The sequence below is a fragment of the Ramlibacter rhizophilus genome (assembly GCF_004681965.1).
In the GTDB taxonomy this organism is placed as follows: Bacteria; Pseudomonadota; Gammaproteobacteria; order Burkholderiales; family Burkholderiaceae_C; genus Ramlibacter; species Ramlibacter rhizophilus.
The window spans coordinates 164,258-219,992 of record NZ_SMLL01000008.1 but is presented as its reverse complement, the minus strand read 5'-3'; the positions used below and the strand labels follow the sequence as shown (position 1 = coordinate 219,992).

Sequence of the window (55,735 nt, the reverse complement as noted above, 5' to 3'; positions counted from 1 at the left end):
CCAGAGGGGAAGGGGCCTCAGCTTGAGCGAGGGCTGGCGTGCTGGACGGCCGCCCAGCCCTCATTCATCCATGTGGTGCCACTGGTCCTCGGGCAGCGCCTTGAGGAAATCCAGCACTGCCGGCAGCAGCCCGCGTGTCTCGGCCCACTCGATCTGGTCGCGCAGGGCCATGCGCTTGGGCATGGCGGACGTGGCCTGCCAGACCGGTCCGGTCAAGGACAGTGGTGGTGGCTGTCCTTGTCCCGTGTGCGCGGCGAGCAGTTCGTGCAGGCGCTGCCACGCGGGTGGCTTGGGGCACACGCGGTTGTAGCGCCGCGCCTCCACCATCACGGCGTTGACGGTCACAGGGGCCGCCGGACGACCCCGGGGGGCGGCGCTCGGCAGCTGGCCCTGCGGCTGGGTCGTGGCGAAGGCCGCATCGGGCGCCGCATCGCCCTCATCGCGCAGGCGTTCGAACTCGGCCCAGGCCGTGGGGGTGTTCAGCTCCACGCCTTCGGGCGCGGCGGCCCGCTCGCCCGGCAGCAGGGGAAGCGAGGCGGCCTGGGGCGGTTTGGGGGAGTCAGTGGGCATGGCGCAAGGTCCGTGGAGATCGCCAGCGGCGCGGCGCGGGGAGCTTGGCCGGACAGTGGCAGAAGCCGGTGAGGACGTCAATCCGGAAGCTCACCCGGTCGGTGCCGGTCGAGACGCTCAATACGCGCTGCCCTTGGCCGGCTTGCGCCCGGCGACCTGCCAGGCCGTGCGCTGGCCAAGGAGGCGGGCGAGGAATTCGAGTTCCTCGTCGGTGTGGTTCAGCTCTGGCGCCGGGCGCAGCGCGCGTCCCCGGGCCGCCGCGGGCTCGCCCCAGAAAGCCTCGTGGTACTGCGCCGTCGAGACGGTCTGGTCGGCGCCGGCGGTGAGGTCCACCGTGCCATAGCAGTTGCAGAAGTAGCTGCGGTCCTCGCCGGGGGGCACCTCGGTGTAGACGCCCGTGCCGCGGATGCCCGCCGTGAGCGTGGGCGTGACGATCAGTCGCCGCTGGCCCGGTCCCCATACGCTCGCCACGCCGCCGGTGACCAGGCGCAGCAGGCTCACCGTGTTGAGCGTCTCGCCGCGGCGCAGCTGCAGCAGCGTGTCCTGGCGCAGGTGGCAGGCGGTGTTGCCGATCACGAAGATCAGCGTGCTGCCCGGGCCGGTCTGCACCACGTCGCCGGTCTGCACGGTGTCGGTCGGCCTCAGGGGCTGGCCGTTCAGGAGGGCGGCACCCTGCAGCTCCACGATGTTGCCGCGCGCCTGCGCCTGCGCGCCGGCCCAGCCGCCCAGCGCCGACCAGGCGGCCGCGGCGCGCAGGAAGGAGCGCCGCTGGAACCACAGGACTTCGGCCTCGGTGCGGCCTTGCAGCCGGTGTCGGGTCATGGCGCCTGGGTCTCCGTGGTCGGCGGCAGGTCTTCTTCGGCGACGAAGCTGTCGCGGAAGCTGAAGTAGATGGAGCAGGAGAACATGGCCGCCATGAGCAGCGCCACCGGCATCACCATGGCCTGCGCCACGCCGGCCCCGCCGAGCATTCCGCCCAGCAGTCCGAAAAAGGAACCCACCCCGATGAACAGGGCCAGCCAGCTCAGGCCGAACACCAGGTGGGCGCCGAAGTTGCGCAGCACCGCCACCACGCTGAAGAACAGGCTCTTGCCCGGCGAGACGCCGTGCCAGTGCACCAGCGCCGGCGCATGCCAGAACATGAGGAAAAGAGGCGTGTGCAGCAGCAGCGCGACCAGGGTGGCGCCGTCGAATTCACCCGGCTGCGGCGTCTCGGGCGAGCCGGCCAGCAAGGCGGCCAGCAGGGTGGCGATGATGGAGCCGATGGTGTAGATGGCGCCCAGCACCAGCATGGCCCGCGCGCGCTGCCGGCCGGCGCGGAAGGCGCTCACGAGCACCGAGGGCATGGGAAAGCGCCCGCGGTGCGCTTCCGCCGTGGCGGCCATCAGGCCGAGCGTGGCGGCCGGCACCAGCATGCCGCCGATCACCGCGCCCACCACCGGGAGCTGCGAGAGCACCAGCACCGCGGTCATGTACATGAAGAACAGCCCGGCGAGCGCCAGCGGCTGGCGAAAGAACGTGCGCAGCCCCAGCTTCACCCATTCCATGCCGCTGCGCGGCGCGACCACGTTCAGTTTCATTGACAGTCGAATTTACCCGAGTCCGCGCCGAGAGGCCGTGTCACGCGGCCCCGGAGCACGCGCTCGAAGTGCGCCGGGTCGTGCGGCTTGAGCATCGCGGCCTGGCGCGGCAGATGGAAGTCCCACAGGCGCGAGATCCAGAAGCGCAGGGCGGCGGCGCGCAGCATGGCCGGCAGCAGCCGGCGCTCGGCGGCCGTGAATGCGCGCCGGGCCGCATACGCGGACAGGAAGGCCTGCGCCCGCGCCTCGTCGTGCGCACCCGTGGGAAGGTCGATGCACCAGTCGTTCAGGCACACGGCCACGTCGAACAGCCAGGTGTCCACGCCGGCGAAATAGAAGTCGAAGAAGCCGGTGAGCACGGGCCCGGTGGCGCGGTCCTCGAACATGGCGTTGTCGCGGAACAGGTCCGCATGGATGGGCCCGCGCGGCAGCGCCGCATAGGTGGAGCCGGCCGCCACGTGGTTCTGGTAGGCCAGCTCGGCGCGCAGCAGTTCGGCCTGGTCCGGATCCAGGTAGGGAAGCACCACCGGCACGGTCTCGTTCCACCAGGCCAGGCCCCGCAGGTTGGGCTGCTGGCGCTCGTAGTCCCGCGCGGCCAGGTGCAGGCGGGCCAGCATGTCCCCGACCAGTGCGCAGTGCACCGCGCCGGGCGACAGTTCGCTGTGGCCGCGCAACCGGTTCACCAGGGCCGCCGGCTTGCCGCAGACGGTGTGCAGCACGTCGCCGGACGCATCGGCCTGCGGATCGGGCACGGGAATGCCGCGCTGCGCCAGGTGCTTCATCAGGTACAGGTAGAAGGGCAGCTGCGCCGGCGTGAGCCGTTCGAACAGCGTCAGCACCCATTCGTGCGACTGCCCCTCGTGCTCGGAGGTGACGAAGTAGTTGGTGTTCTCGATGCCACCCTGGATGCCGCGCAGCTCGCGCAGCTCACCCAGGCGCAGCTCGCGCAGGAGCCGACTCGCCTCTTCGGCGGAAACTTCGGTGAAAACGGCCATGGAGGAAGGAAAGGGCGATCAGAAGCGCAGCACGTTCCAGCGGCGCTGGCCGGCGGCACTGGCAGGGCCGTCGCGCGTGTCGGCCGGCCGCGAGGACTGGGCTCGGTCGGGGCCGACCTCGTACTCGGGCATGCCGTTCTTGGGTTGCACGGTGATGCGCTCGGTCTGGCCGCCGTAGCGCAGCTCCTCGATGCGGTTGCCCGCATCTTCATGCTCGATACGCTCGACCTTCTGGTTGGCCCGGCCCTCCAGCGGCTCGCGCGTGAGCGGCGCGCCGGGCGAACGGGGCGCGGGAGCCTGCGCGGCGGCGGCGGCGGCGCACGCCAGGGCACAGGCGAAGAGGAAGGGGGAGCGCATGGGGCGATTGTAGAAGCCGGCGAGCGCGTCCAGCCGGTGGTTGCGGGGAGGCCGGCTGGAGATATCCGCCGGGCACAATCGCTCCCATGTCTGTGCCCCAGCCCCACGAACCAACGGACGCCGCGCCCAAGACCCTGCTGCTGGTCGATGGATCGAGCTACCTCTACCGCGCCTACCACGCCATGCCGGACCTGCGGGCCGTGCCCGGCGACCCGACCAGCGCGGCCACCGGCGCCATCCGCGGCATGATCAACATGCTCCAGAAGCTGCGCAAGGACGTGCGTGCGGAGTACGCAGCCTGCGTCTTCGACGCGCCGGGCAAGACCTTCCGCGACGACCTCTACCCGCAGTACAAGGCCACGCGCTCGCCCATGCCGGACGACCTGCGCGCGCAGATCGAACCCATTCACGAAGTCGTGCGCCTGCTGGGCTGGAAGGTTCTGCACGTGCCCGGCGTGGAGGCCGACGACGTCATCGGAACGCTCGCCTGTCTGGCCAGCGAGCGGGGCCTGCGCACCGTCATCTCCTCCGGCGACAAGGACCTGAGCCAGCTGGTGAACGAGCGCGTGCTCGTCATCGACACCATGAACGACCGCACGCGCGACGTCGCGGGCGTGGAAGCGGAGTTCGGGGTGCCGCCGTCGCTCATGGTGGACTACCAGGCCTTGGTGGGCGACGCCGTGGACAACGTGCCGGGCGTGGACAAGGTCGGCCCGAAGACCGCCGTGAAGCTGCTGAAGGAATACGGCTCGCTGGACGCGCTGATGGCGCGGGCCGCCGAGGTCAAGGGGGCCGTCGGCGAGAACCTGCGCAAGGCGCTGGAGTGGCTGCCCAAGGGCCGCGAGCTCCTCACCATCCGCACGGACTGCGCGCTGGCCGAGCACATCACGGGCTTCCCGGGGCTGGACGACATCGTCATCAACGGGCAGGACAGCGACAAGCTCAAGGCCTTTTACGAGCGCTACGGCCTCAAGGGCCTGGCGCGCCAGATCGATGCACACGCCGTCCCACCCGAGCTGCTGAAGACCGAGGCGCAGCGCGCGCCGCAGGGCGGCCTCTTCGACGAGCCGGACCTGTCCGGCGCCTCCGAGGTCACGAACCTTCGGTACGAAACCGTCCTGGACTGGGACGCCTTCGACGCGCTGATGGCGCGCATCGCGCAGGCCGAGCTGGTCTCCATGGACGTGGAGGCCGACTCCTTGGAGCCCATGCACGCGCACATCGTGGGCCTGTCCTTCAGCACCGAGCCCGGCGTGGCCGCCTACGTGCCCCTCGGTCACCGCTATGCCGAGGCGCCGGCGCAGCTGCCGCTGGAGGACGTGCTTGCGCGCCTGAAGCCCTGGCTGGAGGACGCCTCGCGTGCCAAGCTGGCGCAGCAGATCAAGTTCGACCGGCACGTGTTCGCCAACCACGGCATCGAGGTGCGCGGCCATGCGCACGACACCATGCTGCAAAGCTACGTGCTGGAAGTGCACAAGCCCCACGGCCTGGCGAGCCTGGCCGAGCGCCACCTGGGACGCAGCGGCATCGATTACGAAACCATCGCCGGCAAGGGCGCGCACCAGATTCCCTTCTCCCAGGTGCCGGTGGACAAGGCCGCGGAGTACTCCTGCGAGGACGCCGACCAGGCCCTGGACGTGCACCGCACGCTGTGGCCGCGCTTGCAGCCGCAGGAGGGCCTGCGCTCGATCTACGAGCTGGAGATCAGGACCAGCGAAGTTCTCTTTCGCATCGAACGCAACGGCGTGCTGATCGACGGCCCCACCCTCGCGCGCCAGAGCGGCGAACTGGGCGCGCGCATGTTGCAGCTGGAACGCGAGGCCTACGAGCTGGCCGGCCAGCCCTTCAACCTCGGAAGCCCCAAGCAGATCGGCGAGATCTTCTTTGGCAAGCTGGGCCTGCCGGTGGTCAAGAAGACCGCCAGCGGCGCGCCCAGCACCGACGAGGAGGTGCTGGAGAAGCTGGCCGAGGACTTCCCGCTGCCGGCCAAGGTGCTGGAGCACCGGAGCCTCGCCAAGCTCAAGGGCACCTACACCGACAAGCTTGCGCAGCTGGCCCACCCGCGCACCGGCCGCGTGCACACCACCTACGCACAGGCCGTGGCCGTCACCGGGCGCCTCTCCAGCAACGAGCCCAACCTGCAGAACATCCCCATCAAGACCGCCGAGGGGCGGCGCGTGCGCGAGGCGTTCATCGCGCCGCCGGGCCAGCTCATTGCCAGCGCCGACTACAGCCAGATCGAGCTGCGCATCATGGCCCACCTGAGCGAAGACCCCGCCTTGCTGCGCGCCTTCAACGAAGGCATGGACGTGCACCGCGCCACGGCGGCGGAAGTCTTCGGCGTGGCGCCGGAGCAGGTCAGCAGCGAACAGCGCCGCTATGCCAAGGTCATCAACTTCGGCCTCATCTACGGCATGAGCGCCTACGGCCTGGCGAAGAACCTGGGCATCGAGACCTCGGCCGCCAAGAGCTACATCGAGCGCTATTTCCAGCGCTACCCGGGCGTGAAGAACTACATGGACGAAACGCGCCTGTCGGCCAAGAGCCGGGGGTATGTGGAGACGGTCTTCGGGCGGCGTTTGTACCTGCCGGAGATCAATTCACCGAACGGGCCGCGACGCGGTGGCGCGGAGCGCGCCGCCATCAACGCGCCCATGCAGGGCACGGCGGCGGACCTGATCAAGATGGCCATGATCCGCGTGCAGGATGCACTGGACGCCCCGGGGCGCGGCACGAGGATGATCATGCAGGTGCACGACGAGCTGGTGTTCGAAGTGCCGCAGGGCGAGGTGGAGTGGGTGAGGGCGGAGATCCCGCGCTTGATGGCGGGGGTGGGGGAGAGACTGAGCGTGCCGCTGGTGGCGGAGGTGGGAGTGGGGCCGAATTGGGATGAGGCGCATTGAGGTAATGTGTGCATGCAGGCTCATTCCGCGTTTCACAAACTCAATGCTTGACTTCGAAGAAGGTTAGCGCGCACCCAGCATCGGCAGCAAGGTCCTTGTCACCTGAATAATCACTGGGCCGAGGATGACCATGATGATCGCCGGGAAGATGCAAAGCACAAGCGGAAAGAGCATTTTCACCGGGATCTTCGCGGCTTTCTCCTCCGCCCGGATTTGCCGCTTGTGTCTCAGGTCATCAGAGAAGACGCGCATGCATTCTCCGATGCTAGTGCCGAATTTGTCGGCCTGCGTCAGCATGCTGGCGAAGATGCTGATCTCCTCAACGCCCGTGCGTGTTGCGAGGTTTCGAACGGCCTTGTCGCGGCTGACGCCGGCGCGCATCTCCAGATTAGTTAACGCCAGTTCTTCTGAAACGGCAGGGCTCTTTCGATTCATCTCCTCGGCCACCTTGTTGATACTGGCGTCGAGCCCAAGTCCGGCTTCTACGCACACAAGCATCAGGTCCGCGGCGTCAGGGAAGCTCTCGAATATCTCCCGCTGGCGTGCCTTTACGAGAAAATGAAGAACAAGGTTGGGAAGGTAAATGCCGACCAGAGCAGCCGAGAGAACAATCAGAAGTAGTGTCGTCATCTGCGCTATGTTTCCAGAGCGCAATGCCGCGAACGAAGCTGCTGCGAACAGGAACGGCAGTACGCTTTTCGCAGCGAAGAATACAAGCTTGGCGTTGGAATTGCGGATGCCGGCATTCAGAAGCCGGATACGGATGGGTGACGACTCCCAGTCACCCTCGGGCGCCGTGAGTCTGGAGATGCGGTCAGCCGCTTTCACGACTGCCTGGCTCCAGTTGCCTTGTTTTCTGGATGGTAAGACTTTGGTCAAGCGGTGCTGCGTACGGGTGGGCGTAACCCAAAGCAGCAGTGCGCCAACTGCCAAGGTGCAGCTCAGAAACACAAGCGTTGAGATGATCAGCATCGATGCTCTCCTATACGCGTATCTGGGTGATGCGACGCAGCAGGATCGCGCCGACGGCCATCACTACTAGCACGTACTGCGTAATGGTGATACCAATCGGATCAGTCCAGAGCGGACTCATGAACTTCGGGTTGAAAAAGTTGAGCAGTGCGGCCAGCCCAAAAGGAAGCAGGCCCATTACCCAGCCTGACAGCCGGCCCTCGGCAGACAAGACCCGCACACGTGCAAATAACTTGAATCGCTCGCGAATCAGACGGCTCAAATTGCTCAAGATTTCGGTAAGGTTGCCACCAGACTCGCGCTGGACCAAGACAGCGACCACGAAGTACCGAACGTCCATCACGGGAATGCGATCGCTGAAATTTGTAAGCGCCTCTTCCAGTGTAATGCCGTAGGCGACTTCATCATGCACCGCGCGAAACTCGCTCGCTATCGGCTCCGGCAACTCGTCGCCCGCCATTTTCAAAGCGGCCGAGAATGCATGGCCGGCGCGGAGTGCCCTTGCGATGAGGTCGAGGGCGTCGGGCAGCTGTCGTTCGAGATTCCGGAGGCGACGACTGCGCTTCCACTGGACATACACGATCGGAACACTGCCCATGGCGATGGCAGTGAACAGCGAAGCGACAAAGCCGGGCAACACCAAGTCAGGGAGAAACCATCCCGCCGCTCCCAGCAGAACCGACCAGAGCACAATCGCTGAGGAACTCAAGCGCAACCCCGCTTGGCTGATCCGGTCCTCAAGTGAGCGGCCAGCCTTTGAGCGGCGGATAGCGGCGTCGAAGACTTGGGCACCGGCGCTTCCGCCATCACGGAACAGATGCCGGACATTTTGTCCGCTAGATGGAGCGAACGCATCCACGCGCTCTCGCAACTTCCGAGCAGCGGCGCCATTCGACGAGCGCCAAAGGAGAAACGCCGACTCCAGCATCAGCAGCACAGCGACGAATACGAGGACGGATATCAGAATCACGCCATTGCCTAGAAGATCCGATAGCATGGTGCATCCTCAAGTAGCTACTGGTAATGCCGGCTTGGATCGAACATCTGCTCGGGCAAGTGAATGCCATACGCCTTCAAGCGATCGCTGAGGCGGGCGCGAACGCCTGTCGCCGCAAAGTGCCCCTGCACGAGACCGTCAGGTCCAAGCCCAGTCTGCCGGTATGCGAACAGCTCCTGCATCGTGACCACCTCGCCTTCCATGCCGGTGATCTCTTGGATGCTGACCACCTTCCGACGTCCATCTATCAATCGCGATACCTGGACGATTACGTTGATGGCCGCCGCGATCTGCTGGCGTGCCGCCTTGTGGGTCAAGCTGAGATTCGCCATTCCGATCATGTTCTCAAGACGAGACAGCGCATCACGTGGCGTATTGGCGTGTATGGTCGTCATCGACCCTTCGTGCCCCGTGTTCATAGCCTGAAGCATGTCAAACGCTTCGCCGCCCCGCACTTCTCCCACTACGATGCGATCGGGGCGCATGCGCAGCGCATTCCGAACAAGCGCTCGCGGCGCGATCTCGCCCCGTCCTTCGATGTTCGACGGCCGGGTCTCCAGGCGGATGACGTGTGGCTGTTGTAGCTGAAGTTCAGCGGCATCTTCGATCGTGACCACCCGCTCTCCATCTGGGATGTGGCTGGAAAGGATGTTCAGGAACGTGGTCTTGCCAGCTCCCGTTCCTCCTGAGATGAGGATGTTGACCTTGGCCTTGACCATGCCGCTCAGTAGCTGGGCCATCTCAGGCGTCAACGTTTTCAGCGCGTCGCCTGTCAAGTCACTCATCTGCAGCGGAACATGTGCGAACCGCCGGATCGACATCATGGGGCCGTCGATCGCAACCGGCGGAATCACTGCGTTGACGCGAGAGCCATCGGGTAGCCGCGCATCTACCATGGGACTGGACTCGTCGATGCGCCGCCCGACAAGAGAGACGATCTTATCGATGATTCGAAGGAGATGGTTTTCATCCTTGAAGGAAACGTCAGTCAGTTCGAGTCGTCCTCGCCGTTCTACGTAGATGCACTTGAAGGAGTTGACCAGAATGTCGGAAACGGTCGGGTCGGCCATCAGGAGCTCAAGCGGCCCGAACCCAAGCATCTCGTTCTGCACGTCTCGGATCAGCGACTTTCGCTCAGCGTCATTAATCGGCGCCTGCTCCTCGATCAGCAACCGTTCCGCCGCATTGGCGATCTCCTGGCGCAGAGCCTGTGGTGGCAAGCTCTCCAGTGCGGTGAGGTCGAACTTGTCGAGGAGCTTCTGATGCAATCGGCTCTTCAACTCCTGGTAGCTAGCGGAACTTGTGGGGGGTGCAGGCGCAGGTGTATCGGAGGGCGAGCTTCCGAGCATCTGGCGCAGGCTGGGCGCCGTACCTTCGCGACTCTTGCTAGACATTAGTTGGCCGAGCATCATCATGCGGTCCCAAAGAGGCGGCCGAGCAAGCTCTTTGAGCTGTTCGGCTTGGGTTGAACACTTTCGGCAAGTTGTCCCAGCTGTCGGGTCACAGTACCTCCCCGTCCGGTAGACGCCAACGGCTCACCATGGTTGATAGACGCACGGACTTCGCGATAGGCGTTGTGAATCGTGTGAATCTTGACGGACCCGAGGCTCCGTTCCAGATGCTCGACACCGAGTTCAGCGTTTCTTTCAAAGCGATTCAGGACGAGTTCTGCCTTCGCCGAGGAGTAGTCCAATCCTCGAAACGCCTCGAGAATGCGGCTTGTATTTCGCAATTCGGGCAAGCCAGCCTGCAGCACCAGGTAAACGCGTTCAGCGGCGTCAAGGGCGCGCACCGTCAGGGGGTCAAGCGATCTTGGCAAGTCGATGACGACGAACTCGTATTCAGCGCGTGCCACGGCGAGAATTGAGTCGAGATGCGCCGGTGCGACAGGCACTCCACGAGCCAGGTCGTCAGGCGGTGGCAGTACATGCAGGCGTGGTGTGACCTGCGTTGCACAGGAACTCAGTAGCGAAGCATCCAGGCGGCTGATGTCGCTCACCACGTCGGCCAGCGTGGCAGCGGGCTTCTGGTCGGAAAGCAAGGTGTACGCATCCCCGAACTGAAGATTGAGATCAACGAGGAGCGTACGATGACGCTGGGCTAGCTCCCACGCGAGGTTTGCCGCAATGAAAGTGGCGCCGGCGCCGCCTTTGACCGGCATGGTAGCCAGCACTCGACCGGTTGCACGGCGGGCACCCTCCCTCCGAGCCTCCAGCCGTTGGATCGCTGAGCGCAGCGCATCGAGTGGCGGAGGCGAGGGTAGGACCTCTCGCACGCCGGCCCGCATTGCGCCAATCAGGAACTCTGGAGTCTGCGTAGAGCAGAGCAGCACGACCGCAGCGTCCGGATGATCGAGTGTGGTTTGCTCGATGTACTGAAGCTCTGCCAGGTCGCAGCAGATTCCATCGACGACCGCCAGATCAGGACTAGACTGCTCCACCACTTCGCGCAATCGTGTCTTTCCGCCTTCGAAGGATTGCACTTGGTGACCGAGCGCCTGGAGGGCAAGCTGAGCATCGTGGAGATGCTGTTGATTCGGTGAAATGAGGGATATCTTCATGATTAAGGCAACGGGCAAAGGGTGACATTGCTGTTTGGGTCTTGGCGCATGACTTCGCGCGGCAGGTAAGTGGACATTCGAGGCATAACCCAGCTCGGTCTCACGATGGTTCCGACTAGGGGTGTCAACCAGTTGAACTGGAAGTTCTCGATGGCAACAGCTACGCCTTCACAGTTGCTGACGCTGCAGGCAGGCGGGGTCCATTCCACGCTCACTTGGCTGACCTGGGGTACTACGCGTTGCACCAGAGTCAGTACCTGCGCGTCGATGGCCGTACTGGAATCGTGGCATACCACTGCGTACCGCGCAGCGAGCCGTGTCGCTTCGTTGGCGGCGCTGTAGGTGTAAAGCATTCGGCCAAAGTCCACAGTCGCGAGCAGGAACGTAAAGAACAGAATCGAGACAAGGGCGAACTCGATCATCGTCGCGCCTGACTGCTTACCGCGACTCATATTTGCGGACTCCGCATGGTGGCCGTGATGTCCGGGAACGTGATTCCGCTGAATTGAAGGCCAAATACGGAAGCGGTGAGGAGCGGAAACTGGTAGCCAGTGACTCGCACCGTCACGACGTTGATTACCGGCGCGGCTCCAGCCGTGCCCCAAACAGGGGCGGCCACGTTCGCTGCGGTGAGGTTCACCAGTTGTGGTTGCGCTCCGGCCTGGATCGATCCGTAGACGATCAGGTTGCTGGCTTCCGTAATGTGCGTCTCTGGCAGATACACCGACAGATAACGAGATGCATCCCGAACCGATTTGGCAAGTGTGTTGTAGGCATAGAAAGCGCGACCGAACTCGGTGGTGATGAATACCATCATCAGAAGAAATGGCGCAACGAGTGCGAATTCGAGAATCGCGACGCCCCGTTGATGTCTGATTCTTGGCATGCGGACTCCTATCTGACGAGAGCTGGCACCAGCGGTCCTGCCGTGCCGCCCGGCAGTCCACTCGTGGTGCAGGGGCTTCCAGCGGCGCGCGCATTACCCCGTATCTCGACTCGCACGTCGTCGTGCGGCCCGGACATGGGGTGCAGCATGAAAACGCAAAGGTAATCAATGACAATGTTGTTTTCGTCGATGACGGGCGTCAGCGCGACTCGACGACTTGCTCCAAGTTGCTGGTGTTGGCCGCCGATTCCTGGCGTTGCCAAATCGTGGAAGCTGTTCAGCGCGTTACGGCGACCGAAGACGATTTCGCTGCCATTCTGGATGCTGGTTCCCGTGTCGTCATAGCTACGGTATTGCGAGCGCTTCGTGACGAAATTTGCTGCCGTCGGGTGGGAGCCGGCTGCTGGGGTGCCATCGAACGCGTTCTGCGGGACGGGATTCGTCCAATTCAGGGGCGTGTAGGCATACCCGGAGAAGTCCGGTCGATTGACGGTCGGATCGTCGTTGTTGCGATAAATGCCGAAGCGGTAGTTCCAGGCCTCGTGCACGCCGGTCTTTGCCCCTGGCGTGCGGAGCCTGGCACCCACGCGGGTTTCGCATGTGAGGCCAAGTAGCTGGTCGCGGGTTGACCGTGCGTTCTGTGACTCATCGATGTTGTACCAGCCAAAGGCGCCGGGTGCGCCGCCGGCGATATCGTCGCCGTAGATGATGACCCATTGACCGACCTGGAAGCCGTACAACGGCGGGCTGGTTCCTGCGGCACGCTTGACCGCGATCGGCAGCGGACAGGTCGTCTGCGCGCTGACGCGAGTGGCTACTGCCTGGGCGGCAACGGTCCTCGTCGCGGGAAACGCGGATGCGTCCCGGATGAATGCGCCCATGGCATTGAGAACGCGGATAGGAATGTTTCCCTGCGTGTGCGAACACTCGACGTATGTCGCCTGGAGGGGGTCCGTGGTCGCCACGTACGAAGAGTCGTAGAACGTGAAGCTGCCTGGGTCCAGCTGGCCCTGACCTGCCCAGTCGACCGACTGAAGGTTCACCGCATTCGCATTGCCGGCGCTCATCCCGGCGCTGATTGCACGGGTGATCGAGTTGGGCTGTTGATCGAGCTCTTGTGCCGCTGAGAGCGCGCAGCTGTCCGTGGCGGTTTGCAGCTCTGTCCTGATAAGAAACAATCGACCGAAGTCGAGGGCAAGCCCCATGAACCCGATGAGAAAGAGCATCGACAAAGCCGCTGTCAAGAGGACAGCGCCTTCCTGGTTTCGTCTTGGTCTTTCCGCGGGTTTCATGAGGCTGCAGGACTGATTGCTGCCAAGTGGAACGATTACCCGCCCCAAGCGCAGGCGCCGCCATTCAGACACGCGGTGAGTGCGTCTACCAATGGCTGGAACCCCGCGTCGCCGACGCCCTGCATCGCGATGATGAGGACCAGTGAAACCACCGCTAGGATGAGGCCGTATTCGAGGATCTGCGCACCATCTTCGTCAGAGGCGAAGGCTGCTGCGAGTTTGAGGTATTGGTTCATGCGATATCTCCTATGAGAAGTTCGAGGGATCAATGGAAAGGGAGGTGAGAATGAAACTGCTAATGCATAATGGCTCTCTCCTTCTGCTGGCATTAATCGAGGGAATGGTCAGCGTCCACCGCTCTCTCCGGCGACTCCTCCGATGTTGATGACATTGACGGGACGAGGAGGCGCCTTGTAGGTTTCGTGGTACCGCTCCGCGGCTTCGCGCGCGACCTTGCCGTCCAGGGTGCCAATCGGAACGCTGCCCGGCGCTGGCGCAGGGTTCAGCACCATCGCCTGTCTGGCTTGTCGAACGGCATCGCCGAAGCGGGCGTCATAGTTCGGCGTGCTGGACGCACACCCCGCGAGAAGCATTGCGCTGAGAAGCAGATACGTGTGGCGCATGGGAGCTCCCGGTTATTCGAAGTGTGGGGTTTCGTCGAATGCCATCGGCCCCAGTGGAGCGAGTGGCTGCGCGTGGAGGCTTCGGGCGCCCACTACGGCGGCAGTAGTGACCGTGTCGTTCTGCTGCAGAGAGCTGCTCGGCCGCGGAGTCAATGGGGTGGGTGGAGCCACTGGCGCGGGTATGGCCGGTGCCGGTGTGAGTGGGGCAGCACCTTCAGGCCGGACCGAGGGCGCAGTCCGCTGGGCCCGGGGCTGCTCAGGCACCGCTGCTGGTGGCGGCATGCTGCCTTCGCCGGCACCTTTCATGATCACGTCCGCGCGGGTGGGAACCACATGGTTGTCCGTCGGCAGTGCGACTCGCCCCTCAAGCGGCTTGACCAAGCGAGGAGTGATCACGAACATGAGTTCGGTGAGGTCGTTCTGGAACTCCGTCGAGCGGAACAGCGCACCGATGACGGGCGCTTCCCCAAGGCCCGGAAACTTGTTCAAGGCCTGTGTCACGTTGTTTCTTATCAGGCCGGCGACTGCGAAGCTTTGTCCATCAGCGAGTTGCACGGTCGTGTCCACGCGCCGCGTGCTGAGCGAAGGCAGGACGGCGGTTACACCACCAACGGTCGTGAATGGTGTTCCCGTTTGCGAGAGCTCGGAAACCTCCGAGACCACCTTCAAATTGATGCGGCCGTCCAGTACCGTAGGCGTGAACTTCAGCCCCACCCCGAACTCTTTTTCCTCCAGCGTGATCGTCGTCCCGCCTAGCTGTGATGTCTGGGCAACTGGGATGAAAATCTTGCCGCCCGAAAGGAAGCTGGCTGCTTGGCCACTGATGGCCATGATGTTGGGCTCGGCGAGTACTCGCACAATGCCATCGCGGTTCTCCAGGTCCAGTCCAAAGAGCGTCGCTCCGCGTGTGTTGCCGGCCTGAGGCAGCCCCGACCAGATCGTACTGGCAGCTCCCTGGCCAGCGGCAACGCCAGTGGCGACCTCCCCAAGCAGCCCGGGCGCGCTGGGCAGGTTTGGGCCAAAGTGCCCTGTTACAAGCCCATTTCCGCCGAGGATCCCACTGATGAAGTTGGTACGACCGCCTGAGATCACGGATCGTGAGAAATCCAGCCCGAAGCGATCGAGCAAGGCCTTGCTCACCTCCGCGATCTTGACCTCCAGCATGACCTGCTGCGGCGCACTCACCCGCATCAGGTTGACGACCTTCTTGCCGTCACCATAGGCGGTGGCCACCTGCATCAGCTGGTCCAGCGTGGCCGTGTCGCTCACGTCACCGGCGAGCACGATGGCGCTTTCGGCAGCCGCCACGCGCACCCCCGTCTCGCGCGGCATCAGCTCGCGCAGCTTGGTCTGCAGCGTCGTCGGGTCGGCCGTGATGACGATGTCCCTTACCACGCAGCGGCCTTCGCGGTCCTGCACGATCACATTGGCGGAGCCGGGGCGGCGGCCCAGTACCAGCAGTTCGTTCGGGCTGAGGAGGGTGATCTCGGTTTCCGCAACGCCATCGGTTCCTCCGCCGGCGGCTCCGGCCGTGGCGGTTCGTGCCTGCCCCCCTGCGCCCCCTTGTTGCGGCGCACCGGTCGATGCGACGGAACTGCTGGGCCTGCCGCCGCCGATCAGCCGGATCGCCGGAGAGGGCAACTGGATCACGCGTGACTTGCCGAGTGCCAAGGTGATCGGCTCGGCCGCCGTGACGGAGGTGCAGGCCATCCGAGGCAGGTTGTCGTCGCTTGCAGGCGCGGCTGCCGATGCCGGGGCGCGCTGCGAGCGCGCCGCGGTCTGCGCCTGCGCCACATCATGGCTCGCCACGAAGACCGAGCACACCGCGCCGGCAACTGCGCCAGCGCGAAGAAGAGGGGTACGGCGGAAGCAATGCACGATGGGGTTCTCCCTGAGCTGGTTGTTCTTGTTCGCGCCGACCCGCTCAGAAGCAGGACACCGAACGCACGCCGTGCGAGATGACCTCCACGCAGTCGCGGCGGGGCGCCGGAGCGGGCGGCGGCGCCTCGGGCTTGGCGACCACCCGCACGATCCGCGGTGCCGGCGCCGGGACAGGCTTGGCCGCGGGCTGCTGCAGGCCGAGGAGTTGCTGCCGCGTGATGCCCTTGGTCGCCACGGATTCGCGATCCAGCTGGTTGCGCAGCACCAGGGAGAGGGTGCCGACGTTGCGCGCCAGGTCCAGCTTTTCGGCTTCCTCGGGCGAGAGTTCCAGCGTGACGGCGCTCACCACCTTGGGCTTGGTGTCGTCGCGGCTGGCCTCCTGCGCGATGGCCAGCACCAGCACCTGTTCCAGCACGGTGAGGCTGATCTGCGTCTCGTCGCCGCCGCCGCTGCCCTTGCGCGTGTTGACCATCACGTCCACGTAATTGCCGGGTAGTGCGAAGCCGGCCACACCCACCACGTCATTGACGCGAACAGTCATGGCGCGCTTGCCTTCGGCGATGACGGCGGACAAGCCTCCCTTGGTGCCGGGCGGCGAGAGCTTGCGTTCGAGCACCGCGTCACCGCGTGGAATGCCGACCTTCACCACGCGGTCCTGCAGCTTGTTGACGTCGGAGAACGCGCCCGGCGGCACGGAGCCTGCGGGCCACTCCACCAAGGTGAGCATCTGCGGTGTGATGCGGCTTCCGAGTTCGATGTCCACGGCGGCCACGGCGACCTGCGAGGACGCGAAGTTGCCCCGCTGCGCGACCCACCGCGTCGCGTAGAAGGCGGCGGCCAGGCCGAGCAGGACGGCCAGGAGCAGCAGGAACACGGCTTTGAGGTTTCTCATGCAGGTCTCTCCTTGGAAAACGTCAGTACCCTGGGCTCACCCGAGCTGTCGCAGCAACAGGTATGCGATCGTTCCTGCGGCGATGCTCACGCCGTAGGGCAACCGGCCCAGCGAAGGGGTCGCCTCGGACGGACGCCAGGCCGGAACGCCGGGAAGTGCCGCCGAATACACGAGGTCACGGACATTGCGTGCCAGCCGACCTGCCGATCCGTTCGCGACGGCGTAGGCCAGGACCACGATGCCGCCGGCGAGGCCCACGAACACGATGGCCTTGAAGGTAGCCAGCGCCCCCAGGAACGCCCCCACCATCGCCATCAGCTTCACGTCCCCCGCCCCCATCACCCGCAACAGCCACAGCGGCAGGAACAGCCCCAGCCCCAGCGCCAACCCACCCACCGCCGTGAGCACGCCCTCCATCACCGTGGGCGCGCTGACCGCGTTCCACAGCAGCCCCCAGCACATCCCGGCGACCGTGAGCCAATTGGGGATGCGCATCGTCCGCCAGTCGATCCACGCGGCCGCCAGCAGGAGGGCGATCAGCACGCCCGTGCCGGGGTTCAGGAGGAGCGCCAGCCATGGACTTTCGGAGTTCATGAACTGCACTCTAGAAACCCATGCGCGGCCAGCAAATGGGAATCGCGTACCGATTTGCGTGGTACGGCTGCCGCCTGGCAGCGGGGACACACCCATGACAAAAGCCCGGGCTCATGGGTTTCCGAGGGATTGGATGGTGTGCGCATGCAGGCGCATGGCCACGCCCGTTCCGCGTCGGCGCGGCTCGACGCGCAGCACCTCGCCGACGGCGCGGAACCGCAGCCGGGCCGAGGGCAGGACGAATTCGATGGAGACCCAGGGGTCCAGGGTGGCTCCCGGCGGCATCAGGAGGTACAGGCCGGCGGGGCAGACGTTGACCGTGCGCGCGGCCCGCCCATCCGCAAGCCGCAGCCGCAGACGAAGCGACTCGCGTGCATGGGCGCGCCGATCGAGGAGGACCATGCCGGCACTATCGTCAGCCGTGCGCCGCAGCAGACAGGGTGCAAGCAATGCTTTCGGATGGTGGGTGTGTCCTGCCTCTGCTAGTGCATTACTGCTCTGCCTTTCATAGCGGATCACCAGGGACGCTCAAGTTCCCATGCCAGCTTGCAAGCGGATGTAATAGCGCTCGCCGCCGTGGGCGGGCTGAATACGATGTCTTCCCGTCCCCGCTGCAGGAGTTGCAGATGTCCGATTCCAAGGAATGCATCCGCGTCGCTCTCGTCGGTCCTCAGATCACCTGTTGGGGCTTGCAGCAGCTGGTGCAGTCCTCGCCGCGGTTCTCGCTGGTCGGCAGTGCACCTTCCCTGTCCACCTGCATGCAGGGCGCCTGGCCTGCCGCCGCGGACGTGGTGGTCGTGGATTTCGACGACAGCGAGGAGCTCCCCACCCTGTTGGATTTCCTGGGCGTGTGCGCGGCGCGCCTGGTGCTGCTCACGGCCATGACCGAAGTGGCCGCCCTTGACGGCGCGGTGCTCAAGGGCCTGCAGGGCATCGTGCGCAAGAGTGAGCCGCCTGGCGTTCTGCTCAAGGCCATCGAGAAGGTGCACCAGGGGGAGTTGTGGATCGACCGCGGTTCCACCAGCCGCATCTTCGTGGAGATGCTGCGCCAGAAGGCCGCGCGCAATGACGACCCGGAGCTCGCCAGGATCGCCACGCTCACGCAGCGTGAGCGCCAGGCCATCGCCGCGCTGGCCTCGGACACCTCGGCGCCCGGCAAGGTGATCGCCAGCCGCCTGTGCATCAGCGAGCACACGCTGCGCAACCATCTCAGCTCCATCTACAGCAAGCTGGAAGTGAGCAACCGCGTGGACCTGTACGCCTTCGCCACGCGGCACCACCTGGACAAACCGCAGCTGCGGGCGACCTGATATGCGAAGGGCCCATCCGGGTAACCGTTTGGCTTTTTCGTGGCGACGTTAGGAAGGCTCGGCCTACCATCGTCCGGCGGTCCACATTGGAGTCCAGACATGCAGTCCCAGAGTCAAACTCCCATTGGCGTCGTGCTCATCGCGCCCCGGATCATGTGCTGGGCATTGCAGGAGCTGGTCAAATCGACCTCCCGCCTTGCCCTGGCCGGCACGGCCTCCGACCTGCAGGAGGCCCGTGAAGTCCTCGCGCGAACTTCCGCCGACGTCGTGGTGGCCGACGTGGACGACGCCCCCTCCGCCGCACTACTGCCCGCCTTCCTGTCGGACCTGCAGATGCGGCTGCTGGTCCTCACCGCGCTTGAAGACCTGAAGGTGTTCGATGCCGCGGTGCTGGTGGGCCTGCACGGCATCGTGCGCAAGAACGATTCGCCGGCGGTCCTGGTGACCGCCATTGAGAAGGTGCACGAAGGCGAGCTGTGGCTCGACCGAGGCGCCACCGGTCGCATCTTCATGGAGTTGGCCCGGCGCAAGACCGCGGAGCGCAGTGACCCCGAGCGCGCGAAGATCGCCTTGCTGACGCAGCGCGAGCGCCAGGCCATCGCCGCTCTCGTGGCCGACACCGGATCGCCGGCCAAGGTGGTGGCCAGCCGGCTGTGCATGAGCGAGCACACCTTGCGCAACCACCTCACGTCCATCTACAGCAAGCTCAATCTCACCAATCGTCTGGACCTGTATGCGTATGCCACGCGGCATGCGATCGAGCAGCCGCATGCGTAGTGGCTCGCTGGGTGCGCTGCCGGGGTGAACATCGCTCCATTTTTTGTCACTTGATCGGGCAGTCGCTTGCCGCTTTGATCTGACGGCTTTGCTGGCCGACCAGTTCCCGCAGCACCCGGGTTCGGATCGGCGCGTTCGGGTCGTCGGGGAACTTGCGAGCGAAGTACTTTGGCGAGGTCTGCAAGACCTCGAAATCCGCCTCGGTGAACTCGATGGTGTGCGCTCCGTCGTACCCGGAGATCAGGTGGTTCATCGCTCCACGGGACAGATCCAGGCGCATTAGCAGCGTGGGGATCAGGAACTCGTCGGCGATCTGCACTCTGCTGAAGTGTTCACGGACACCTGGCATGTGGAAGCCATCGAGCATGCCGCGGACCACCCAGGGGCGCGCCCCGATCCACGGCGTCCCGTAATACGGCCTGAAGCTCTCGCGCGAATGTGACTATGCGAGTCCGGTCGCACGAGCACGCAACGGCCATGTAAAAAAGCCAAATGCTCGTCTACGGCGCGGGAGACGCTGGTCGCCAGGTAGGGGTTCCTCGCGCGCTGGGGGCGGACACCAGTGGCGCGCGCCCCTGGGCCGCGCCGCCATAGGAGGCTTGTCGCGCGGCCGCGCACGCGTGAGGTCCCTTTGAACTCCCCGCCTCGCTGCGGTCCCCGGGACATACGTCCACCCGCGACGGGTGGTTGCGCCCATCCGGCGAGCAGTCGCCGCGCGTACATTGCCTTGGCTACGACGTCCTTCTGCTGCGGCGACCTCATGCTGCGGAGCGGACCATCTCGGGGGGATTGAATGATGAGCAGTCGAACGAGCGATGGAGAACCCGTCCGGCTCCTGCTGCGCCACGGGCTGCGCCTGGCGGGCCTGCTGATGGCGGCTGCCGCGGCGTTCCCGGTCCATGGGCAGGTCTATGACATGGTCGATCTGGCGACCTTGTCGGAAGGCACCACTCTGGTGGTTCGCGGGCCAAACGTCGCGGGTACCGCTGTCGGCGGCGGCCGACTGGTGCAGGGCGGACGGATGCGTGCCGCCCGCGAAGGGCTGCTGTTCCAGCCGGGTACGAGCCAGATCGTGCAGGGACTCGAGCAGAGCGACTTCACGACGGTCTTCGGCTTGAACGACCTGGGTGACCTGGTGGGCAGCGCCAACGGCGCTACGGCGGTGCGCGCCTTCGCGGTCGCACGCGACGGCTCTGTGGCCGAGCTGCCGCCGCTGCCTGGTGACTCGGCCAGCATGGCGTTCGCGATAAGCAACAGCGGGCAGGTGGTCGGCTACTCGTCCGGGTCAGGCGGCGAGCGCGCAGTGAGCTGGCTTGGCGGCACCGCCACGGTGCTGCCCGCACCCGCTAGCACCAGCAGCCGGGCAGTGAGCGTTAATGCCCGCGGCGACGTGGCCGGCTTCATTGCCACGCCGCAGGGCAGGCGGCCGGTGCTGTGGCATGGTGGCGCACCCGCGCAGGAATTGCCACTGCTGCCGGGCTATGCCGCTGGAGAGGCCACCCATGTGAATGCGCGCGGGGACACCGTGGGCGCGTGCCTGCACGCCAATGGCGGGCGCCGCGCGACGTTCTGGCCGGCCGAGGGAGGCCAGCCGGTGGAGCTGGCCACCTTGCCTGGCCATACGCTCAGCCAGGCCCTCGGCAGCAATGATGCGGGGCAGGTTGTGGGCTTCTCGAGCGGCCACCATGAAATGCGGGCCGTGCTGTGGTCGCGCGCCGCGGGACTGCAGGACCTGAACACGCTGGTGCCGCCCTCGCGCGTGATGCTGACGCGCGCTGTGGGCATCAACAACGCCGGCATGATCATCGCGCTCGGCTCCGACCGGCAGGCGTCGGACGGGCACACCGAACACGTGCACGAGCACGAGCACGAGTTGCCGGTGCGGGTGTTCCTGCTGACCCGCAGGGGGGGCTAAAATGCGACCCTTCATGAACTCCCTGCGGCACGCTGCCGCCGTGCTCGTCGCGGTGCTGTCGGTCGGGCTGGCGCCGGCTCAGGCCGACAGCCGAATCGGAGCTTGGGGGAGCTGGAACACGCTGCCCTTTTTCCCGGTGCACAACCACCTGCTGCCCGACGGCCGGGTGATGCTCTGGCCCGGCGATGCGGGCATCAACGGCGACCAGGGAATGCTGCTGGACCCCAGAACGCAGAATCTCAGTTCGGTGGCCAAGGCGGGCTTCGACGTCTTCTGCAGCGGGCATGTGTTCCTTGCCGACGGCCGGCTGCTGGTGGCGGGTGGGCATATCGCCAATTACATCGGCGAGCCGCGCGCGAGCGTCTACGACCCCCGCGCCGACAGCTGGACGGCCACGCCGGACATGAACCTGGGTCGCTGGTATCCGACCGTGACCACATTGGCCAACGGTGATGCGCTGGTGGTCTCCGGCGACGTGGACACGAGTACGGCCAACAATCCGCTGCCGCAGGTCTACGAGACGGCCACCAACACCTGGCGCAGCCTGTATGACGCGCAGCTGGTGCAGCACCTCTATCCCAATATGTTCCTGGCGCCCGATGGGCGCGTTGCGGCCGTGGGACCGACCGAGCGCACACGCCTGCTCGACACCTCCGGCACAGGGAAGTGGACGATGCTCGCCACAATTCGCCCCGGCGGCCACCGCGACTACGGCGCGGCCGTGATGTACGACAGCGGCAAGATCCTTTTCCTGGGTGGCGGCTCGCCGCCTACCAACCGGGCCGAGGTGCTGGACCTGAACGCAGCCGTGCCGGCTTGGCGCTCGGTCGCCCCGATGAGCGTGGCACGTCGGCAGGTCAACGCCACCGTTCTGCCCGACGGCAAGGTGCTGGTCACCGGCGGCACGTCGGGCACCGGCTTTAATGACATGAGCAGCCCGGTGTATGCCGCCGAGTTATGGGATTCGGCTACCGAGCAGTGGACCACGCTGGCCGCCGCCAAGGTGCCGCGCCTGTACCACTCCGGCGCAATGCTGCTGGCGGACGGGACGGTGCTCACCACCGGCGGCAACGACCAGCGCACGCCGGAGGTCTTCCACCCGCCCTACCTTTTTAAAGGAGCGCGCCCGGAGATCTCGTCGGCACCGGCTTCGATCGCGTGGGGCCAGCGCTTCACGGTGCATTCGATGCAGGCGTCGATGATCGCCAAGGTCACGCTGATCCGACTTGCGTCCGTGACGCACAGCGTAGATATGAACCAGCGCCTCAACGTGCTGGGCTTCAGCCCGGGACAGGGACTGCTGGAGGTTACGGCACCGGCCAGCGGCAACATCGCGCCGCCGGGGCATTACCTGCTGTTCCTGGTAGATCAGAACGGCGTACCATCCCTGGGGCGGGTGGTCCAGCTTGGCGCCACGGCCGCCGCGCCCACGCCTCCGCAGCTCACCGGCCTGAGTCCGAGTTCGGCGGTGGCCGGCGGATCGGACTTCAGCCTCAACGTGGCGGGCCAGGGCTTTGTCGCCGGTGCGGCCGTGCACTGGAACGGCAGCGCACGGCCGACCACGATGGTCAGTGCCGGTCAACTCACCGCGCTGATCGCCCAAGCCGATATCGCAACGGCGGGTAGCTACAGCGTGACCGCCCGAAACCCGGGTTCGGCCGCATCGAACGTACTGCCGTTCACCGTCACCGAGCCGCTGCCGGCCCCACCGCCGCCGCAGCTCACTGGCATGCAGCCATCTACGACGGTCGCCGGCGGAGCGGGCTTCACGCTGGAACTCACCGGCCAGGGCTTCGTCGCCGATGCGGCCGCGTACTGGAACGGCAGCGCACGTCCGACCACGGTGGTCAGCGCGACCCAGCTCACAGCCCAGATCGGACAGGCCGATATCACCGCCGCAGGCAACTACAGCGTGACCGCGCGCAACCCGGGATCCGCCGCGTCCGGTGCGCTCACATTCACGGTAACCGCGCCGCCGCCCCCGCCGCCGCCGCCCAGCTTCCAGCTCAGCGTGAGCAAAACGGGCACCGAAAGCAGCAAGGGCTTGGTTACGAGCAGCCCGGCCGGCATCAACTGCGGGACGAACTGCAGCGCCAGCTTCTCTGAGCAGCAGCAGCCAGTGGTGCTGACCGCAACCGTGAAAGGCAACGCCCGCTTCATGGGATGGAGCGGTGCCGGCTGCTCCGGCGTAGGCACCTGCACCGTCTCCATGGGGAGCAACCAGTCGGTCAGCGCCCGCTTCGAGCGCCGCTGAGGCGTCCAGTACAAAGGTCCCATTGGCAGGTCGGTCCCCACGGTGTCGAATCGGCTCCACGCCCGGTTGGCGCCCGACAGGGCGACCCTTGTCGCCGCCGAGCCAGGCGGGGGGGAGCTCTGTGGCGAAAGTGATCATCGGAACGTATCGCAAGGTTGGGCTAGACGCCTCGGCCGTCGTCGCCGGTTCGGTTGCCACGGCGCTCTCGCAACTGGCCATCGTGTGGCTCTTCGCACGGATGGCCGGCGCCGAGGGCGTGGGAAGCTACGTGTTCGCGCTCGCGGTGGCGACGCCGCTCTTCCTGGCCTTGCAACTCGGGATGCGCAACGTGTATCTCGCCGCGCACGGGGGGCCGCCGCTGCTCGACTACCTGGCCCTTCGCACGAACTTGTGCGTGCTTGGCGTGTTGCTGCTGCTGATGCTGGGGGCGTGGGTGCCGTCCGGTCCCCGCCTGGACGTGGTGGTTCCGGTGGCAGCCATCAAGTTCGCGGATTCGCTCCTCGACATGCTCTTTGCCAAGCTGCAGGAAGACGACGAGGTGGGTCTGATGGGCTCGGTCAACGTCGCCAAGGCGTGCGCGGCGCTAGTCCTGGTCGGTTTACTCTGCGAGCTGACAGGCAACATCGCGACCGCGCTCTGGGGATCCTTCGTGGCCTCGGCTCTGGCGCTGGCCTCGGTGGTAGCGTACCTGCGGCGCAGCACCCGCCTGCACCGCGGCCCGGAACTTCCGGAGCAAGGCGGCAAGCTCCGTATCCTGAAAAAGGCGCTTCCGCTGGGCGTGTCGAACTCGCTCAGCGCCTTGCAGACCCATCTGCCGGTGCTCTTCCTCGGTGCGTACGGGGCCGTGGAGGACGCCGGCCTGTACGCGGCCGCCGTGTCCTTCGTGACGCTGGCCAACTTGGTGTGCGCGGCCTGCCAGATGGCCGTGCTACCGCGCATGGTGCGCATGCGCGCGGTCACCGGAGATGCGGGGCTGGCACGGGCGGCCGGCCGCCTGGGATGGTTGTCGCTCGGCTGTGGCGCTGCGGCGGGCCTGCTGGTCGTGGCCGTGGGTCAAGGGGCGATCACCGCCTTCTACGGTCGGGAGTTCGTGGTGGGCCGGCCGCTGATCGTCCTGGTGGGACTGGCCGTGGCGATCGCGCCGGTGTTTTACGTCTTCAGCGTCGTGGTACTCGCGCAAGGGCGCTACCGGCGCACGCTGGCGGCCTCCGTCCTGGCCACGCTCACAACCGCCGGCGTCGGCACGGTGCTCGCGCTGGCCGGGCGCTTCGACTTGGTGGGCGCGGCCTGCATGATGCTGGCAGGTGCCGTCGCGGCGCTGCTCGCGACGAAGCTGGTGTCGGTCCGCCACTGAGTGAGACGACACGAGTCACCACACGTCCATTGCAGGAGCAGCCCGTGCCGACCGCCTTCATTGTGCTGGCGCATGGGGAACCGACGACCTTCTCGCACTTGGCACGGCACCTGCGGGGATTCCCGACCTTCGTGCACCTGGACCGCTCCGCCGACCCCGCGCCGTTCGAGCGGATGGTGCGGCAGCAGGGCCTGCATGCGCTGCAATTCGTCCAGCCTCGGCGCTGCCTGCACTGGGGCGGCTACTCCATCGTAATGGCCATGATGGAGTCGCTGGCGCAGGCCATCGGGGAGGCGCCGTCCGATGTCGGGCACTTCGCCTTCCTCTCAGGGCAGTGCTTTCCGCTGCAGCCGGTCCAGGCCTTCTGCGACCACCTCGAGGTGCGGCCTCAGCTGGTGTGGTGCAGGGGTTTCGACATGGCCCGGCATCCGCGTCGCGCCAGCATGGGCAGCGACCGCGTGCGCCACCGGTACTGGTTCGACGGCGCGGTGGGGCACTTCAGCAAGGTCGCCCCGCATGCGGTCGGTGCTGCCGTGCGACGGGCGCTGACCGGCGTCACCTGGCCGTTCACGTCGATAAGCCCGCTACCGATGGACGTGGCGGGCTCGCAGTGGACTGCGCTGCCTCGCGCGCTGGCCGTCGAGCTGGTTGCACATTACGGGTCCGGCGGTTTCGACTACCTGCGCCACGCCCTTGCACCGGACGAGATCGCAGTGCCCAGCTACGTCTACAACTCGCGCTGGGCCGCAGCCACTCCCTCGGGTGGCCTGGAGCCCTCCCAAGGTGCCACCATGGCGGCCTACGCCAACTTCCATTGGCTCAAGGGTGGGCTCAGAGGCACCGTGTCCCGCGAGGACGTCGATATGGCCCTGCGTTCCGAAAAGTTCTTCGTTCGCAAGGTGTCCGAGACAGCCACGCCCGGGCTATGCGACTACATCACCGCGCAGTGGAGGGTGCACCGGCCGGGGGGGCGGGGGGGGCGGGCGGGATGAGTTGGATGCCCGATGGCGCATGCACGTCGTGGGTGTTGTTGGCGAATGTGTTGCCGCTGAAGCTAATGCCATGGGCTCGGCCAATGCCGCCGCGGTTGTTGATGGCAATGCCCTTGTCGTAACCCTCGATGTGGTTGCCGATGACCTGGACGTTGGTGGCCGGATCCTTCTTCTCCCAAAGATAGATGCCGCTGCCGGTGCGTTCGTAGCCGGCCCGCTTGTAGAACTTGTTGCCCTGGATCAGCGCGGTCTTGGTCGCGAAGGAGACGTCAATGCCGACGCCACGCGAGCGGATCACGTTGTTGGTGATGGTCAGGTGGTCGCCACCGTTGTCACCGACGAACAGGCCGCCGTCGAGCTGGTTGCTGTCGAAGGTGATGTACTCGGCGCCACCCTGCTCGATCCAGGCGGCGATGGAGGTCTTGCCGTCGGTGAAGCTGTTGTTGCGGATGATGGCGTTCTTGCCGTTGCTGCCCGAGACCAGCGAGGACCAGTGGTTGCGGCCGACCTTGTTGCCTTCGACCAGGTAGCCGGTGGAATCGAAGATGTAGATGCTGTTGCCCCAGGTGCCCTCGTAGCCGTGGCTGGTAGGCTCGGCCAGGCCGGCACCTTCCCAGGTGTTGTTGCGCACGACCAGGTTGTGGGTGGCGGTGGCGGTGAGGTGCTGGATGGATTTGTAGGCGTCGGTATTCTTGAACGCGTTACCCTCGATCGTGCCGGACTCGGGCAGGTTGTCGCCGTCCATGCGGATGGCGTAGTAGGTCTCGTGGAAGGTGTTGCCGCGGATCTTCACGCGCGGCGACTTGTAGACGTACATCGCGTGGGAGGGGGCGTACTGAAACACGTTGTTCTCGAACACCGAATCGGCCCCGTTGGCCACATGCACCAGTGCGGCCGAGTTGCCCGCGCCTTCCAGGCTCATGCGGCGCGCGTAGTTGCCGTCGAAAGTGATGTTTCGCACGGTGACGCGCTCGTAGGAGGCGTTGATGATGCGGCCGGTGTAGCCGTCGGCCGTCTTCAAGATCACCTTCGTGTCGGCGGCGGCGGAGATGGTCTGGCCGTTGCGCACGTCGAGTTCGCCATAGATCGTGTAGACGCCGGGCGGGATCACCACGTCGAGGCTGGCTCCCAGCAGGGCGTTGATGCGGGCCGTGCCGTCGGCGTAGACGGGTCCACCGCTCGCCTGGGTGCTCGACAGCAGGAGGGAAAAGGCCGCCATGGCGGCTGCTGGAATGGACATGGCCTGGAGCTCGCAGGCCACGAGTCTAAGAGCGGTGGCCTGCGACCTCCAGGCGCGATGAGAAACAGTCTGCACGGCCGCCGGACGGGCGGGCGCGCAGTCCAAGGACCTTACTGCCCCAGCGGCTTGGCCAGTGTGATGCTCGGCGAGACGTGGACGTTCACGTTGTTGTTGGCAAAGGTGTTGCCGCTCAGGCTGATGCCGTACACGGTGCCGATGCCCTGGTAATTAGACACGGAGATGCCCCGGTCGTAACCCTCGATGTGGTTTCCGATGACCTGGACGTTGGTGGCCGGATCCTTCTTCTCCCAAAGATAGATGCCGCTGCCGGTGCGTTCGTAGCCGGCCCGCTTGTAGAACTTGTTGCCCTGGATCAGCGCGGTCTTGGTCGCGAAGGAGACGTCAATGCCGACGCCACGCGAGCGGATCACGTTGTTGGTGATGGTCAGGTGGTCGCCACCGTTGTCACCGACGAACAGGCCGCCGTCGAGCTGGTTGCTGTCGAAGGTGATGTACTCGGCGCCACCCTGCTCGATCCAGGCGGCGATGGAGGTCTTGCCGTCGGTGAAGCTGTTGTTGCGGATGATGGCGTTCTTGCCGTTGCTGCCCGAGACCAGCGAGGACCAGTGGTTGCGGCCGACCTTGTTGCCTTCGACCAGGTAGCCGGTGGAATCGAAGATGTAGATGCTGTTGCCCCAGGTGCCCTCGTAGCCGTGGCTGGTAGGCTCGGCCAGGCCGGCACCTTCCCAGGTGTTGTTGCGCACGACCAGGTTGTGGGTGGCGGTGGCGGTGAGGTGCTGGATGGATTTGTAGGCGTCGGTATTCTTGAACGCGTTACCCTCGATCGTGCCGGACTCGGGCAGGTTGTCGCCGTCCATGCGGATGGCGTAGTAGGTCTCGTGGAAGGTGTTGCCGCGGATCTTCACGCGCGGCGACTTGTAGACGTACATCGCGTGGGAGGGGGCGTACTGAAACACGTTGTTCTCGAACACCGAATCGGCCCCGTTGGCCACATGCACCAGTGCGGCCGAGTTGCCCGCGCCTTCCAGGCTCATGCGGCGCGCGTAGTTGCCGTCGAAAGTGATGTTTCGCACGGTGACGCGCTCGTAGGAGGCGTTGATGATGCGGCCGGTGTAGCCGTCGGCCGTCTTCAAGATCACCTTCGTGTCGGCGGCGGCGGAGATGGTCTGGCCGTTGCGCACGTCGAGTTCGCCATAGATCGTGTAGACGCCGGGCGGGATCACCACGTCGAGGCTGGCTCCCAGCAGGGCGTTGATGCGGGCCGTGCCGTCGGCGTAGACGGGCAGCCCGGCTTCAGGCGTTGCCACAGGCGTCGGAGCAGGTGCAGGTGCAGGAGCAGGAGCAGGTGCAGGAGCAGGTGCAGGAGCAGGAGCAGGAGCAGGAGCAGGAGCAGGAGCAGGAGCAGGAGCAGGAGCAGGAGCAGGAGCCGATGCATCGCCACCGTTGCGGTTCGGCTTGACGGTGCCATTGCCCGTGACGTAGCGGCCCTTGCTGGGGTCTTCCAGTTCGATGCTGTCGTCGCCTCCACTACCTCCGCAGGCAGCGAGGGCGGCAAACAAGGAGAGGACGGATCCGGATTTGAGGAGAAGGCGCGTGTTCATGTTTTCCTGGTCGGCTTGGGTCAGCGAGATACCGAGTTGCCCGTACCCAACTCACGGGTTCAGCTCAGCTACGAAGCCGCGACCATAGTACGAAGACGCATACTTAGAAGGCGGGGGTGGCCTACGAAAGTAACCAAGCATCTGCGGGTTGTCACAAAGCTGAGGCAGACGGGGCGCTGCGGTGCGGTGCCCGCGCAACGCAGCTCAACAGCACTGCACGCCTGCTCAGCTGTGGACTTGGAGAGTGTGGGATCTACGGCACAACAACTGCAGCCCATGCTTGAGCTTGGCGTTCTGGCCAGCTCAACAGAACTTACAAAGCGACACGTGTGCAGTAGGCGGGGAGAGCCGGTAGGAGCAACGATCCACCCCGCATGGGACAGTCAGCCCTTCACGATTCGAGTGCCGCCGCGATGCAATACTGCGATGCAAGCACCGGCCCCCTTGAACGTGCCACGCCGCGTGATCGTGGCGGACGGCGCCCCGCCCGCTGCCCTGGCCGCCGTCCGCTCGCTGGTGCGCGCCGGACACCGGGTCGAGGTGTCCACCTCGCGCCGCTGGGGCGACCGGGCCGCGCGCAGCCGCGGCGTGGAACCGTTCGCGACCCCTTCGCCCTCGCACCAGTCGGCTGGCTTCGGCGAAGCCCTGCTCGCGCGGGCAAAGCAGGGCGGCGGGCCCGTTATCCTTCCCTGCACCGAAGCCGCTGTGCTGGCGATCGAAGCCCGCCGTGCCGAGTTCGAACGGCATGCCCAGGTGCTGCTGCCGTCCTCGCCAGTGCTGCGCAGAGTGCTCGACAAGCGCGAGACCCTGGCCGTCGCGCGCCGCATTGGCATCGCGACGCCGAGAACGGTCACGGTGACGGGGCCGGCGGACCTGCCTGCCATCGCGGGCCTGCGCTACCCGGTCGTAGTGAAGCCTGCGTCCTCGCGCTGGACTGCGCGAGACGTGGTGGCCACCGCCGGACCGCTGTACGCGAGCCACGTCGATACTGCTGCCCTGGCGGCGACGCGCCTTCTTGAGGATGGGGCGCCGGGTGCCCTGGTCCAGGAGTTCGTTCCGGGCTCCGGCTGGGGCGTCGGGCTGCTGGTGCGCGCAGGCTCGGCCAGCGCAGTATTCGTGCACCGCAGGCTGCGCGAAGTCCATCCAGCCGGCGGCCCCTCAGCCGCCGCTGAATCGGCGCCGCCCGAGCCCGCCCTGGTAGAGCCCGCCATCGCGCTTCTGCGCGCGCTCGATTGGGAAGGTCTCGCCATGGTCGAGTTCCGTCGCGAGGGCTTGGGAGAGCCGGTGCTGATGGAAGTGAATGGCCGTACGTGGGGCACCCTGGGGCTGGCGATTGATGCCGGGGTTGATTTCCCGGCATTGCTGGTCAGCGGGGGGGGTGGTCTGCCGCCGGCCTACCGTGCCGGCATGCGGCGCCGCTGGCTTGCCGGCGAACTGCGCCGCGTGCAGGCGGTGTTCTATGGTCGGCCGCCGGGGTATGCCGGTCCCTTTCCCTCACGTTGGCGGGCGATCGCCGACGTGATGCTCGGGGTGGCGCCGGATTTCGTCTTCCGGTGGAGCGATCCCATGCCCTTCGCGTCCGAGGTGCTGGACGCGATGTCCTGAGGTTGGCGAGCCATGCGCCAACGCTGCACCTACATCGTGATCATCGGGCCGGACGGCTGCGGCAAGACCACCGTTGCACAGCAACTGTGTCAGGAGCTCTCGGCGCTGGTACCGGTGCGGTCCTACTGCTTTTCCTTCGAGAACCTGCCGGCTCCTTCGACCCTGCTCGGTCGCCGAACGACGGTTCTGCGCGCGGGACTTACCGACTCGAGGATGAGCATGCCGTTTCCGACTTGGAAGGCTACTCTGGCGGCCATCTGGTGGGGCCTGGACCACGTGCTCGGCCACGCCAAGCTGTGGCCTCGGGACCGGCGCGAATGCGTGATCTTCGCCCGCTCTTACCACGACTTTCTGTATGCCCGCACGCACATCAACGCGCCTCGCCCGGTGGTCCGGTTCTTCCTGAAGCTGGGCCCCAAGGCAGACTTGATTGTGGTGCCCCACCGATCGCCCGCGTCCATCCGCGCCGACAAGCCGGAGCTCACGCCGATGGAGATTGGTGCCCAGTACGCGCGCATCCTGGCAGAGCTAGGGGCGGCGGACAATCTCCTGAACGCCGACGCCGACGCCGCTGGCGTGCGCGGCGTGGTGTCCGAGATCCGCACGCGGATGCCTATCTGATGGAGCTGAATGGTGCCGGCTCCGCTGCCAGTGGCGACGAGGTGCGGCTGCTGTCGGCGCTGCGCCACGTGGAGCGAACGGCGCGATCCCGGCTGCTGGTGTTCGGCGTCGCCGCCCCGAGCGCGTGGCCGGCCGGGCTGGCGGTGGTGGACGAACACCTGCTTCACCTTGGCAGTGCGCGCGAGGTCGCCAACCTGCTGCGTGTTTGGGAAGGGCTGGCGCCGTGGTCGGGTCCTTCACATCCGAAGCACACCCTGGCGCCCGGACGCTTTCACGTGGCCGTCGTCGATCTCTGCCACGGGGCCGACGCGTGGCCCGCCGAGGAGGACACCGGCACGGGACCGCTTCTGGCCAGCGATGCCGGCAACACGCTCGCCATCGCCCGCATGCTCCTCACCCGCGGCGGCCGCGAATGGATTCGCGCGGCCCAGCCGCGCAGCTTTCCCGACACGCGCCAACGCATTGAACGTGCGGGACCGCACCTGGCGCATGCGCTCGCTTCGGGCCAGGCCTGCCTCACGGGCGGCGCGGTGCTGGCGGCGTTCGGCCTGCGCGAAGCGCGCGACCTGGACTTCCTGATCGCCGGCGGCGCCGGAGTGCCAGGGGGCACGGCGCCGCTGCCCCCGGCCGAGAACGCCGCCTACGAGGCGCTCGGGATCACGGTCGGCGAGATGCTGGACGACCCCGCTCAATCCTTCTGGTGCTTCGGCTTGCGAATGCTGGCCTTGTCCACGCTGGCGCGGATCAAGCAGGTCCGGGGCGCGCCCAAGGACCTGGAAGACTTGTGGGCGATCGAGGCGGCCCTTGCCGGCCGCGACACCCGCGTGAACCATTCGCTGGTCGCATGCTTGGCTGGGGGGCAGCGCCTGCGCGGCTGGCTACGCCGCGCGGGCGCGTTCGTCACCAGGGTGGGCGCGCCGGAACAGGATTTCCCTCGTGAGCGCTGAGCTCCACGGTCGTGGCGCTACCGTGCTGCGGGCGCGCGCTGTCCCGCGGCGTCTTGAAGCGGCCGAGCAGTTCGCTCCACTCCGCACGGTCCTGCGGCGTGATCGCGTTCTCGCTGCGCAGGCGCATGCCCGTGGCTTGGGATCCCAGCCGCCAACCGTCGAGCAGCAGACGGCCCACCATCATCACCGCGGCCTTGGCCGCATCACTGAAGCGTCGCCGGTGCAGGAAGTAGTGGCGCTGGACGGCGAACTGCGCCAGGCGCGCTCGCAGGTTCTTGCGCCACTGGATGCGGCTGCGCACGCGACGCGCCATCAGCAGCTCCGGCAAGCAGGTGTAGCGGCTTTCCTCGTGCGCGCGCAGCAGCAGCTCGAAGTCCTCCGCATAGAAGGGGGCCGGGTCGGGATAGCGGTGGGCGCGGAACCATTCGATGCGTCCGAGCCAGGTCGGATGCGCCATGCGGATGCGCAGCCAGGGGTGGCGGCAGATGTCCTCGTGCGTACGGCCGGCGTAGGGCTGCAAGCCGGTGAGCTCGCAGTCCTCGTTCATGCGGATGCAGCGGCAGGCCACTAGGTCCAGCGAGGCGTCGCCCTCCAGCTTGGCGATCTGCTTGCGCAGGCGATCCGGGTGCGCCAGGTCGTCATGGTCCATGCGGGCGAAGTAGCGGCCGCGGGCCAGGTCGATTGCCTGGTTGAGGCGCACAGCGAGTCCCCGGTTCTCGCCGTCCGATAGCACCCGTATGCGGGGATCGCCGAGCGCCGCCAGCGCGGCCGCCTGTCCGTCGGTGGAGCCGTCATCCATCACCAGCAGTTCCCAGTCGCTCATGCTCTGGACGAGCAGCGAGCGCACGGCCAGATGGACCTCAGGCCCGCCGTTGAAGACGGGCATGGCGATGGTCACCACCGGCGGGGGGCGGTCAGGCGAAGACAGGTTCATTGGGGCTCTGCCAGGTGGTCGGTGAACGTGGAGCACGCGGCGCCCGACTCGGTCCGAGCGCGCGCGCGAGAGTCGGCTGCGATCGAGCGCATGGTGCGGACCTGCAGGCCGCCAGCAGCCCGGGCCTGTGCAACCCGCTGCAGGATCTGCTCGAACATCTCGAACATGCCATGTCCATCGATGAAGTTCTCAGGGTGCGTCCACGCATGGACAACGCCGCCCGTGCGCTGTGCGTCGCGGATGATGTGCGTCCAGCGCTGCACCGTCACGGCCGCAGGGACGACGCAGCGCAGCCCGTGCCGCCAGTTTACGAAGCGGCCGGCCGGCAGCCGCGCCAGCGGGTCGGACGTGCAATGTGTAAAGGTCTCGCTGCGATCCCACAGCCCGCACTCGCGGGCCAGGGTGGCCAGGCGGCTGCCGCCGCGCGGTGCATCGCGGTACGCGGTGAAGCCGTGCGCCGGCAGCAGGTCCAGGTGGGCCAGCTGGTTGCGCGGGAAGACGAAGGTGGTGACGGCGTCTGCGCCGAAGCCCGGCACACAGCGCGTGAGCGAGAGCTCCGCCGCCGCTGCCGCGCGCGAGGCGATCGGGTGGCGCCAGGGCAGGTGCGAGAAACCGTGGCAGGCCAGCTCGTGGCCGCCGCGGGACGCGGACACGGCGTCCAGGCAGGCGGGCACGAACCAGCCGTCGCCGCCGTCTCGGTCGACATGGCTCAGCGCCTGCGTCATCCAGCCACTGGTGCGCGCAGTATCCTCGCCATGTTCGCGCCAGAGGCGGCGGAACTGCTGACGGGTGAGGGTGAACGCGGTTGTAAACGCGAAGGTGGCTTCGATGCCGTAGCGGTCCAGCATCTCCACGAGCCTGCGGTAGGTGGCCTCCAGCTTGCGGCTGGAGAGCATGGAGTGGTGGGGCGCGATCTGGTCGGCCACGCCCCACTTGCCCTCGCAGTCCAGGCTCAGCACGAAGGTGCCGGAGGTCACGGATGCTCTCCCGTCAGGCGTGGCCTGAGCTGCCATCGGATCGACTTCTCCCAGTCCCAGGCACTGCCTGGGCGCCACCCGATACCGGCCAGGCCACGCGGCTCGCGCGGGCTGGCGTACGGGATCTCAGTGCGCCCCGGCCAGAAGAGGCGTTGGGTCGCCGGCTCTGGCCGCACGGGTGCCGGCCGGCGCAGGCCTTCGGGATTGCGCGATTGCCAGCGCCAGGCATCGACGCACATGTCGTGCAGCGTGCGTGTGGCGCGCCACTCGAGCAGCGCCCGCGCACGCGACACGTCGGCCCAGCATGTCGGCACGTCGCCCGGCCGGCGCGGGCCGACGCGGTACGGGATCTCGCGCCCGCAAGCCTCCTCGTAGGTGTGCAGCACCTCTAACACGCTGTGGCCCTGGCCGGTGCCGAGGTTGATCGTGAAGCCCTCGACGCTGTCCGCGAGCACTTCCACCGCCCGCACGTGGCCGGCGGCCAGATCCTCCACGTGGATGTAGTCACGCACCCCGGTTCCGTCGGGCGTAGGGTAGTCGTCGCCGTGCACGACCAGATATGGGCGCTTGCCGCAAGCCACCTGCGACACGTAGGGCATGAGGTTGTTGGGGACCTCGCCCGGGTCCTCGCCGATCAGGCCGCTGACATGCGCGCCGGCGGGATTGAAATAGCGCAGGATCGCGACGCGCCATGCCCGGGAGGAGGACTGCACGGCGCCGAGGATCTCTTCACACACGAGCTTGGTGTGGCCGTAGGGATTGGTGTGGCCGCGCGGAGCGTCCTCCGCAATCGGCATCGTCCCGCCCTGGCCGTACACAGTGGCACTGCTGGAGAAGACGATGTTCCTGCAGCCAGCGGCGTCCATGGCCTGCAGCAGCCGCACCAGGCCGCGGATGTTGTTGTCGTAGTACTTGAGCGGCGCCGACACGCTCTCTCCCACGGCCTTGTAGGCCGCGAAGTGGATCACTGCGTGCACTTGGTGGCGCTCCATCAGCGCCCGGGTTCGCGTCACATCGGCCACGCTACCCAGCTCGCAGCGCACTGGCACGCCCAGCAGCCGGCGCAGACGTTCGAGCACCTGCGGGTGGCTGTTGGAGAAGTCGTCCAGAACGATGGGCGTGTGGCCGGCCGCGGCGAGCGCCACGACCGCGTGACTGCCGATGTAGCCGGCGCCGCCGGTGAGCAGGATGTTCATGGTGCGTAGGTCCTTCCACTGCCAGGGAGTCGGGCCAGTTCCTGGTAAATCGCCTCCACCCGCGCCGCCATGGCCCGGGCGCCGAAGTCGCGCTCGTAGCGCGCGCGCGCCGCCGCGCCCATGCGCTCGCGCATCTGCGGATTGGTCAGCAGGCGCTGCAGGGCGTCGGCCACCTCCGTCGGGTTATTGCGCGTGAGCCACCCCTCGTGCCCGTCGTCGAGTTGCGTTCGGATGCCGGGCAGGTCGCTGGCCAACACCGGGAGACCGGCCCGCAGCGCTTCGATGACTGAGATGGGCAAGCCCTCGTGGTCGGACAGCAGTACGAAGACCTGGCTGCGGACCAACAGGGCGGGAACGTCAGCCAAGTCGCCGGGCAGCTCCACCAGGCTGCCCAGGCCCAGGTCGTTGGCCATGTCGCGCAGCGCCGGCAAGCCGGGGCCGCCGCCGGCCAGAACCACAGGCGGCAATTCCAACCCGCGGCTGCGCAGCACGCACAGCGCTGCCAGCAGGATGTCGTGCCGTTTCGGAGGGGCCATGCGCGCCACCATCACCACGGCACCGCGCGCGGCATACGGTTTCGCGCGCAGGGGGGAATCGGCGATGCCGTTGGCGATCACCGTGACTCGACCGCTCGGGATGGGCAGGCGGCGTGCAAGGCTGCGCTCGTGGTGCGAGACGCAGATCATGTGCCGAGTCAGCGGCGACAGCAGCCGCTCCACCGCCAGCGCGAGCTGGCGCCGCGGGGGTGGAACCGCGTCCTTGAACCCGAAGCCATGCACGGTGTAAACGGCGGGCACACCACACAGGCCGGCCGCGATGCGGCCCAGCGCACCCGCACCGCCGCTGTGCAGGTGGACCACGTCGGGCGCCCACGACTGCACTGCGTCGCATATGCGCGCCACGGTGCGCAGTGCGCCGGTGGGCGACAACGAATTGCCCAGTGTTGCGATCGCGCGGACCTCGATACCGCTCGCCCGCAGCGCGTTACCCAGTGGCGTGGACTCCGCGCCGCCGATCAGGACCAGAAAACGATGTGAGGCCGCCAGCGCACGGCACAGTTCGAGCAGGTGCGTTTGCGCGCCGCCCGCCTCGCCTTTGGTGATGACCACGAGGATGCGCACGTTGCGGCTCCTTACTGGGCGCTTCGGAGCTCGTGGCGGCCCTGGGAGGACCAGCGCACGGCGGCGGTTGCTGCGGGTTGGGCGGAGACAAAGGCGCCGACCGCCAGCACGAGCCAGAAGTGACGCCAGTGCAGGGCGTCCACCACCGACGCATTGACCAGCAGGCCCGCGAGCATGCACAGGGCGGCGGTGAACCAGATGTTGCGGCCGCGACCGCGGCCGCTGCGCAGCAGCTGGCCGAGCACTCGCATGGTCACCATCAGCAGCGCGAAGGCGAGCGCGACCAGGCCTGCCGCCCCGTGCTCCGCGAAGATGCGCAAGTACGTGTTGTGTGGCGCGAGCGTCCGGTCGCCACGGTAGGTGGTGACCAGCCCTGGGCCCACGCCGGCGGGGTTGTCCATGCCGATGCGCCACGCCCTGTGCGCCATCTCGAAGCGCTCGGCGTCGTAGTGCTGCAGTCCCAGGCGACCATCCAGCAGGTTCAGCGTCGAGCGCACGCTCTCGTGTCGCTGAAGGTCGTCCGCCGTGGTCACGAGCACGGTGGCACAGGCCAGTACCGCGAACGCACTGAGCAGCTTGTAGCGGCCCGGCGCGAGGAGCAAGAACAGGCCCATCACAATGGCAAGGTTGACCCAGGCGGCGCGCGACGCGGTGACCGCCACGCCAGCTGAGCAGAGCAGGTGCAGCACCAGGAATGCCAGCCGCGTCCAGCCGTGGGTGCGACCCGCGAGGACCAAGAAGATCAGAACGGCCGGAACCAGGTAGGGACCGAGGACGTTCGGGTCCTTGAACAAGGCCTTGGGGCGGCCGGCGAAGTGCAGCGTTTCCGGCGCGAGCGAGGCCACGGCCGGATGCAGGCTGGCAATCGCGAGCAGGGAACTGAAGACGGCGGCAGCGGCATAGCCGGCGATGAAGGCGGCGAAACGCGGATCGCGCCGGCCGGCCAAGCTGGCGAGGTGGATTCCTAAGAGCACCAGGAATCCGGTGACCGCCGCAAAGAAGGCGGAGGTGGCCACGTCGTGCGCACTCAAGAGGATGGGCAGGAACTGCAGCAGGGCGAACAGCAGCAGCAGGAACACGATCTGGACGCTGGACGCGTCGGCGCGGCGATGGAGCGGGTCGGTGCGATTGCGCAGCACGTAAGCGACCATTAGCAGCAGTGCCAACAAGTCGAACGGCGCAGGCTCCTTCACGGTGACGCAAGAGCTCAGCCCCAGCGTCCCATAGGCGAGCAGGGGCAGCACTGGGCGGCTTGGGCGAAGCGCGTAGCGGGCGTCCGGGATGCGGTAGGCGGGCTGCGGGTGCATGGTCCTGCTGTCCTCAGGGGCGGGGCCGCCCGCCCGCGGGCAGGGCGGCCGTGCGGGGAGGCGCGTGCCGACGCCACGCGGCGGCACGCCAGCGGGGCCAGTGAAACTGAGTCAGCCGCGCATATACCAGGGCATAAGCGAGGGCGCAGGCGGCGAAGCTGGCGCACAGCAGCACCGGGCTGTCGGCCCACGCGACGGCGAGCCCGGCGCACAGCAAGGTGTAGCCCCAAGCGAACAGGCTGGTGAAGCCGTTCTGCCAGACGCGCGGGCAGTCGGGGATTAGGCGGCGGGCCACCCGCCGGTGCACCAGCATGTGGAGGTGGACCTTGTCCGGCTGGCCGGGGCTGCAGCCCTCGCGGCGCGACTTGCGCCAGAAGGAAAATGTGACCTCCAGTACCGGGTAGGCGCAGACCAGCAGCGTGGCCCAGCCGGTCACGCTGGGGTTGCGCATGGGCAGCAGAATCGCGACCCATCCCAGCAGGAAGCCCAAGAGGTAGGCGCCGCCATCGCCAAGGAAGATCTTTCCCAGCGGCCAGTTCACGACCAGGAAGCCCAGCGCCCCCGAAGCGATCAGCATGCAGGTGCCAGCCAGCGCCGCATCTCCGTGCCACCAAGCGATAACGCCTATGGCGCCGAACATGAGCGCGACCGACCCGCCAGCGAGACCGTTGAAGCCGTCGATGATGTTCACTGCATTGGCCAGCCCGCCGACCGCGAACGCCGTGAACAGCACGGCGAGTGGCGTGGCGGTCAGCGCCGCATCGAGCAGCGGCAGCCCTGTGTGCCGCATCGCCACGCCGGTGAGCCACCAGGCGAGTACGCCGCTGGCCATGGTGGCCAGCAGGCGCGGCAGGATCCCGACGCGCTTGGTGACGTCCTCCAGCAGTCCGGCGACAAAGGCCGGGGCGCCGGCCAGGAGCATTGGCGCGAGCAGGTTAAGCACGTTGCGGTCCGCAGCGGGATAAGCGGCGAGCAGTCCTAGCGAGATGGCCGCCCCGCCGATGCGGGGGGTCGGTGCCGTATGGAACTTCTGCACGCCTTCGGTGGAGTCGAGGCTCAGGAAACCGTGCCAACGCTGGGTTTGGACCAGCGCGATGCAGGCGGCGAGCGTGGCGGCGAAGGCAAGGAGGATGGCGGACATGGGGTAAGGGGCAACGTGGTTTGCGGCACTTGAGCTGGCGGCTGGCAGAGCACCGCTACGCGCCGCGGACCATCCCGTAGTCGTATCCGTACTCACCGAGGCCGTAGCGGTCGGCGTCAGGCCCCATACCGTTGAAGACCACGCGCGTGCTGTCCACACCACTCTCGGCCAGACGGCGCGCGGTCTCCTGCAACTCGCGCGGGCGAGTCAGACCCGATCGCGCCACCAGCAGAACCGTGCCCGCCAAGGACGCGAGGATCGCCGCGTCGGAGGCGACCAGCACCGCGGGCGCATCGACGATAACTACGTCGTACTGCAACGCTACGTCGTTTAGCAGGGGACCGGCCGAACCGGTGATCAGCAGGTCAGCGGGGCTGCGGACCGTCGCGCCGGTGGACAACAGATCCACGTTGGGAAGAACCCCCCTGTGCACCGCATCTTTGAAGGCGATCTGATGGCTGATCACGTCGCTGAAGCCGCCTTCGCGCGGCAATCTGAAGCAGTCGTTGAGCTTTCCTTTGCGCAAATCCGCATCGATCAGCAGCACGCGGCGGTTGGCCGCGCCTAGAACGGCGGCGAGGTTGACGCTGGTGAAGGACTTGCCCACGCCTGGCGTCGGGCCGGTGATCAGGACCACGTTCGATCCGTTCTTGGCCATCGTGAACTGTAGGGCCGTGCGCAGGCCGCGCAGGCTCTCCACGGCGGCGTCCTGGGGCGCTTGGGCTGCCAGCACCCGCACACTGTCCCGACGGCGCGAACGCGCCAGGGCGTTCTGCGCAGTCGCGAGCGGCACGGTGGAGATGAGGTGCAGGCCGGCTTGGCGCTCGATCTCGGCCGGGTCTTTGATGCCGCGCCGGAGGCTGTTGCGCAGGAACGCGAGCACCAGCCCCAGCACGAGCCCCAGCGCACCCGCGCCGGCGACGACCGTGGCTGAGTGAGGGGTGGTCTGCAGGACTGGCACGAACGCCGGGTCGATCACGCGTACGTTGCCGACCTTGCCTTCCTTGATGAGCTGCAGCTGCTGGGCGTCGGCTTGCAAGGTCGCGTAGAGGTCGGACTTGAGCTTGAGGTCACGCGATAGCCGCAGCATGTCCTGCTCGACATTCGGCAGCGCGCGTACGCGGCCCGTGAGGGTGCCCAGCTCCCGGGTGATGCCGGCGATGCGCGCATCAGTCGCCTGCATGCTGGGGTGCGCGGGGCCGAGCCTCGACTCGAGATCACGCCGGGTCTGCTGCAACTGCACCAGCTCGGCCTGGAGCTGGGCCGAGCGCTCCATGGCCATGCGGCCCTCGGTGTTAAGGTCAAAGGTGCCGTAGCGGTTGCGGAACTTATTGAACTTCTTCTCGGCCTCCTCGACCTGCGCCCGCACGCTGGGCAGCATCGATCCGAGGAAGCCTAGCGTCTTCTCCGCCTCGGCTGACTTGCGCGAGATGTTCTGCCGCAGATAGGCCGCAGAGATCTCGTTGAGGGTCAGCGCCAGCTTCTCCGGATCGGGCCCCGCCAGACGGGTGCGGATCACGCCGGACTGCTTGCCTTGCTCTTCGATCTGCAGCGCGCTTTGAAGGTTCTCCAGCGCACGCAGTGTCGGCTGGCGTTCCACGTAGAACTCGGCGCCCGGACGGCCGACGGCGGACTCGACCAAGAGAACGCCACGACCACTGCCGACGGCGAACTCGAGCGGCTGGCCGATGCGGCCGGCAGCCAGTAGCTGGCCATCCGGGTCGAGCAGCTCGTAGCCGCCTTCGGTGAGCCGGGCCGTGAACGGCCGGCCCTGGAACGGCGGGAGCACGTCGAAGCGCGTTATCTGCAGGGACTCGTTGCCCCAAACATACCCCTGCACGCCAAGCCGGCGCAGCAGGTGCGGATTCGAGGGCTCGGTGGCGCGGCGACTCAGCCAGGCACCGATACCGGGAAGGTACTTGGGTGTGACCGACAGTTCGAGTTGCAGCTTCTCGACGGCCTGCCCCACCACGAAGCGCGATCGAAGGATATGTATTTCGGCCATAGCCGAGGGCTCCGTCTCCGGCGTGTTCGCCGCCTGGCCCATGGTGCCGCTCAGGGGCACCGCCGAGGGCCGGCTCTCAACCTGGATCAGGGTGTCGGCCTCGTAGAGCGGCGTCTTGAGGATGGCCCATCCCGCGCCGACGCCCATGGCGACCAGCACGCAGCCCACGATCATTCCCTTGCTGTCCAGGGCGACGTTCAGGAGCTCGCGCAGGCTGGTTTCCTCCGTATTCGTCCCGTGCCGATGCTCCATGCGGAGCGGTGGTTCCAATAACGTCATGCTTGCGGTTCTCCCGTCGCCCCGGCCGCTGCGAACCGTGCGGCGACCTGGCCCTCATTGAACCCGCTGCGCGCCGAAGCGGCATGGGTCGGAGCAACTTGAGGAGGTAGGTGAAGGGTCCTGCCATCCCGGGACGTTTGCACCGCGTCAGCCGGCGGAGCTGTCAGGTCGTGTCGGCGCGGTGCTGAACGCCCCGGCAGTGAGCTTGTCGCGCCAGTACACGAAGCGCGGCAGGAACGAGGGCGCGCCATGGGTGCGTGCCATCACGCGGCCCTGCCACCAGGCGCGCCAGCGGTGCGTCTGCGAGAGCTGCCCTGGCCGCTCCCGGTAGGCGCCCCACCAGTCGTCCACGTGCAGGATCGGGAAGCGGCGGCTGATGCGGATCCAGAGGTCCCAGTCAGCAACCAGCGGGTAACGCGGATCCAGCGAGCCGACGGCCTCCAGCGCCTCCCGGCGAAAGAACACAGTGGGATGGGGAAGCACGTTCTGTTCGCACACCAGTCGGTCGTGATCGGACTGCCATCGACGCCTGCGGCGGATCTCGTTGCCCTGCTCATCGACGCGCAGGCTGTTGCAATAGACCAGCGCCACGTCGGGGTTGCACGCCAGCGCGGTCACAGCCTTTGCGATCGCGCCCGGGAGGTAGTAGTCGTCGGAGCAAAGCCAGGCGATCACGTCGCCGCGGGCCATCGAGAAGCCCAGGTTCACCTTTTCACATAAGCCGTGAGGTGCGTCGGTAACCACCATCGCCCGCGGGAATCGGGCCAGGACCTGCGCGGTGCAGTCGGTCGATCCCGCATCGAGGACGATGTGCTCGACCCGTGGCCAGTCCTGCTGCTGCACGCTGCGGAGGGCGTCCGCGATGTACTGTCCCGTGTTGAGGGACGGCGTGACGATCGACACCAGCGGATCGGGTGCGAGCGGGTTCACGCGCTCCGGCTGTCGGGAGGTCTGCGGTGCGACATTGCGGTGATCGGTTTTCGGCATGGGCCTCCGTTCAGATCCTCCGGAGTACAGGAATTGAAACGGATGGTCCGTGCCCGCGCATGCGTGAATTGGTTCAGTCTGCGCAGGAGGGCTGTCCTGGAGCGCTTGGGACGAACAACCCAGGAAACGGACCACACGTCGATCGCTCGACTTACCGTTCACGCAGCGGCATTAAACCTGGGATACACGGGGCGAAAGCGCCTCCATGGACGTATTGAAGAGCAGTCCTGCATGGCCAACCAGGGTAGATGGCCGCGGCGGATGCGAGAGCCTGACGGACCTCACGAATAGAACGTGCAGCGATGCACAACACGATGCCCCGCGCCTAAACTGACCATGCCATGAACACACGCCTCAAGACCTGGGCCATACGGCCGCGGCCATTGATGGAGATTGGCGCCAGACTCCTGAGAAGCATGAGTCTGCGGGCGCCAGGATTCGTTCAGCTGCTCGATGATGCTGAGGGTGAAAGCAGAGGGTTCGTGCTCTGTCGTGGCTATCGCCTGCCGCCGAAGAGCATGCGCGGAAGGATGTGCGGAGACGCCTTCCGCACCGACAGGTTCTACGTGCTGTCAGCAGTGCTGGAAGCATCGAAATTCTCGGCGAGGCTTGGCGGCATGCAAGATGCTCGCATCGTCGATATCGGGTCCGGGCTGGGGCGCCTTGCCACCGGATTGCTTGCAGAGTTGCCGGACGTGCACTACCTCGGGATCGATGCCAATGAACAGTTCGTGCATTGGTGCAGGGAACACATCGAGAAACTCCATCCTAACTTTCGCTTCGTCCATCTGGACGTGGCCAACGATCTATACAACCCGGGCGGCACCATTGCGGGGGGCGAGTTGCGCTTGCCGGTGGACGATGCATCGATCGACGCCGCGAACCTCTGGGGGGTGTTCACGAATATGGTGCCGGAGCACGTACGAGCGTATGTCGCAGAGATCGCAAGAATTCTTCGCCCACAAGGCCGGTGCTTCCTGACCGCCTTCGCCGAAGATGACGTTCCCGAGGTCACTTTCAATCCGAGCGACTACGTTCCCTACAGATGCACTCTGCCGCTGACCGTGGTCCGCTATAGCAAGCAATGGCTGTTCTCGACCTTTCAGCAGCACGGATTGCAGCTCGAGGAGTTCCGCTACCACGGGACCATGTTCCCCAAGCAGAGCGAGATCTACCTGATCAAGGCGGATACAAGGCTTGGCCAGTGAGTAGATGAGGCAGCCTCCGGCACCCGTGGAGCTTGCCGGAAGATCAGCCGCAACCACCATCACGCCTGCACACGCGCGCTGCAGCGCGCCACAATCAACCCATCGCCAGACAACGGCTTGGCGCAAGGGATACGCCCGATGAACCAGGAGCCGCACAGCCCCGCTTCCTGCCGACTCTGTGGAGCGGGATTGCGCCACACCTTCACCGACCTGGGCCTCTCGCCTCCCTGCGAAGCCTACGTGCCAGCGGACCGGCTCGGCAGACCGGAACTGTTCTATCCCCTCCACGTGTTCGTGTGCGAACAGTGCCTGCTCGTGCAGTTGCCTGAGCACGTGAGTCCACAGGAGATCTTCACGGAGTACGCCTACTTCTCGTCGTACTCAGACAGCTGGCTCGCACATGCGAAGACCTATGCAGTCCGGATGGTCGAGCGCTTCAAGCTGGGTCCGGAGGCGCTGGTGGAGCTGGCCAGCAACGACGGCTACCTGCTCCAATATTTCCAGGAGCAGCGCATCCCGGTTTTGGGCGTGGAGCCGGCGGCCAACGTCGCGAAGGTGGCGGCGCAGAAGGGAATTCCGACGCGGGTGGAGTTCTTCAGCCGTGAGTGCGCCGCCGCGATGGTGCGCGAGGGAACGCGCGCCGACCTCATCGCGGCCAACAACGTGTTCGCCCACGTTCCCGACATCCGAAGCTTCACAGCCGGCATGAAGCTGCTGCTCAAGCCTGGAGGCGTAATCACCATCGAGGTTCCGCACCTGATACGGCTGATGGAAGGCAACCAGTTCGACACCAGCTACCACGAGCACTTCTCGTACTGGTCGTTCATGGCGGCGAAGCGGATGCTCGAGGATTTCGGGCCGACGGTGTTCGATGTCGATGAGCTGACCACGCATGGCGGCTCGATGCGCATGTACGCTCGGCATGCTGAAGACACGTCCTGCCCGGTGAGCGAGCGTGTGCAGGACCTCCTGCGCCGCGAGGAGGAGGCGGGCTTCGGACGGCTGCAAACGTATTTCTCCTTCAATGAAAAGGTGAGGCGGACCAAGCGAGGCATCCTCGCGTTCTTCATCAAGGCAAAGCGTGCGGGCAAGTCCGTCGCTGGTTACGGTGCACCCGGCAAGGGCAACACGCTGCTGAACTACTGCGGCATACGCACCGACTTCCTGGACTACACGGTCGATCGCAATCCGTACAAGCAGGGCAAGTTCCTGCCGGGAACACGCATCCCGATCTACCCGCCCGAGAAGCTGCGCGAGACCTGTCCGGATTACGTTTTCATCCTGCCCTGGAAACTGAATGACGAGATCCGGCAGCAGCTCGCCTACGTGCGCGACTGGGGCGGGCGGCTGGTGGTTCCCATCCCCGAGCTGGAGGTGCTGGAGTGACCCACGAGCCCGCGCACGGCGCCGCGATGCACGGGTTGATCCGCGAGCTGTTCCCGATCTGCCGCAGCATCACGGGCGACGGGGTCCGGCAGACCCTCGCGCGGCTGGCGCAGGAGATCCCGCTGGTGCAGCACGAAGTACCGAGCGGCACGAGCGTGTTCGACTGGACCGTGCCGCGCGAATGGAACGTGCGCGACGCCTATGTGAAGCACCCGCGTGGCGAACGGGTCATCGACTTCCGCCGGCACAACCTGCATCTGGTGAACTACAGCGTGCCCGTGCGCCGGACCATGACTCTGACCGAGCTTCGTCCGCACCTGCATTCCCTGCCGGACCAACCCGACCTGATCCCCTACCGCACCTCCTACTACAAGGAGGCCTGGGGTTTTTGCCTGCCACACCGGCAGCTGGAGCAACTGCCGGATACCGAATACGAGGTCCTGATCGATTCCACCCTGGCGGAGGGCCATCTCACCTACGGCGAATGCCTGCTCGAAGGCGACACGCCGCAGGAAGTGCTCATCTCCTGCCACACTTGCCACCCCTCTCTGGCCAACGACAACCTGTCGGGCCTGGCCGTCGCGACGTTCCTCGCGAAGCACCTGGCCACGGTGCCCCACCGCTACTCGTACCGTGTCGTGTTCGTGCCGGGCACGATCGGGGCGATCACCTGGCTGAGCCGCAACGAGGAGCGCGTGCGGCATATCCGGCACGGCCTGGTGCTCACGTGCATTGGCGATCGCGCGAGCTTCACGTACAAGCGCAGCCGCCGCGGCGATGCCACCATCGACCATGCGGTGGAGCACGTCCTCCAGCATGAGGACCCCGGCCGCCGGGTCGTGCCGTTTTCTCCCTACGGCTATGACGAGCGCCAGTACTGCTCGCCCGGCTTCAACCTGCCGGTCGGCTGTCTCATGCGAAGCCACCACGGACATTTCCCCGAGTACCACACTTCGGCCGACAACCCGGACTTCGTGACACCCGAGGCGCTCGCGGTTGCGTTCAGCACGCTGCTGTCGGTGTTCGACGTGCTTGAACACGATGGCCGTTACGTGAATCTGCAGCCGAAGTGCGAGCCGCAGCTGGGCCGGCGCGGCCTGTACGCATCGACCGGAGGCAGCAGCCCGTCCGATCTGGCGATGGCCATGTTGTGGGTGCTGAACCTGTCCGACGGACAGGCGGGCCTGCTGGACATCGCGCACCGTTCCGGAATGCCGTTCGCGACCGTGCGGGAAGCGGCTGAGCGGCTGGAGCGCCATCACCTTCTGGCGGCGGCGCCATGACTGCGCTGGCCGGCAGGGTGGCCGTGGTGACGGGCGCGAGCCGCGGGATCGGTGAGGCGATCGCCCTCGCGCTCGCGGCAAGCGGGGCACGGCTGTGCCTGGTGGGCCGCGACGAAGACACGTTGCTGCGGGTCGCGCAGGGTGCCCATCGTGCGCACGACACGCAGGTGCCGCACCGCTGCTTTCGGGCCGATCTGGCGGACGACGCCGATGTGGAGCGCCTTGCCGATTCCCTTCGGCGCGATCTCCAGACGGTGGACGTGCTGGTCCATGCGGCCGGCATCCTGCACCCGGCCCGCTTCGAGAATGCCTCGGCGGCGCAGTTCGACGCGCAGTACCGGACCAACGTGCGTGCCCCCTTCGTCCTCACGCAGCGGCTGCTGGCGCCGTTGAAAGTGGCACGAGGCCAGGTGGTGTTCGTCAATTCCAGCGCCGGCCTCTCCGCCCGCGCAGACCACGGTCAGTACGCCGCGACCAAGCATGCGCTGAAGGCTGTCGCCGACTCCCTGCGCGAGGAGGTCAACCCCGCGGGCGTGCGCGTCCTGAGCGTGTTCCTCGGACGCACGGCCACGCGGATGCAGGCCGAGCTGCACGCGATCGAAGGCAAACCCTACGAGCCGGTTGCGCTCATCCAGCCCGAGGATGTCGCAGCCCTGACCCTGCAGGTCCTGTTGATGCCGCGCAACGTGGAAGTCACCGACATCAGCCTTCGCCCGATGCGGAAACCTCCGGCCTGAGGGCGCACACTTCCTTGGCGGCGGGCCAAGGCGCCACGCCTGCGAGTTCCTGAAGGACGTGGAGGCGTACAGGCGCGAGTGGGTCGTCCGGGAACTTCCGGGCAAACCACGCCTGCGCGGTGCGTAGCGTTCCGAGGTCTTCCAGCCCGAACTCCCCCACGTGGGCCTGGTTGTATCGCTGGATCAGGTGATGCATCGGCCCCCTGCGCCGAACCAGCCGCATCAGCAGCGTGGCCACCAGAAATTCGTCCGCTATCCGCAGCCGACTGAAGTAGCCGCGGATCTCAGGCTGCTCGAACTGCTCGACCAGCCCCTGCACGATGTGGCGACGTGCGCCCAGCCACGGCGAGCCGTAGTACGGTCGCAAGGACGCGCCGAACGGATGTCGGCCTATCCAGGGATGGGAGAACGCGCCGACCGCAGCGCGCGCGATCCAGGGCACGACGCCACGGCCCCTGCCGCTGTGCAGCCATATGCCGGCTTCATCGCGGCGCAGGGCCGAGTCGCCGAAGTAATCGGTCGACAGTCGCCGCAGCACACGGTGGCGCAGGCTGCCTTCCGGGGTGAAAGCCCTGTAGCCGACCGACATCAGTGCATCGCGGTCGTTCAGCAGATCGATGCAGTCGAAGTGGGCCTCGATGTCGCCGGACACGTGTTGCTCGAACTGGCGCATCGGCTGGATCGGAAGGCAGGTCGGGCTGAGCAGCTGCAGGTAATCGAAGTCCAGGGTGTCCAGTGCGTGGCGCAGCGAGTGAAAGACACCCTCTGTGAAGCCGAACACTGCCCAGCCCGTTCGCTTGGGTTCGGGCACGAATCGCGCGTTGGTCGCGCCCAGCGAAAAGTCCGGCGATTGGGAGAAGTCGTGGTGTACCAGCACCGTGTGCGGCGCCAGGGCCCGGGCGAGCTGCTCGACGGTGTCGTGCCGGGCAACTGCAGACATGATGACGAAGACGATTTTCATGCCCATTGCATGCTGGGTCTCACGTGCTCAGCACGAGCTTGCGGCAGTGAAAAGCCTCCGCGTGCTTGTCGGGTGCGGCGCATTCGATTCCCCGCAGGCGCAGCAGCGCTTCAAATGTGTCCTCCGTCATCCATCCCTTGCGCGCCTCGCTGCGGAAGACCTGGCAGATGAGGGCAGCCTTGCGCGCGCAGATCGACTGGGGCAGCGGTACGAAGCAATTGGGCGCACCCAGATCGCCGTCGTATTTGGGAATCTCGTACTCGAGCACCAGATGCCGCCTCCAGGTGTTCCACGTCAGGTCGCTGATGGTGCGGTGGTCCTGATGCCGGTCGTCGCGGAAATGCGTGAAGATGAGATCGGGTTCGACCTCCTGTTTCACCGACTCCATGAACTCTTTCATCTCGGCGCCCAGCCGCGGGAAATAACCGTCACGGAAGTCCCGCACCATCACGCGGCGGCTGGCGGCGCGCTCGAGGAACAGCGCTGCTCCGGCCTGCGCTTCGCGTTCGCGCTCGGCGTTCCCGCTGAAAACCACCCAGCTCACATGCACATTGGGCCGCGCGGAAAGCAGCTGCAAGATCGTGCCGCCACAGCCGATCTCGATGTCATCGGCATGTGCGCCGAGGCACAGTACGTTCAGAGGTGCCCGGCTGTCGCCCGGAAGGGTCAGTTGGATCATGCTTCTGGCTGGCGCCTCCGCCACACTTCCCAAGGGGCTCCGCCGGGGCTGGCGTACAGCCGCTCGAGCTGTTGTTTGTCCTTGAAGGTGTCCATGCTGATCCAGAAGCCATCGTACGGATACGCGATCAGCTGCTGCATCCGCAAGAGCCGATGGAACGGCTCCTCGACGAGCTCCTCGTTCTCGCCGATGTACTCGAAAATCTCGTTTCGAAAAATGAAAAAGCCCCCATTGACGCGGATGTCTCCGCTGTTGATCGGGTAGATGTTCGTGACCACGCGATTGTCGGGTTGCGTGGTCACGATGTGGTAGCTGAGATTGGGGCGCACGCACAGGAAGCTGGCGACCTTGCCGTGCAGACGGAAGTCTTCGATGTACTGAGGCAGTGGCAGGTCCGACAAGCCATCGCTGTAGTTCACGAGGAATTCGGGCTCGCCCTCCAGATATTTCCGCACCGCCCGCAAGCGTTGTCCGATGTTGGACTCCGCGCCCGTGTCGGCGAAGGTGATGCGCCAGTCGTGAATGTCACTGCCCAGCAGTTCGACGGCCTTGCCGCCGCCAGACAACACGAAGTCGTTGGACAGGCACTCGTCGTAATGCAGGAAGTAGTGCTTGACTGCTTCGGCCCGGTGTCCCAGGCACAGGATGAAGTCCTTGTGACCGTGGTGTGCGTAGTACTTCATCAGGTGCCACAGCAGGGGGCGCGAGCCAATGTGCACCATCGGCTTCGGCAAGTTCTCGGCATCGCGCATGCGCAGGCCTTGTCCGCCGCAAAACAGTACTACCTTCACGGTCCGCCCCTGTGTACAGCCCCGAAATCACCGGTAGACGTTCATTGTGCGCGCTCGGGTAGCGAGTGTGGAAGATGGGTGCCGACCGCACTGCGCGCACGCAGCTCTCGCGTCCTGGATGCCGCGGTGGAACTTGCACTCTGCGACACGAGTTCGCCTCATCATTCCGGCAAGACGTCGAAATGGACACGCCCAGGGTGCCAGCGCTCAGCCGCAGGACACCCGTTCCACATTTCCCCGCGCATCGAGGTGCAGGTTCAGCCGGGTGGGCAGGTACTCCTTGGTCACCATCTCGTTGTGGCCAATGACCCGCACCGTCGTGGCGCCGGCCTGGCGCCGTGCGGTGGTCGCCAGTGAGGGCAGGGGCTGCTGGCCGACGGCGAACTGCGCGGCCGCGGCGTCGCAGGCGGCGGCGCTGTCACGCGGCTGTGCAGGCTCGGAAGGCATGGTGGAGTTCAGCGGCTGGGTGCAGGCCTGGAGCGCGAGGGCCGCGCACCAGGCGAGGCGCGCCGCCCATGCGCGCGAGACGCTCACGTCTTCTCCGACCAGAGCTCGCCGCCGGTGGCCCAGTCGTGCCGCTTGATATCGAAAAGCAGCACATCGACCGACTCGGCCTTGCTGCCCAGCGTCTCGACGACGGCCTGGGTGAGCGCCTTCACGAGTTCTTTCTTCTGCTCGACGGTGCGTCCTTCCATGAGTTCGACGCGGATGGTGGGCATGGGCTGGGCTCCTCGGCAAAGTGGATGGGAATGAGGGGATTATGTTTCCTGCCTACAGTCGCGTCCGGAGCCTGCGAACAACCCCCCACCCCAAGAAGGAGAGCCCCCGTGCTGAGAGACGACCTGCGTAGCGATTTCGATTCCCTGCTGCCCGGCAGCGCCCACGAGTCGGGGCCCAGCCGCCGCGCCGCCCTGCGTGGTGCGCTCGGCGTGGGCTTCGCGGCGGCGGCCGCGCCCATCCTGGCGCAGTCGGCCATCAAGACGCCTTCGGACGGCCTGGTGACCGGCGAGATCACCTACGAGGTGGACGGCTTCAAGGTGCCCGCCTTCCGCGCCGCGCCGGCCGGCCGCACCGGGCTGCCGGTGGTGCTGGTGGTGCACGAGATCTTCGGCGTGCACGAGTACGTCGCGGATGTGGCCCGGCGCTTCGCGCGCGCCGGCTACCTCGCCATCGCGCCCGAGCTGTACGCGCGCCAGGGCGACCCGGCGAGCTACGGCGAAGTCTCCCGCCTGATGGGCGAGCTCGTGTCCAAGGTGCCCGATGCACAAGTCATGGCCGACCTGGACGGCGCCGTGGAATGGGCCGGCCGCAACGGCGGCAACACCCAGGACGTCGGCATCACCGGCTTCTGCTGGGGCGGCCGCATCGTGTGGCTCTATGCGGCGCATGCGCCCATCAAGGCGGGCGTGGCCTGGTACGGCCGCCTGGTGGGCAATGCCTCGCCGCTCACGCCGCGCCATCCGGTGGACGTCGCCGGCCAGCTGCGCGCGCCGGTGCTGGGCCTGTACGGCGGGGCCGACTCGGGCATCCCGCTGGAGACGGTTGATAAGATGAAGGCCGCCCTGGCCAGCGGAAGTCCCGCGGCCAAGGCCTCGGAGTTCGTGATCTACCCCGACGCGCCCCACGCCTTCCACGCCGACTACCGCCCGAGCTTCCGGCGCGGTCCGGCCGAAGATGGCTGGAAGCGTGCGCTGGCCTGGTTCGAGCGCCACGGCGTGGCCTGAGGACAGACCCTGGGGCCAGTCCGCCGACCAGGCGGACTGGCCGATCGACCGACAAGCCGCCCCATGGGGGCGGCTTTTGCATGTTTTGGAGGGACAGCCGCGCCGGTGCCTCGTGCCCGGTCGCGCATCGATTGTTGATGAACCTGATTGCCATCGTGACGGCCACCCTGTGCGCGGGGATCGGCAGTGTGCTGCTCGCCGATCTGCTGATGCGGCTGGGCGTGCGCGAGCGCGCGGTCGCCGGTGAACCGGTGGCGGCGCAGCATCTCCTGAGCTTCGCCGCCGGCGCGCTGCTGGCCACCGCCTTCATGCACCTGCTGCCCGAGGCGATCGAGAGCGAGGCGGGCGCCAAGGAGCTGTTCGCCGTGCTGCTGGGCGGGCTGGTGTTCTTCTTCCTGCTGGACAAGGCCGAGCTGTGGCACCACGGGCACGAGCACGGCGCGCCGGCCGCCGGCCACGCGCACAATCATGCCGACCGGCATCACGGCCACGCCCACAGCCACGCGCACGCCCACCACGGCCACGGCCATCGCGCCGAGGCGTCCTCCGGCGGCGGCTGGACCGTGCTGACCGGCGACAGCGTGCACTGCTTCGGCGACGGCATCCTCATCGCCTCGGCCTTCATGGCCGACCTGCGCCTGGGTGTCGTGGCGGCGCTGTCGGTGATGGCGCACGAAGTGCCGCACCACATCGGCGACCTGGTGGTGCTGCAGCAGACCAGCCGCAGCCGGCGCGTCGCCCTGGTGAAGGTGTGTCTGGCCGGCTCGGTCACCATGCTGGGTGGCATCACGGGCTGGTGGCTGGTCGAGCGGCTGGAGGGCTGGCTGCCCTACCTGCTCGCGCTCGCGAGCAGCAGCTTCGTGTACGTGGCCCTCGCCGACCTCGTGCCGCAGCTGCAGAAGCGCCTGGGCGCGCGGGCGACCGCCACGCAGATCGCGTGGCTGCTGGGCGGCATCGCAATGGTCATGCTGGTGAGCTCGCTGGCCCACGTGCATTGAGCCCTCCGGGGCGTCCTACGCACGCACCGCCGCCGTCCGACAGGCGCGAAAAAGGGTGCGACCTATGGTGACGAGTCTCCCGGTGCGGGCGCTGCCCGGGCCGGGTCGCATGACGACTTCCACAGGAGCGACACCATGGCATCACGCGATCAGGACGAGCGCGATCGGCAGAACCCGGGGCGTTGGGGCAGCGAGTCCCAGGACCCGAACCGCGAACAGCGCGGGGCACAAGGCGAGCCGGGCTCGCGCACCCACGGCTACGGACAACGCACCGGCGACTTCGGCTCGCCGCAATCGGGCGGCTATGGCGGCTATGGCGGCGGTGGCGAGAGCCACGACTGGAACCGCGGCCAGGACGGCCGCGCGATGGGACGCGGCGGCTCCGAGTGGGGCGGCGGCCGCGGCGGCGACTCGGGCGAGAGCCAGCGCGGCGGCACGCAGGGCGGCGGCTACTGGGGCCAGTCCGGTGGCGGCGGATCGCAGCCTTATGGCGGCGCGCGCGGCTACGGCGACCAGGTCTACGGTGGTCAGCACGGCTATGGCAGCCAGCAGGGTTACGGCGGCCAACAGGGCTACGGAGGCCAACAGGGCTACGGCGGCCAGCAGGGCCAGGCGCATCAGCCTTACGGCGGCGGTGGCCACGGCGGCACGTCCAGCCAAGGCGGGTACGGCGGCCAGATGGGGCAGGGCAGCCACGGCCAGGCCGGCGGCCACGGCGGTGCCGGTCACGGCGGCTACGGCCAGACGGGCGGCTACGGCGGCGGCCAGCCGGGCTACGGCGGGCAGCAGGGCTACGGCGGGCAGCAGGGCTACGGGCAAGGCCAGCAGGCCCACGGGCAGCAGGGCCACCACGACCCCGACTACCAGCAATGGCGCGAAGAGCAGCTGCGCAACCTGGACCGTGACTACGAATCCTGGCGGCAGGACCGCTACCGGCGTTTCTCCGACGAGTTCAACTCCTGGCGCGCCGCGCGCCAGAGCGGCCGCAGCGGCAGCAGCACCGGCGGGAACTTCGGCGCGACCGACACGCCTTCGCGCGAGGCGCAGGCGCAGGCTCGGGAAGGCGACCAGGAACGCAGCAAGGACCTCGGTGGCGGCCAAGGCCGCGACGTTCCGCACGGCTCCAGCGGCATGGGCTCGGCCGGACAGACCATGAGCGGTTCCTCTGAGGCGAGCCGCGGCGAGAGCAGCGCCACGGGCGGCAAGGACGCGTCGCGTTCGAAGTAAGGAGACCGTCGTGCCCTGCCGCGGCACGACGGTCCAGGGACGCCGCTGCGTCAGCGGGTCGAGTAGCCCGTCACCCGCCACTTGCCATCGGGCTCGCGCACGGTGGTGAGGATCTCCTGGGCGTCGGGTTTCTTCTCGAACTGCGTGGCGAACAGGATGGTGACGTAGTCGCCATCGGGGCGGCCCTGCAGCTTGTCGCGGTACACCGCCTCCACCGGCTTGCGCTCGATCACCTTGCCCAGCGGCGCGCGCACCTTGGGAATGCCGTCCATCCACTGCGGCAGCTTCACCGCCGAGCGGAACATTGCGGCCGAGGTGTCGTAGGCGGTGCCCCAGTCGCGCCGGTCCAGCAGCAGCAGCCAGCCCTGGGCGGCGAGCTGGGCCGCCTGCTCCATCTCGGCCGTGTTGCCGGCGGCGTCGGGGCGGGCGGGTTCGGCGGCGGGCTTGTCGGCCGCGGGTCGTTCGGCCGCGGCCCTTTCGGCCGGCGGGGGTGCCGGAGGCGTTGACGCCGGGCTGGTCAGGCCCGGCGGCCTGGAGGCGCCCGCGGCACCGCCACTGCCGGGGAGCTTGAGTTGGGCGAAGGCGCTGGTGGCCAGGAGGCCGGCGAGCGCGAAGGCCAGGGGGCGGAGCAATCTAGGAGTCATGGAGTGAACGATAGGCGAAAAGGTCGCGGCCGGAGTCTAGCCGTCGGCCTGGCCCAGCAGCTGCGCCATGCGCGCGGCGCACACCTGCCCCTGGTCCTCCATGTTGTTGTTGAAGATGACGTGCACCTTCTGCGCATGCCGGCCCAGGGCGCGCAGCGGCGGCACCAGGTCGGCGAGCTCCTGCTCCTCGTACAGGTAGTTGAAGCGGTCGGCGGCGCTGGTGGCGCCCCGGACGTTCCAGGTGGCCCGGTTGCGCCCATGCAGGCGCAGGATGGCGAGTTCGCGCCGCGTGACCTCCCACACGGCCGGCACCGTGTTGGCGAAGCCCTGCGGCGCATCGACCACGGTGTGGACCACGCCCAGCGAGCGCTCGAAGTCCAGGGTGTCCTGGATGACCTGGGCGCCATGGAACCAGCTCGCGTGCCGGAACTCCACGGCCACCAGGTGGTCCGCCATGCGCCGCACGCAGTCGGCCACGTGGTCTCGCCACGGCGCGCTGCGCACCACCCAGGGCGCGAACTGGAAGTGCACGGCCGTGAGCTTGCCGGCCGCGCGCAGCGGCGCGAGCGCATCGAGCTGCCGGCGCCACAGTTCGTCGATCAGTTCGTCCGGCGCGTCGCGCCAGTGGAAGGGGTCGGGCAGGGCGGCGCCGAAGGCCTGGCGCAGGTCCTGGTGCAGCACGAGCTGCGGCGTGGCATGGCCCGTAAAAAGGCGGAACGCCTTCACGTTGAACTCGAAGCCCTCGGGCGTGCGCTCGGCCCAGAGCTGCGCGGTCTGCGGGGCGGGAATGGCGTAGTAGCTGGAGTCCACCTCCACCATCGGGAAGCGGCTGGCGTAGAACCGCAGCCGGTCCTGCGCGCTCATGGTCTTGCGCGGGTAGAAGCGGCCGCAGTCGATCAGGGACTTGTCGGTCCAGGACGCGGTGCCGACCAGGTAGCGGGACATGGCCGCATTACAACGCATGCCACCGGCCGCATCGACGCGGACGCCCGCGCGGCCGCGGCTGGGTGGAAAATGGCCGGCCATGCCCACCCCCCGTTTCGCGGTCGATGCCGCCCCCAATTTCCGCGACCTGGCCGAGCAGGTCCACACCTCGGTGCCCCTGCGGCGCGGCGTGTTGTTCCGCTCGGACCACCTGGGCGCCCTGGGCGCGGAGGACGCGCGCCAGATCCAGGCGCTGGGCGTGTGCCGGGTGATCGACTTCCGCGGCCAGCAGGAGCGCAGCAGCGCGGTCTGCGCGCTGCCGCGGGTGAAGGTGCATGCCCTGTCCATCGAGCCGACCATCGTGCAGGTGCTCTCGGACCTGCTCGCGGCCGGCCACCGGATCACGCCGGCCGAGGTGGTGGCGCACATGCAGGACACCTACCGCGGCTTCGTGCGCCGCCACACCTCGCGTTTTGCCGAGTTCTTCAAGCTGCTGCTCGACTCGGACGAGCCCACGGTCTTCCACTGCACCGCGGGCAAGGACCGCACGGGCTTCGCCGCCGCGCTCGTGCTGCACGCCCTGGGCGCCACGCACGAGGACATCGTGCGCGACTACCTGGCCACCAACCAGCGGCTGAAGGCGCCGCCCGGCACCGCCTGGGGCCTCTCGCCCGAGGTGGCCGCCGTGCTCTGGAGCGTGCGGGCCGAGTTCCTCGAAGCCGCCTTCGAGGCCGTCGAGCAGGACCACGGCGGCGTCGATGCCTACCTGCGCGAGGGGCTGGGCCTGCGCGAGCCCGAGCGCCAGCGCCTGCGCGCGCTGTACCTGCAGGCCTGATCCGCCGCCAGGCAGGCGCGCAGGCGGGCTTCCTACGCGCGCGGACGCGGCACACCGACAGCCTCGGCCACGGGCCGCGCCGAGCATCCGTGGGCTGTACCAGCCCCAAGGAGTGCCTCATGGTCAACCAGAACGATTCCCGCGACGGCGTGCCGCACAAGTCGGCCGACCGTCCCAGCCCCGACGTGGACCGCTACGCCACCGACGGCCAGTCCGATGCCCGTGGCAAGGGCGCGAGCGACGAGCAGGGAGAGCGGCCGCCACGTTCGGCCGAGAACGCCACCGAGCGGCGCACCGAGCCCTACGCGGGCGAAGGCCCGGGCAAGGTCGGCGTGACCAGCGACCGCCAGCCTGACCTCGTGGCGCCCAGTGGCGTCAACCAGCGCGACCACGGGGCCGCCGAGGACAAGCCCCTGGCCGGCGGTTCGGTGAATTTCGACGACTTCGACGAAGACCGGCCGCGCGGCAACACCACCCGCACGGGCGGCACCTGGAGCGACCGGCCCAGCGACGCCGGCGCGGTCGGCCCGGCGCCCGGTCCCGGCCTGTCGGACCGCAACGCACCCAGCGATCCGGCCAGCAAGCGCGATCCGCGCAAGACCTGAGCGCCGGGGTTCCTGTGCCTTCCTCTCCCGTCCTACATGGCTGGCGG

Annotated in this window: 56 protein-coding genes; 20 read left to right on the top strand and 36 right to left on the bottom strand. The window is 67.0% G+C overall.

The features are described 5' to 3' along the window. Positions 1–60: 60 nt before the first annotated feature. From EZ242_RS19755 to EZ242_RS19735, 5 genes are all read right to left on the bottom strand, one after another. Entirely contained in the window at positions 61–570 is a 510-nt protein-coding gene (locus tag EZ242_RS19755) for a hypothetical protein (RefSeq protein WP_135286919.1), read from the bottom strand. A gap of 117 nt (positions 571–687) precedes the next feature. Next, complete coding sequence (locus tag EZ242_RS19750) at positions 688–1,392, bottom strand: FecR family protein (RefSeq protein ID WP_135286918.1); 705 nt, start codon at positions 1,390–1,392, stop codon at positions 688–690. Further along, positions 1,389–2,150 carry a BPSS1780 family membrane protein gene (locus EZ242_RS19745; protein ID WP_135286917.1) on the bottom strand — a complete coding sequence of 254 codons (762 nt, stop codon included), beginning with the start codon at positions 2,148–2,150 and terminating at the stop codon, positions 1,389–1,391. Before EZ242_RS19745 ends, EZ242_RS19750 begins: the two co-directional genes overlap by 4 nt. After that, positions 2,147–3,145 carry a homoserine kinase gene (locus EZ242_RS19740; RefSeq protein WP_135286916.1) on the bottom strand — a complete coding sequence of 333 codons (999 nt, stop codon included), beginning with the start codon at positions 3,143–3,145 and terminating at the stop codon, positions 2,147–2,149. Before EZ242_RS19740 ends, EZ242_RS19745 begins: the two co-directional genes overlap by 4 nt. A gap of 18 nt (positions 3,146–3,163) precedes the next feature. Next, positions 3,164–3,502: a hypothetical protein gene (locus tag EZ242_RS19735; protein ID WP_135286915.1), complete on the bottom strand. Its 339-nt coding sequence runs from the start codon at positions 3,500–3,502 to the stop codon at positions 3,164–3,166. 86 nt (positions 3,503–3,588) lie between these two features. Here EZ242_RS19735 and polA point away from each other — a divergent pair, with 86 nt between their 5' ends. Further along, the gene (polA, locus tag EZ242_RS19730; RefSeq protein ID WP_135286914.1) at positions 3,589–6,405 is read left to right on the top strand and encodes a DNA polymerase I; all 2,817 of its coding nucleotides are present in this window, start codon (positions 3,589–3,591) and stop codon (positions 6,403–6,405) included. Positions 6,406–6,468: 63 nt separating this feature from the next. On the opposite strand, the gene EZ242_RS19725 is transcribed toward polA, so the two are convergent. From EZ242_RS19725 to EZ242_RS19665, 13 genes are all read right to left on the bottom strand, one after another. Then, positions 6,469–7,377: a type II secretion system F family protein gene (locus EZ242_RS19725; RefSeq protein ID WP_135286913.1), complete on the bottom strand. Its 909-nt coding sequence runs from the start codon at positions 7,375–7,377 to the stop codon at positions 6,469–6,471. 10 nt (positions 7,378–7,387) lie between these two features. Next, on the bottom strand, positions 7,388–8,374 hold the full coding sequence (locus EZ242_RS19720; protein ID WP_135286912.1) for a type II secretion system F family protein: 987 nt from the start codon (positions 8,372–8,374) through the stop codon (positions 7,388–7,390). Between the two features lie 17 nt (positions 8,375–8,391). Then, entirely contained in the window at positions 8,392–9,723 is a 1,332-nt protein-coding gene (locus tag EZ242_RS19715) for a TadA family conjugal transfer-associated ATPase (protein WP_135287011.1), read from the bottom strand. 62 nt (positions 9,724–9,785) lie between these two features. Beyond that, on the bottom strand, positions 9,786–10,934 hold the full coding sequence (locus EZ242_RS19710; protein WP_135286911.1) for a CpaE/TadZ family protein: 1,149 nt from the start codon (positions 10,932–10,934) through the stop codon (positions 9,786–9,788). Positions 10,935–10,936: 2 nt separating this feature from the next. Beyond that, a complete protein-coding gene (locus EZ242_RS19705) occupies positions 10,937–11,356 on the bottom strand; it encodes a TadE family protein (RefSeq protein ID WP_240787172.1) in 420 nt (139 codons plus the stop codon). 26 nt (positions 11,357–11,382) lie between these two features. Then, positions 11,383–11,820, bottom strand: a complete 438-nt coding sequence (locus tag EZ242_RS19700; protein WP_135286909.1) for a TadE/TadG family type IV pilus assembly protein — start codon at positions 11,818–11,820, stop codon at positions 11,383–11,385. A gap of 8 nt (positions 11,821–11,828) precedes the next feature. Further along, positions 11,829–13,112 carry a pilus assembly protein TadG-related protein gene (locus EZ242_RS19695; protein ID WP_135286908.1) on the bottom strand — a complete coding sequence of 428 codons (1,284 nt, stop codon included), beginning with the start codon at positions 13,110–13,112 and terminating at the stop codon, positions 11,829–11,831. A 35-nt stretch (positions 13,113–13,147) separates the two neighbouring features. Then, a complete protein-coding gene (locus tag EZ242_RS19690; RefSeq protein WP_135286907.1) occupies positions 13,148–13,348 on the bottom strand; it encodes a Flp family type IVb pilin in 201 nt (66 codons plus the stop codon). Between the two features lie 108 nt (positions 13,349–13,456). Next, positions 13,457–13,735, bottom strand: a complete 279-nt coding sequence (locus EZ242_RS19685) for a putative periplasmic lipoprotein (RefSeq protein ID WP_135286906.1) — start codon at positions 13,733–13,735, stop codon at positions 13,457–13,459. 12 nt (positions 13,736–13,747) lie between these two features. Next, positions 13,748–15,613, bottom strand: coding sequence for a type II and III secretion system protein family protein (locus EZ242_RS19680; protein WP_240787170.1), 1,866 nt, complete (start codon positions 15,611–15,613; stop codon positions 13,748–13,750). Positions 15,614–15,659: 46 nt separating this feature from the next. Continuing rightward, complete coding sequence (cpaB, locus tag EZ242_RS19675; RefSeq protein ID WP_135286905.1) at positions 15,660–16,508, bottom strand: Flp pilus assembly protein CpaB; 849 nt, start codon at positions 16,506–16,508, stop codon at positions 15,660–15,662. A 36-nt stretch (positions 16,509–16,544) separates the two neighbouring features. Beyond that, complete coding sequence (locus tag EZ242_RS19670) at positions 16,545–17,102, bottom strand: A24 family peptidase (protein ID WP_135286904.1); 558 nt, start codon at positions 17,100–17,102, stop codon at positions 16,545–16,547. A gap of 111 nt (positions 17,103–17,213) precedes the next feature. Next, a complete protein-coding gene (locus EZ242_RS19665) occupies positions 17,214–17,504 on the bottom strand; it encodes a hypothetical protein (RefSeq protein WP_135286903.1) in 291 nt (96 codons plus the stop codon). A 224-nt stretch (positions 17,505–17,728) separates the two neighbouring features. Here EZ242_RS19665 and EZ242_RS19660 point away from each other — a divergent pair, with 224 nt between their 5' ends. Together EZ242_RS19660 and EZ242_RS19655 are read left to right on the top strand one after the other, a co-directional pair. Continuing rightward, on the top strand, positions 17,729–18,412 hold the full coding sequence (locus EZ242_RS19660; RefSeq protein ID WP_135286902.1) for a helix-turn-helix transcriptional regulator: 684 nt from the start codon (positions 17,729–17,731) through the stop codon (positions 18,410–18,412). A gap of 99 nt (positions 18,413–18,511) precedes the next feature. After that, a complete protein-coding gene (locus EZ242_RS19655; protein ID WP_205960693.1) occupies positions 18,512–19,189 on the top strand; it encodes a response regulator transcription factor in 678 nt (225 codons plus the stop codon). Between the two features lie 46 nt (positions 19,190–19,235). Here the strand turns inward: EZ242_RS19655 and EZ242_RS19650 are convergent, their stop codons facing one another. After that, on the bottom strand, positions 19,236–19,556 hold the full coding sequence (locus EZ242_RS19650; RefSeq protein ID WP_167784887.1) for a hypothetical protein: 321 nt from the start codon (positions 19,554–19,556) through the stop codon (positions 19,236–19,238). 429 nt (positions 19,557–19,985) lie between these two features. Here EZ242_RS19650 and EZ242_RS19645 point away from each other — a divergent pair, with 429 nt between their 5' ends. From EZ242_RS19645 to EZ242_RS19630, 4 genes are all read left to right on the top strand, one after another. Next, positions 19,986–21,104: a hypothetical protein gene (locus EZ242_RS19645; protein ID WP_167784885.1), complete on the top strand. Its 1,119-nt coding sequence runs from the start codon at positions 19,986–19,988 to the stop codon at positions 21,102–21,104. A gap of 13 nt (positions 21,105–21,117) precedes the next feature. Continuing rightward, positions 21,118–23,358, top strand: coding sequence for a galactose oxidase-like domain-containing protein (locus tag EZ242_RS19640; protein ID WP_167784884.1), 2,241 nt, complete (start codon positions 21,118–21,120; stop codon positions 23,356–23,358). A 121-nt stretch (positions 23,359–23,479) separates the two neighbouring features. Further along, positions 23,480–24,712, top strand: coding sequence for a lipopolysaccharide biosynthesis protein (locus tag EZ242_RS19635; protein ID WP_135286898.1), 1,233 nt, complete (start codon positions 23,480–23,482; stop codon positions 24,710–24,712). A 44-nt stretch (positions 24,713–24,756) separates the two neighbouring features. Beyond that, entirely contained in the window at positions 24,757–25,704 is a 948-nt protein-coding gene (locus EZ242_RS19630; RefSeq protein WP_135286897.1) for a hypothetical protein, read from the top strand. Here the strand turns inward: EZ242_RS19630 and EZ242_RS19625 are convergent. Both EZ242_RS19625 and EZ242_RS19620 read right to left on the bottom strand, forming a co-directional pair. After that, positions 25,649–26,944 carry a right-handed parallel beta-helix repeat-containing protein gene (locus tag EZ242_RS19625; RefSeq protein WP_135286896.1) on the bottom strand — a complete coding sequence of 432 codons (1,296 nt, stop codon included), beginning with the start codon at positions 26,942–26,944 and terminating at the stop codon, positions 25,649–25,651. The genes EZ242_RS19630 and EZ242_RS19625 overlap by 56 nt on opposite strands. A gap of 110 nt (positions 26,945–27,054) precedes the next feature. Beyond that, on the bottom strand, positions 27,055–28,272 hold the full coding sequence (locus EZ242_RS19620) for a right-handed parallel beta-helix repeat-containing protein (protein WP_135286895.1): 1,218 nt from the start codon (positions 28,270–28,272) through the stop codon (positions 27,055–27,057). Between EZ242_RS19620 and EZ242_RS22560 the strand changes: the two genes are divergently transcribed. The 4 genes from EZ242_RS22560 to EZ242_RS19605 all read left to right on the top strand — a co-directional run bounded on the left by EZ242_RS22560 (position 28,266) and on the right by EZ242_RS19605 (position 31,739). Beyond that, positions 28,266–28,424: a hypothetical protein gene (locus EZ242_RS22560; protein ID WP_205960692.1), complete on the top strand. Its 159-nt coding sequence runs from the start codon at positions 28,266–28,268 to the stop codon at positions 28,422–28,424. The genes EZ242_RS19620 and EZ242_RS22560 overlap by 7 nt on opposite strands. A gap of 592 nt (positions 28,425–29,016) precedes the next feature. After that, positions 29,017–30,171, top strand: coding sequence for a carboxylate--amine ligase (locus EZ242_RS19615; protein WP_240787178.1), 1,155 nt, complete (start codon positions 29,017–29,019; stop codon positions 30,169–30,171). Positions 30,172–30,183: 12 nt separating this feature from the next. Beyond that, complete coding sequence (locus EZ242_RS19610; RefSeq protein ID WP_135286893.1) at positions 30,184–30,792, top strand: P-loop NTPase family protein; 609 nt, start codon at positions 30,184–30,186, stop codon at positions 30,790–30,792. Positions 30,793–30,833: 41 nt separating this feature from the next. Continuing rightward, complete coding sequence (locus tag EZ242_RS19605; protein ID WP_135286892.1) at positions 30,834–31,739, top strand: hypothetical protein; 906 nt, start codon at positions 30,834–30,836, stop codon at positions 31,737–31,739. Here the strand turns inward: EZ242_RS19605 and EZ242_RS19600 are convergent. From EZ242_RS19600 to EZ242_RS19565, 8 genes are all read right to left on the bottom strand, one after another. Further along, positions 31,693–32,673, bottom strand: a complete 981-nt coding sequence (locus EZ242_RS19600; protein WP_135286891.1) for a glycosyltransferase family 2 protein — start codon at positions 32,671–32,673, stop codon at positions 31,693–31,695. The genes EZ242_RS19605 and EZ242_RS19600 overlap by 47 nt on opposite strands. Then, positions 32,670–33,650, bottom strand: coding sequence for a polysaccharide deacetylase family protein (locus EZ242_RS19595; RefSeq protein WP_135286890.1), 981 nt, complete (start codon positions 33,648–33,650; stop codon positions 32,670–32,672). The genes EZ242_RS19600 and EZ242_RS19595 overlap by 4 nt, the downstream gene beginning before the upstream one ends. Then, complete coding sequence (gene galE / locus EZ242_RS19590; protein WP_135286889.1) at positions 33,647–34,846, bottom strand: UDP-glucose 4-epimerase GalE; 1,200 nt, start codon at positions 34,844–34,846, stop codon at positions 33,647–33,649. Before galE ends, EZ242_RS19595 begins: the two co-directional genes overlap by 4 nt. Then, entirely contained in the window at positions 34,843–35,967 is a 1,125-nt protein-coding gene (locus tag EZ242_RS19585; RefSeq protein ID WP_167784879.1) for a glycosyltransferase family 4 protein, read from the bottom strand. The genes galE and EZ242_RS19585 overlap by 4 nt, the downstream gene beginning before the upstream one ends. A gap of 11 nt (positions 35,968–35,978) precedes the next feature. Continuing rightward, positions 35,979–37,211, bottom strand: a complete 1,233-nt coding sequence (locus tag EZ242_RS19580) for an O-antigen ligase family protein (RefSeq protein ID WP_167784877.1) — start codon at positions 37,209–37,211, stop codon at positions 35,979–35,981. A 76-nt stretch (positions 37,212–37,287) separates the two neighbouring features. Continuing rightward, entirely contained in the window at positions 37,288–38,415 is a 1,128-nt protein-coding gene (locus EZ242_RS19575) for an MraY family glycosyltransferase (RefSeq protein WP_135286886.1), read from the bottom strand. Between the two features lie 55 nt (positions 38,416–38,470). Beyond that, entirely contained in the window at positions 38,471–40,699 is a 2,229-nt protein-coding gene (locus tag EZ242_RS19570; protein WP_135286885.1) for a polysaccharide biosynthesis tyrosine autokinase, read from the bottom strand. Between the two features lie 147 nt (positions 40,700–40,846). Beyond that, positions 40,847–41,686 carry a glycosyltransferase gene (locus tag EZ242_RS19565; RefSeq protein WP_135286884.1) on the bottom strand — a complete coding sequence of 280 codons (840 nt, stop codon included), beginning with the start codon at positions 41,684–41,686 and terminating at the stop codon, positions 40,847–40,849. Between the two features lie 341 nt (positions 41,687–42,027). Between EZ242_RS19565 and EZ242_RS19560 the strand changes: the two genes are divergently transcribed. The 4 genes from EZ242_RS19560 to EZ242_RS19545 all read left to right on the top strand — a co-directional run bounded on the left by EZ242_RS19560 (position 42,028) and on the right by EZ242_RS19545 (position 46,300). Beyond that, on the top strand, positions 42,028–42,894 hold the full coding sequence (locus EZ242_RS19560) for a class I SAM-dependent methyltransferase (RefSeq protein ID WP_135286883.1): 867 nt from the start codon (positions 42,028–42,030) through the stop codon (positions 42,892–42,894). 138 nt (positions 42,895–43,032) lie between these two features. Further along, positions 43,033–44,280: a class I SAM-dependent methyltransferase gene (locus EZ242_RS19555; RefSeq protein WP_135286882.1), complete on the top strand. Its 1,248-nt coding sequence runs from the start codon at positions 43,033–43,035 to the stop codon at positions 44,278–44,280. Continuing rightward, positions 44,277–45,563: a DUF4910 domain-containing protein gene (locus tag EZ242_RS19550; RefSeq protein ID WP_205960691.1), complete on the top strand. Its 1,287-nt coding sequence runs from the start codon at positions 44,277–44,279 to the stop codon at positions 45,561–45,563. The genes EZ242_RS19555 and EZ242_RS19550 overlap by 4 nt, the downstream gene beginning before the upstream one ends. Further along, positions 45,560–46,300, top strand: coding sequence for an SDR family NAD(P)-dependent oxidoreductase (locus tag EZ242_RS19545; RefSeq protein ID WP_135286881.1), 741 nt, complete (start codon positions 45,560–45,562; stop codon positions 46,298–46,300). Before EZ242_RS19550 ends, EZ242_RS19545 begins: the two co-directional genes overlap by 4 nt. Here EZ242_RS19545 and EZ242_RS19540 read toward each other — a convergent pair. The 5 genes from EZ242_RS19540 to EZ242_RS19520 form a co-directional block, all read right to left on the bottom strand. Beyond that, positions 46,266–47,261, bottom strand: a complete 996-nt coding sequence (locus EZ242_RS19540; protein ID WP_135286880.1) for a hypothetical protein — start codon at positions 47,259–47,261, stop codon at positions 46,266–46,268. The genes EZ242_RS19545 and EZ242_RS19540 overlap by 35 nt on opposite strands. 19 nt (positions 47,262–47,280) lie before the next feature. Next, positions 47,281–47,940 carry a PIG-L deacetylase family protein gene (locus tag EZ242_RS19535; RefSeq protein ID WP_135286879.1) on the bottom strand — a complete coding sequence of 220 codons (660 nt, stop codon included), beginning with the start codon at positions 47,938–47,940 and terminating at the stop codon, positions 47,281–47,283. Beyond that, positions 47,937–48,731, bottom strand: coding sequence for a sugar phosphate nucleotidyltransferase (locus EZ242_RS19530; RefSeq protein ID WP_135286878.1), 795 nt, complete (start codon positions 48,729–48,731; stop codon positions 47,937–47,939). The genes EZ242_RS19535 and EZ242_RS19530 overlap by 4 nt, the downstream gene beginning before the upstream one ends. Before the next feature lie 207 nt (positions 48,732–48,938). Beyond that, positions 48,939–49,265 carry an I78 family peptidase inhibitor gene (locus tag EZ242_RS19525; RefSeq protein ID WP_135286877.1) on the bottom strand — a complete coding sequence of 109 codons (327 nt, stop codon included), beginning with the start codon at positions 49,263–49,265 and terminating at the stop codon, positions 48,939–48,941. After that, a complete protein-coding gene (locus EZ242_RS19520; RefSeq protein ID WP_135286876.1) occupies positions 49,262–49,450 on the bottom strand; it encodes a 4-oxalocrotonate tautomerase in 189 nt (62 codons plus the stop codon). The genes EZ242_RS19525 and EZ242_RS19520 overlap by 4 nt, the downstream gene beginning before the upstream one ends. Positions 49,451–49,558: 108 nt before the next feature. Here EZ242_RS19520 and EZ242_RS19515 point away from each other — a divergent pair, with 108 nt between their 5' ends. The 3 genes from EZ242_RS19515 (at position 49,559) to EZ242_RS19505 (ending at position 52,680) form a co-directional block, all read left to right on the top strand. Continuing rightward, the gene (locus EZ242_RS19515; RefSeq protein WP_135286875.1) at positions 49,559–50,455 is read left to right on the top strand and encodes a dienelactone hydrolase family protein; all 897 of its coding nucleotides are present in this window, start codon (positions 49,559–49,561) and stop codon (positions 50,453–50,455) included. A 137-nt stretch (positions 50,456–50,592) separates the two neighbouring features. Beyond that, a complete protein-coding gene (locus EZ242_RS19510; RefSeq protein WP_135286874.1) occupies positions 50,593–51,453 on the top strand; it encodes a ZIP family metal transporter in 861 nt (286 codons plus the stop codon). A 135-nt stretch (positions 51,454–51,588) separates the two neighbouring features. Continuing rightward, positions 51,589–52,680: a hypothetical protein gene (locus EZ242_RS19505; protein ID WP_135286873.1), complete on the top strand. Its 1,092-nt coding sequence runs from the start codon at positions 51,589–51,591 to the stop codon at positions 52,678–52,680. A 50-nt stretch (positions 52,681–52,730) separates the two neighbouring features. Here the strand turns inward: EZ242_RS19505 and EZ242_RS19500 are convergent, their stop codons facing one another. Both EZ242_RS19500 and EZ242_RS19495 read right to left on the bottom strand, forming a co-directional pair. Next, positions 52,731–53,312 carry a DUF4019 domain-containing protein gene (locus EZ242_RS19500; protein ID WP_135286872.1) on the bottom strand — a complete coding sequence of 194 codons (582 nt, stop codon included), beginning with the start codon at positions 53,310–53,312 and terminating at the stop codon, positions 52,731–52,733. 48 nt (positions 53,313–53,360) lie between these two features. Then, on the bottom strand, positions 53,361–54,269 hold the full coding sequence (locus EZ242_RS19495) for a DUF72 domain-containing protein (RefSeq protein WP_135286871.1): 909 nt from the start codon (positions 54,267–54,269) through the stop codon (positions 53,361–53,363). A 79-nt stretch (positions 54,270–54,348) separates the two neighbouring features. On the opposite strand from EZ242_RS19495, the gene EZ242_RS19490 reads away from it, so the two are divergent. After that, on the top strand, positions 54,349–55,083 hold the full coding sequence (locus EZ242_RS19490; protein ID WP_135286870.1) for a tyrosine-protein phosphatase: 735 nt from the start codon (positions 54,349–54,351) through the stop codon (positions 55,081–55,083). A 119-nt stretch (positions 55,084–55,202) separates the two neighbouring features. Beyond that, on the top strand, positions 55,203–55,688 hold the full coding sequence (locus EZ242_RS19485; protein WP_135286869.1) for a hypothetical protein: 486 nt from the start codon (positions 55,203–55,205) through the stop codon (positions 55,686–55,688). Positions 55,689–55,735: the final 47 nt, after the last annotated feature.

Bases quoted from the DNA above. Each gene is read 5' to 3' on its own strand.
- EZ242_RS19755 (WP_135286919.1), bottom strand. From the start codon at position 570: ATGCCCACTGACTCCCCCAAACCGCCCCAGGCCGCCTCGCTTCCCCTG.
- EZ242_RS19750 (WP_135286918.1), bottom strand. From the start codon at position 1,392: ATGACCCGACACCGGCTGCAAGGCCGCACCGAGGCCGAAGTCCTGTGG.
- EZ242_RS19745 (WP_135286917.1), bottom strand. From the start codon at position 2,150: ATGAAACTGAACGTGGTCGCGCCGCGCAGCGGCATGGAATGGGTGAAG.
- EZ242_RS19740 (WP_135286916.1), bottom strand. From the start codon at position 3,145: ATGGCCGTTTTCACCGAAGTTTCCGCCGAAGAGGCGAGTCGGCTCCTG.
- EZ242_RS19735 (WP_135286915.1), bottom strand. From the start codon at position 3,502: ATGCGCTCCCCCTTCCTCTTCGCCTGTGCCCTGGCGTGCGCCGCCGCC.
- polA (WP_135286914.1), top strand. From the start codon at position 3,589: ATGTCTGTGCCCCAGCCCCACGAACCAACGGACGCCGCGCCCAAGACC.
- EZ242_RS19725 (WP_135286913.1), bottom strand. From the start codon at position 7,377: ATGCTGATCATCTCAACGCTTGTGTTTCTGAGCTGCACCTTGGCAGTT.
- EZ242_RS19720 (WP_135286912.1), bottom strand. From the start codon at position 8,374: ATGCTATCGGATCTTCTAGGCAATGGCGTGATTCTGATATCCGTCCTC.
- EZ242_RS19715 (WP_135287011.1), bottom strand. From the start codon at position 9,723: ATGCTCGGAAGCTCGCCCTCCGATACACCTGCGCCTGCACCCCCCACA.
- EZ242_RS19710 (WP_135286911.1), bottom strand. From the start codon at position 10,934: ATGAAGATATCCCTCATTTCACCGAATCAACAGCATCTCCACGATGCT.
- EZ242_RS19705 (WP_240787172.1), bottom strand. From the start codon at position 11,356: ATGATCGAGTTCGCCCTTGTCTCGATTCTGTTCTTTACGTTCCTGCTC.
- EZ242_RS19700 (WP_135286909.1), bottom strand. From the start codon at position 11,820: ATGCCAAGAATCAGACATCAACGGGGCGTCGCGATTCTCGAATTCGCA.
- EZ242_RS19695 (WP_135286908.1), bottom strand. From the start codon at position 13,112: ATGAAACCCGCGGAAAGACCAAGACGAAACCAGGAAGGCGCTGTCCTC.
- EZ242_RS19690 (WP_135286907.1), bottom strand. From the start codon at position 13,348: ATGAACCAATACCTCAAACTCGCAGCAGCCTTCGCCTCTGACGAAGAT.
- EZ242_RS19685 (WP_135286906.1), bottom strand. From the start codon at position 13,735: ATGCGCCACACGTATCTGCTTCTCAGCGCAATGCTTCTCGCGGGGTGT.
- cpaB (WP_135286905.1), bottom strand. From the start codon at position 16,508: ATGAGAAACCTCAAAGCCGTGTTCCTGCTGCTCCTGGCCGTCCTGCTC.
- EZ242_RS19670 (WP_135286904.1), bottom strand. From the start codon at position 17,102: ATGAACTCCGAAAGTCCATGGCTGGCGCTCCTCCTGAACCCCGGCACG.
- EZ242_RS19665 (WP_135286903.1), bottom strand. From the start codon at position 17,504: ATGGTCCTCCTCGATCGGCGCGCCCATGCACGCGAGTCGCTTCGTCTG.
- EZ242_RS19660 (WP_135286902.1), top strand. From the start codon at position 17,729: ATGTCCGATTCCAAGGAATGCATCCGCGTCGCTCTCGTCGGTCCTCAG.
- EZ242_RS19655 (WP_205960693.1), top strand. From the start codon at position 18,512: ATGCAGTCCCAGAGTCAAACTCCCATTGGCGTCGTGCTCATCGCGCCC.
- EZ242_RS19650 (WP_167784887.1), bottom strand. From the start codon at position 19,556: ATGCTCGATGGCTTCCACATGCCAGGTGTCCGTGAACACTTCAGCAGA.
- EZ242_RS19645 (WP_167784885.1), top strand. From the start codon at position 19,986: ATGAGCAGTCGAACGAGCGATGGAGAACCCGTCCGGCTCCTGCTGCGC.
- EZ242_RS19640 (WP_167784884.1), top strand. From the start codon at position 21,118: ATGAACTCCCTGCGGCACGCTGCCGCCGTGCTCGTCGCGGTGCTGTCG.
- EZ242_RS19625 (WP_135286896.1), bottom strand. From the start codon at position 26,944: ATGTCCATTCCAGCAGCCGCCATGGCGGCCTTTTCCCTCCTGCTGTCG.
- EZ242_RS19610 (WP_135286893.1), top strand. From the start codon at position 30,184: ATGCGCCAACGCTGCACCTACATCGTGATCATCGGGCCGGACGGCTGC.
- EZ242_RS19600 (WP_135286891.1), bottom strand. From the start codon at position 32,673: ATGAACCTGTCTTCGCCTGACCGCCCCCCGCCGGTGGTGACCATCGCC.
- galE (WP_135286889.1), bottom strand. From the start codon at position 34,846: ATGAACATCCTGCTCACCGGCGGCGCCGGCTACATCGGCAGTCACGCG.
- EZ242_RS19575 (WP_135286886.1), bottom strand. From the start codon at position 38,415: ATGTCCGCCATCCTCCTTGCCTTCGCCGCCACGCTCGCCGCCTGCATC.
- EZ242_RS19570 (WP_135286885.1), bottom strand. From the start codon at position 40,699: ATGACGTTATTGGAACCACCGCTCCGCATGGAGCATCGGCACGGGACG.
- EZ242_RS19565 (WP_135286884.1), bottom strand. From the start codon at position 41,686: ATGCCGAAAACCGATCACCGCAATGTCGCACCGCAGACCTCCCGACAG.
- EZ242_RS19560 (WP_135286883.1), top strand. From the start codon at position 42,028: ATGAACACACGCCTCAAGACCTGGGCCATACGGCCGCGGCCATTGATG.
- EZ242_RS19555 (WP_135286882.1), top strand. From the start codon at position 43,033: ATGAACCAGGAGCCGCACAGCCCCGCTTCCTGCCGACTCTGTGGAGCG.
- EZ242_RS19545 (WP_135286881.1), top strand. From the start codon at position 45,560: ATGACTGCGCTGGCCGGCAGGGTGGCCGTGGTGACGGGCGCGAGCCGC.
- EZ242_RS19540 (WP_135286880.1), bottom strand. From the start codon at position 47,261: ATGAAAATCGTCTTCGTCATCATGTCTGCAGTTGCCCGGCACGACACC.
- EZ242_RS19535 (WP_135286879.1), bottom strand. From the start codon at position 47,940: ATGATCCAACTGACCCTTCCGGGCGACAGCCGGGCACCTCTGAACGTA.
- EZ242_RS19520 (WP_135286876.1), bottom strand. From the start codon at position 49,450: ATGCCCACCATCCGCGTCGAACTCATGGAAGGACGCACCGTCGAGCAG.
- EZ242_RS19510 (WP_135286874.1), top strand. From the start codon at position 50,593: ATGAACCTGATTGCCATCGTGACGGCCACCCTGTGCGCGGGGATCGGC.
- EZ242_RS19505 (WP_135286873.1), top strand. From the start codon at position 51,589: ATGGCATCACGCGATCAGGACGAGCGCGATCGGCAGAACCCGGGGCGT.
- EZ242_RS19495 (WP_135286871.1), bottom strand. From the start codon at position 54,269: ATGTCCCGCTACCTGGTCGGCACCGCGTCCTGGACCGACAAGTCCCTG.
- EZ242_RS19490 (WP_135286870.1), top strand. From the start codon at position 54,349: ATGCCCACCCCCCGTTTCGCGGTCGATGCCGCCCCCAATTTCCGCGAC.
- EZ242_RS19485 (WP_135286869.1), top strand. From the start codon at position 55,203: ATGGTCAACCAGAACGATTCCCGCGACGGCGTGCCGCACAAGTCGGCC.